We start from the raw sequence: 57671 nt of genomic DNA on the forward strand, positions 1-57671 counted from the left end.
ACACTTTCAGCGTCGCCGGCGGCGGGGGCGGCGCGATTGTGGCTTCGCCGCAACAGCGCAACCCTAAGGGAATATGCCCCAACTTCCGCGGGGGCGTTATTCTTTGTTAGATTGTCCTCTCAGGCTCCATAACCGCCCCCGCGGCCCAAGGATTAAGGACTAAGCAATAAAAGCTAAGGTGTGGTGCAAACAGCGAAAATATTAACGGAAACGTTGACGCTGTCAACGTGGCCGCTGCCCGAGGAGACATAGAAGCCATTGCTACCTGAAGCGTCACTCGTCCAGTGGTTGTGGTTGACGAAGCCCGCATCAGCGTAGTTGTAAATGCGGCCCCACTCCCCGAAAAATCCGTAATCTATAATACGCATGTAATGATTACTAGTATCAGAACAAGGCAGACCATCCAGACCAGTGCAGCCAAACTTAACCAAGTCCTTTATCTGTGGCAAACGATAACCCAAACCACGACACCAAGATGAGTGGTTAGGCTGAGTGCCCCTTTTATTACCCCGATTGACGAACCACTGCTTTAACACGAATCCATACCTCACCTCATTACCACTACTATCCCTACCGACCAACTCAAACCTCTGTGGCAAATCTGGTACATCTAGAGGATTAGGACTATCTGAATTTATCTGAGCACTACTCGCCCTAGGACCATGCAATGTTACCTTACCACGACCATCGACTGTAGCTGTTATATCACCATCCGTGACAACAGACCATGTAAACTGACTTGCATTAGCTCCATCTATGAGCAAATAAAAATACAAACCATCTGCACCCGTTGTAGGAAAATTTGCATAGTAATAAGATGGATTATTTGACTGAGTAAAAAAACCCTTATTAGGATTCCATATCCTAGATGGGCCGGCGTAATCGCCGTTGCCATATTCAAGATCCGGCCTTGCGAACTTCACAAAATAACAAACACCAGTATCCTCATACGGATTAATATAATAATCCACCGTAGCGCCACTAAAACTACTACTCCTTGGCACTCCATACTGAGTAGTTAAACTTCCTCCTGTACTTCTTAATGTTACCTTATAAGGGGCACGACATTTACTTAATCTATCAATACGACTGACGGTATTGCCATCTTTGTCCCTAAACGATACCGATATATCCCCTGTAGCAGTAACACCATTAGCACCCTGTCCATCCCCATCATCATCACGCCAATAATTATACCTAGTGACCAAATCACTTAAACTCACTGTATAGGCACCATTGGATTGACTGACTGATGATGGCACCAACATACCTATATCATGCAAAATACTTCCTGCATAAGGTAATCTTATTGGATTTCTTGAACTTGATGGGTTGGTTGACGGTGTGTACCTTGTTCCATCCTGTAACCTAATATACAATAAACTATCTGTATCCGTTACCTTTGTCCGACCGCCGTCGAATGTTAAATACGGCGCACTACCTTCAATTGCTCTTGATGTCTGGGCCGTTAATGCCACTGAACCCTGTGAATACGACAACAAGAACAACAACGCGAAGAACAATGCCGATTTAAATAACAATGAAGGTCTAAACCATAATGGAGGTTTGGATAGCAATGGCGGCCCTAATAACCACTTGGATATCGACGATAATTTTACCGAACATGTGGCCGATGACCTGACCAAAGCGGTTTCCGACGATGTTTCCAAAGATGTTGCCGAAGTACCCGCCGAAAACATCGCCAATAAAGACCTCGATGACGGCGTCCATTTCGCTACGCGAAATGACCTCGCTGATGAAAATAAGAACTGTGTCTGTTTTAGACTACGGTGAAATTGAAAAAGATTTTGAGCATAGGTTTGGCAGGCCAGATGCCAGATGCCATAAATGGTAACGCATTTCGATCATCCTGTCAAGTAATTTTTTGTTTTATTTACATTTTTTATAACTGACTGCTCTAATAATGAGCACTCCCTTGCTTTGAAAGCGCTTAAATTATAATCGCTTGAGTAAGAATTCGCTACCTTTTTTGTTAAAAATTTGTAAAGTTTTGTTAAAGGATGAGTCAGCCTATGTTTGTGTGCTTTGGGAAATAGTTTTGGGTGGTGGTTTTTAGCTAAAAACCAACAAATAAAAAATTGAATAAAATCAATATATTTCCTAACCTGTTTTTGTGGGTTAAATGACTATTATAGGAGCATGCTATTTTCGGTTTTATTGGTTTGTTAGTTTTCGGCACTTTGTCAAAGTGGTATCAACCTTTGATTTTATTGAAAACCTCATATTAAATTATTCTAAAGAAATAACACTCCAATAGCCAGCCTTAGTCGCACTACCTAAACGTTTTAATAATCCTTGCTCCTGAAGCTGTTTGAGGTTACGTTCAATCGTTCTAGTGCTCACACCTAATTGTACTGATAGATCGGTGATAGTTGCTGTTGAATCATTTTTTAGTATTTTTAATATGCTTTTAGCTGTTTGAGTAATCTTAATAGTATTATTTTTTTCCGACAATTCTCCGTCATTTTCTCCGACATTATTTTGATTAGATGTGTCGGTAATACTTGCTTTTAAACTACTCGCAATAGTTTGCAACATGAAGTCTATAAAACAAGTACAATCACCTGCTCGATCTGCTTCGCCAAGTACTTGATAGTATTTTTCTTGATTTTCACAAACTAATGTTTCAACAGGTAACCAAGCTAACTCCTTACGCCATTCACTTAGAATCAATGTTTGCCATAAACGCCCCATTCGTCCATTACCATCTGAAAACGGATGAATAAACTCTAACTCATAATGAAAAATACAACTTTTAATTAAAGGATGAATATCTGTCTGATTTAACCAATCAAAAAGCGACTGCATTAATATTGGTACACGCTCAGCCTGAGGAGCCATATGAATAAGCTGATTTTCTCGATAGATCCCAACACCACTATTACGCCAATTCCCTGAATATTCAACTAAACCTTTAGTAAGTAGCTTATGTGCTTGTTGAAAATGTTTTATATTGCCACTATTCCATTGTAGAAGTCTTTCATAAGCAAGTATTGCATTACGAACTTCCTGAACATCGCGCACAGGGCCTAAAACATGCTTACCATCCATAATAGCGGTAACTTGCTCTATGGATAAACTATTATGCTCAATTGCTAAAGATGCTTGAATAGTTCTGATACGGTTTTCTTTACGTAGTTGTGGTGATGCAAGCCTACCTGTTGCAGACCAATGCCCTAATAATTCACTTATTTCAGAAATAGAATTTATAATTGCAGGCGTAATATTATAAGGTGGTGAATATTTGCTCATTATAAATATCCTTTTTTACTTTGAATTTTGCTGTAATTCATCTAAATAATCGCCCCACTTTTGTAACCATTCTTTACACTCATTATCATAACTATATAGAATAAGTACCTTCAATACCTTTACGTGAATGCCCTAATACAGCCGTAGCGACCTCACTCGGACATTGTAATCGAGATAATCCTGTGCGTACAGTGCGTCGTAAATCATGAGGTGACCAATGTGGTAATATGAATAAATAGATATAATGAGATCGATCACATCTTGCCCAGAAATATCGGTCGCAACTATATTTCCCCATGTTTTACTGGTTCTGAATACAAAGTGCGTCTTACCTCATCTTGACCTTTAGGCTTACAAGCACCTTTTATTAGTTTTCCTTCACTAGTAAAACGATCTTCAATATATTAAGTAAGATAAAATTGCCTCTGCTACAAAACAATAATCGGTTATAATGGCTCAATCACATGTTAGTATGACCAACTTGTTAATTATACAAAAAAATCATTAACTCATACTTTTAGTCATACTAATAATTGCGTTTAAGTGCAATTTTATGATACTTAATAAGGTAAGCATTAAAACATAAAAATTTGAAATAAAACAATATATAGAAATATCGCCATGATTAAAAACGAAAACTTAACCAACCACACCCCAATGATGCAGCAGTATTTAAAACTTAAAGCTGAAAACCCGGATATTTTGCTTTTTTATCGCATGGGTGATTTTTATGAGATGTTTTATGATGATGCCAAGCGTGCCTCGCAGCTTTTAGATATTTCGCTCACAAAGCGTGGTTCGTCAAATGGTGAACCGATTCCTATGGCAGGTGTACCGTACCATGCGGTTGAAAGTTATTTAGCCAAGTTAATATCGCTAGGTGAGTCGGTGGCTATTTGTGAACAAATTGGCGATCCGGCAACGAGCAAAGGACCTGTTGAGCGCAAAGTTGTGCGTATTGTCACGCCGGGCACGGTCAGTGATGAATCATTGTTAGAAGATCGCAAAGATAATTTACTTGCTTCAATCTGGCAACATAAAAATCATTATGGTTACGCCACGCTTGATATTAGTTCTGGTCGCTTTTATGTTTTTGAATGTGATAGTTTCGAAGCAATGCAAGCTGAATTACAACGCACCAATCCTGTTGAATTGCTATATCCAGAAGAATTTCAATCCATGCCTTTAATTGAACATCGCCATGGTCTACGTCGCCGTCCACAATGGGACTTTGATCTTGAAACGGCAAAACAACAGCTTAATTTGCAATTTGGCACTAACGATTTAGTTGGATTTGGTGTAGAAGCGTGCAATTATGCTCTTTGTGCGGCCGGTTGCTTATTGCAATATGTTAAAGATACCCAGCGCACCGCACTACCCCATATACGTTCAATAATCAAACAATCAGCATATGACTTTGTGGTATTAGATGCCGCAACACGCCATAACTTAGAAATAACCGAAAACTTATCGGGCGGCACATCTAATACTGTTGCTGACGTGCTAGATAAAACGCAAACCCCTATGGGCAGTCGAATGCTTAAGCGTTGGTTGCATTCGCCAATTCGTGATATTAAGATTTTGCAAAACCGCCAAGATGCCATTGCCGAATTACAACATCATATTGATGACGCATTACCGTTATTAAAACAAATGGGCGATCTTGAACGTGTTTTAGCAAGATTGGCACTACACACTGCTCGTCCACGGGATTTTGCGCGTTTGCGTGATGCTTATAACTTATTGCCGCAGTTACATCTTTTATTAGGACAATTTACTTCACCTTATTTACAGGCGTTACGTGCCAACATTAATCAATTTGATCATATTGCAATATTATTAAATAACGCAATTGTTGAAGTGCCACCGGCGATTATTCGTGATGGTGGCGTGATTGCAACAGGTTATCATAGCGAATTAGACGAACTGCGTAATCTGGCCGATGGCGCAACCAATTACCTTGAACAACTTGAAATAAGAGAGCGAGAAACACTCGGCATTGATACATTAAAAGTCGGATTTAATGCCGTTCACGGCTATTACATCCAAATTAGTCGTGGACAAAGCCACCTTGCACCGATTCATTATACAAGACGTCAAACACTGAAAAATGTAGAACGTTATATTATTCCAGAACTGAAAGAGTACGAAGATAAAGTACTTACCTCAAAAGGTCGAGCATTAACGCTTGAAAAACAACTTTACGAACAACTGTTTGATCTATTAATGCCCGACTTAGCTGATATGCAAACCAGCGCAGAAGCGATTGCGGAACTTGATGTTTTAACTAATCTTGCCGAGCGAGCATTAACGCTCAATTATCAACGTCCAACATTGTCAACACAAGCAGGTATTGAGATCCAAGACGGACGTCATGTTGTCATTGAACAAGTGCTACAAACGCCGTTTATTCGCAATTCGCTGCACCTTTCACCAACAAGACGAATGCTGATTATTACAGGTCCGAATATGGGCGGAAAGAGTACCTACATGCGCCAAGCCGCATTGATTGTATTGCTTGCTTATATTGGTAGCTTTGTCCCTGCATCAAAAGCAGTAATTGGACCAATAGATCGCATTTTTACCCGAATTGGTGCTTCTGATGATTTGGCGTCTGGTCGTTCCACTTTTATGGTCGAAATGACCGAAACGGCCAATATTATGCACAATGCAACAAAACAAAGCCTAGTATTAATGGATGAAATTGGTCGAGGAACCTCAACTTACGACGGGCTTTCGCTTGCTTGGGCCTGTGCCGAAAATCTTGCCAATGAAATCCAATCAATGACACTATTTGCCACGCACTACTTTGAGCTAACGCAACTCCCCGAGCATATGCAAGGCGTTTATAACGTCCATTTTGATGCCATTGAACATGACAACACGGTCGCTTTTATCCACGAAGTTTCTGAAGGTGCCGCTAGCAAAAGTTTCGGAATTGCCGTGGCAGGGCTTGCCGGCGTGCCTAAAACGATTTTGAAACGAGCCAAACAAAAATTAAAAGAGTTAGAAGTTATCTCAAAACAATCGGCTAACAGCAGCATCGATAAATCACAACTCTCTTTTATCAACGAACCTGAACCTTCAGAAGTTGAAGAAGCTTTAAAACAGATCGACCCTGACGCGTTAACACCAAAACAAGCATTAGAAATTTTATATCAATTAAAAAAGTTGGTGTGATTTAAATAGTCACTAATTGTTCTATTGCGATATTATTCTGAAAAAAACCGCTAGATGTGATTTCTAGCGGTTGGTTTTAATTATGAATAGCATCTAAAATTTAAAAAATTAAGCCCAATTTTTCTTCTTAGATGTTTTACCTATGCCCGGATTAAGACTGTTTGTAGGATCAAGCTCTTGATAGAATTTTTTCAAATCCTCATTGGCATGATATAAATGCCCCACATTGTGCTCGGCTGGATATTGCGCACCACGCTGATCAAGCAATGCTAAAATCTCCTCCTTAACTTTATCGCAATCTACCCCTTTTTTAGCAATATAATCTTGATGGAACACATAACAGAAAAAATGCCCATAATACATTTTGTAAATAAAGTTTTGATCGATGTTTCCTGGTAGTGTTTCGAACCAATCGGTATCATTACGCCTTAGTGCAATATCTAATGCAACAATGTTTTCCACAGTTTTACCATGTACATTTCGATAAGACGTTGCAGCCCCCGCTGCCGCAAAACGGTGTAACATTGCCGCTTCGGCCTCTTTTTCATTGCACAAAAAATAATTACCATTTTTATTTTGAAAATAGTCTTTCAAAAAAGCTTCAGCTTCAGCAATCCCATCATCTGCCATCTTTAAAATAAGATGATGTTCATAACGATCACGATAATCACGCAATGACTTTGGTAAATGGTTAGGTAAAAATTTGCAAGCAAAGATAGAAAACCGATCCGAAAAGTTTTTAGGGAAGAATGGAATTTTCGCTGTAACACGATCAACCCAATTTTTAAAAACAAACATGCGCGGCATCATATCAGTACCTAACTTCTTAATAGCTAAAAAGGTCGGTTTTCCATAAACCGCAGCAATATCAAACGCCACACGATGTATATATTCACCCGACACAGGCAACGTTTTAAACTGCCCTAGAATATGGCGACGAATACCATTTAGTTCATTAATATCATTGGTACCGATATAAAATACTGCCGATTTTTGCTCAAGTGGAAAAGTATCAAGACGCACCGCAAAAACCATCAAGCGCCCTGCACTACCTGATGCTTCATAATGACGAGCGGGATCTGCATTAAATCGTGCAGGCGTATCAGCATCAATTTCACGAACATGATCACAATAATGATGATCATGCCCTAAGCCTGCATCACGTTTAATATCCTTATCGGTATAGGTATGATTTTGTAGGTTCTGTAAAATCGTTTCTGGATCATCCCCCAGTTCAATCCCTAAATGATTCACTAAGCGCAACTGTCCTTGCTGGTCTAATTGCGCAAACACTGCCATTTGTGTATACGCTGGCCCACGCTGAATAAGTGCGCCACCAGAATTATTACAGACCCCACCCATCACAGAAGCGCCAATGCAAGATGAACCAATGACCGAATGAGGTCCACGATGATATTTTTTTAACTCTTTTTCTAACCTAAATAATGTACTACCCGGCAAACAAACAACTTGCTCACCATTTTCAATCACCTTAATACCATCTAAACGACGGGTACTAACAATCACAATGGGACGATCATAATCATTACCATCGGGTGTCGATCCCCCTGTTAAGCCCGTATTGGCTGATTGTGTGATAACAATCACATCCGCTTCTACACACGCTTTTAATACCTGCCACTGCTCGACTAACGTTCCGGGTAAAACAACGGCCAATGCATCACCTTCGCCAAAACGAATACCTTGACGATAAGGTAACGTACGGTTAGGGTTTGTTAAAGTATATTTATGTCCAACAATACCTTGTAGCTGCTCAATAAGTTGAGCTGTTTGATTACTTTTCATATCGGTATTTCCTATGCATATTGAAGATTGGGTTGTGTTAATAATGGTTATTAAATAACCACCCATCTTAACCAAAAGCAATACAATAAGCTATCGGTATTTTATTAGAATAAAATAAACGTATTTAAGCTACTTTTTACAACAAAATCTGCCCAACTTGAATAACAAAAAAGTGGACTAATTTATTGTGGTTGCTCTCCCTTTTGGGCATTTTTTAACAAAATTTGTTGGCGCTCATGTTGATCAAAAAAAGTCCATGCGACAAATCGGCTAATTTTTTGCCCTTGTGCCATGGGAATAATATGGCTTTGAACGACATTGGCTTGTTTCAACTTTTTGTTGATTAACGATAAAGTCTCTTTTTTCGACACTAATGACGTAAACCACAGGCATTGGGTTTTATATTCAGTACTTTCGCGAATCATATTAGCAATAAAAGCGGCCTCGCCCCCTTTGCACAATAACTCAGCATGTTGCCCACCAAAATTAAGTACGGTTTTTGGGTTTGAATGCGTTAATTTACCTAACTTCTTCAATTTGGTTTGTGCACTTGCCAACGCATCTTGTGCCGAAGCATGGAAAGGTGGATTACATAGCGTTAACGCATAAAATTCGTTAGGCTTAATAATATGCTTAAAAATGGCTTGACTATCTTTTTGTAATCGACACTGCACGGTGTTTTTTAGTAACGCATTGGCTTGTATTATTAACGAGGTAACCTTGATAGCCGCTGGATTGATATCGCTTCCCACAAACGACCAACCATATTCAGCACAACCAATAATGGGGTAAATCACATTGGCACCAACGCCAATATCTAAAACGCGAATTTGCTTACCTGTCGGAATGCTATTTTGATTGTCTTGTGCCAATAAATCGGCTAAATAGTGAATATAATCCGCTCGACCGGGAATGGGCGGACATAAATAACTATCTGGAATATCCCAATAATGTATTTGATAATCATTAAACAACAACGCTTTATTTAACATTTTAACCGCCAGCGGATCGGCAAAATCGATCGATACATTGCCATATGGATTCGGCTTTACATATTGAGACAATTCTGGAAGTCTATTGATGAGTTTTGCAAAATCATAACCGTTTCGATGTTTGTTTCGGCAATGTAATTGGGGCTTTTTTAATGAGGTTTGCACGGTTGTCCTATTTTATCCAAAATCAAATAATCCCTATTATAACGACTTAACTACAATATACGAAAGCTGAAGCTATAAGTTGATCAGAATTGTCATGGTGGGGATAAAATAAAGTTTTTTTGTTTTGATTGATGTGATGATGGATTAGGTGCAGGAGGGGGGCGGACGTTTTGACTTTTGGTGAATAAAATAGCTACAGTAACCACGTCCGAGTCAGGAAAATAAAGCGAATGCCCTTTGCAATCCTGCGCTTTGGCTGGAGAATGTAGCCTTCTGCTACCCGACGTCTGAATAAGACAAACAACATAACCATCGTTTTTGAGAAGGGTTATTGTGTTTTTATAAGGCGGTTTTTGTTAAAAACAACAGAAAAAACTTTAATAAAATCAGTAACTTTCCTGACCGTTTTTTTTTGGTGATTAAATGGCTGTTATTAAAGTGCTCTATTCGTGGTTTTGTTGATTTGTTGTATGCTGACGCTTTGCTTAGGTTGTGTAAGTGATTGATTTAGCTTAAAAACAGCAAAATAAAAACTTCAATAAAATCAATACCTTTCCTGACCGATTTTTACTATGTTATTTTTATAGATTACCGTGTGTTTTTTTTAACTTTGTTTTGAGGGCCAAGTCAGTTGGTGTTTTTTGATATAACTAAAATCAAAAACCATTCGCACTCCAGTCGGGAAGTTGCAACCTAAGATGCGTATGTCGCTGATTTAGCCGTATCCCCTTACTTTATTACTTTTATCAGCAAGCTTGCGTGACAATTTCAGGTAAAAAGCTTGGATGATGAATAAGTGCTGTGCCAGTAGTGCTCATTTTACTGGTAGGCATATTATGCCTAGCATTTAATAGATGCCATCAGTTGAATTAACACCACTGTATTAAAGTACACAACAAACACTTATCCTGACCACCAACTGCTTGGTTATTCTTATTTATTTCCCCCTGCCCCCACGCCAACCACGCTTTTAGTGTGGATGGTTGGGGTGCCGATTGTGGCTTCGCCGCAACAGTGCAACTCTAAGGGAAAATGCCCCAACTTACGCGGGGGCTTTATTCTTTGTTAGATTATCCTCTATCTGCACCATAACCGCCCCGCGGCCTAAGGGTTAAGGACTAAGATATAAAAGCTAAGGTGCGGTGCAAACAGCGTAACCGCTGCTGCTGGCACTGTAGCGGTCGACATTGCCGTAGAACGAGTTGACAGTGAAGCCATTGCTACCTGCGGCGTCACTCGTCCAGTAGCGGCCGCCGACGAAGCCCGTATCAGCGTAGCTGGACATGCGGCCCCACTCCGCGAAAAAACTAGCACCTATGTAACGCATGTAACGATTAACAGATGAACTAGGCGTGCCGCTATCTATACCATTTACACAAGGGAATGAAGAAGATATACCACACTTCGCGTTAGTTAAATCACTTACCCGTGCCAAACGATAACCCAAACTTCTACACCAAGATGCTTGGTTAGACTGTGTATCCTGTTTATCACCCCGATTGACGAACCACTGCTTTAACACAAATCCATACTTCATCTCATTACCACTACTATCCCTACCCACCAACTCAAAAGTCTGTGGCAAAGTTAGCGACGGAGTAAGCGGACTAGGATTACTTGAATTTATCTGAGTACTATTAGCCTTAGGACCGCTTAATGTTACCTTCGTCCCACTTGACGTCCAGTTGACTGTAGCTGTTATTCCACCACGAGTAACAGGAGACCACGTAAACCGACTTCCATCTACTCCTTCTGGCATCTCTAACCCAAAATACAACCCATCAGCACCCGTTGTAGGAAAATTTCGGTCGTAAGATGTAGAATCATTAGACTGAGTTAAAAAACCATTATGAAAATCCCATATGTCAGCTGGGCCGGCGGAATCGCCTGAGCCATAAGAGGTAATCGGCCTTGCGTGGCTCACAAAGTAACAAACACCAGAACTACTGTCATACGGATTGATATAATATGTCACCGTCTGACCGCTAAAATCAGTCCTATTAGGAACCCCGTACCGTGTTTGTAAATATCCCCCTGTACTTCTTAAGGTTACCCTATAAGGAGCCTTACATTTATCTAATGCATCACTACGACTTACTGTATTACCATTATTATCCGTAAATGATACCGATATACTCCCTGATACACCATTTGCATCCAGTTCATCTCCATCATCATCACGCCAATAATTATACCTAGTGACCAAATCACTTAAACTCACTGAATTCACTGATGATGGGACTATCATATCTATATGACCCAGAGTATTCCCTACATAAGGTAATCTTATTGGATTTGATACACTTGATGTATTAGTAGACGGCGTGATGACTTGGCCATCCTGCAACTTAATAGATAACAAGCTATCCGTTGATGTAGCCCTTGTTTGGCCGCCATCAAACGTTAAATACGGGGCACTACCCTCTATTGTCCTTGAAGTACACGCTAATAATGCCTGTGAACAAGGCGTTAATGCCACAGAACACTCTGCATATGACAACAATAACAACGCGAAGAACAACGACAATCTAGGTAATCTAAATAATCTTAGTAAGCTTGGTAATTTAGATAACCTAAATAAACTAGGTAACTTAAGTAAGATAGAGAAATTAGAAAAGTTAAGTAAGCTAAGTAAAAAACTTAACCTCGATGACCTCGCCAAGCGCGATGAGCTCGATAACCTCGGTGATGAAAATAAGAACTGTGTCTGATTTAGACTACGGTGAAATTGAAAAAGATTTAGGGCGTAGGTTTGGCAGGCCATATGCCATATGCCATATGCCAAGTATGATAGCGCATTTCGATCATCCTGTCAAGTAATTTTTTGTTTTATTTAAACTTTTTATAACTAACTGCTCAACTAACGAGCTTTCCCTTGCTTTGAAAGCTTCTAAATTATAGTTGCTTGATTAATAATGCGCTAGTTTTTCCGTTAAAAATTTGTAAAGTTTTGTTAAATATTGAGTCAACCTGCGTTGGCAGGCTTTGGGGGGAATAATTTTTGGGGGTGGTTTTATATTATTAAATTCCGTTACAATATTATTCCCAATCCTTACTAAGAATCTTAGAATTCGATAAACTTCAAACACTTTGTTATAATTTGCGTAACTTTAAAATCAAAATACCAACCTTAATGAAAACCCTCTATTCCTTTATCATTTTAACACTAGTACCTTTTGACCTTTTTGCTGTCGATTTTAGCGGTGATGATTTATCAATTTGTTGGGGGATCCCTTTTGTGGGGATTTTGTTTTCTATTGCGTTATTGCCATTATTTTTGCCGCGATTATGGCATCATCATTATGGCAAAATAACAATGTGTTGGACGATGCTTTTTTTGCTGTTTGCCTTATGCTTGTTTGGTTTGCAAACAACAATTCATCTTACCGTTCATGCAATAATAGCGGAATACATCCCTTTTATTTTATTACTGCTAGCACTGTTTACTGTTTCGGGGGGGATTTTAATTAAGAGCGATGTGCTTAGTACGCCTAAGCTAAACGTTGGTTTGTTGGCAATAGGAACTTTGTTAGCGTCAATCATGGGTACAACTGGCGCTGCTATGTTAATGATTCGACCGATAATTAGAGCTAATCGTGATCGAAATTACGCCGTACATACAATTGTCTTTTTTATCTTTTTAGTGGCGAATATTGGTGGTGGACTAACTCCACTGGGTGATCCACCTTTATTTATTGGTTTTTTAAAAGGCGTTAATTTTGGATGGACGGTTAAGCATATGCTGTTGCCAGTTTTGTTTAGTTCAATTTTGTTATTAGCAATTTATTATAAGATTGATTGCCACTACTTTCGCATCCAATATGGCAATTCACTTGCGCTAGCTTCGACGCCAAAATCTAGCACTATTAAGGTTTATGGTGTAAGCAACTTTCTTTTATTACTGGTAATTATCACTTGTGTATTGATGTCAGGCATTTGGCGTTCATCGGTTGCCGTTGAGATTTTTGGTTCGCATATTACTTTACTCAATTTAATTCGTGATATTATATTTATTATGATCACCCTCATTTCAATATTAATCACGCCAAGACAAGTACGCTCAGGTAACGAATTTAATTGGGAACCTATTATCGAAGTAGCCAAGCTGTTTATGGGAATTTTTATCACCATTGTGCCCGTGCTAGCCATTTTGCGTTCTGGTAACAATGGCGATTTAGCACCTTTGCTATCACTAGTCACCACAGTTCAAGGCGATCCCATTAATAGCATGTATTTTTGGTTATCTGGATTGTTGTCAGGTTTTTTAGATAATGCGCCAACTTATTTGGTGTTTTTCAATCTAGCTTCAGGCGATGCCAATACTTTGATGACCGCGTTAGAAAAGACCTTGCTTGCTATCTCAATGGGTTCGGTTTTTATGGGTGCACTTAGCTACATCGGCAATGCTCCTAATTTTATGGTCAAAAGTATTGCTACTCAAAACAAAATCAATATGCCAAGTTTTTTTGGCTATATGAAATGGTCAATATGCATTTTAATTCCGGTGTTTATTATTGATAATTTGATATTTTTTGTGTTTTTTTAATTTATTTGGTTATAAATATTATATATTATTGATTTTATGAGTTTTACACTTTGTGTATAAATCTTGGTATAATGCAACGTTTCTACCGTAATTTTGAGAGTTATATATGTTAAATCAGTTAAAAGCAATTATTCAGTATCTTCTTCCTAAACAGCTATTAACCGTTATTTTTGGTTGGCTAGCAAAAAAACAGTTGGGAAAAGTGACTACATGGATGATTATGGGCTTTTGTAAACTGTATAAAGTGGATTTGAGTGAAGCAAAAATTAACGATGTTAAAGCGTTTAAAACCTTTAATGATTTTTTTGCTCGTGAATTAAACGAGGATGCACGGCCTGTAGATGCTGGCTATAGTGTAGTTGTGATGCCAGCTGATGGGGTGATTAGTCAGTTTGGTACGATTCAAGATACTCAGCTATTACAGGCTAAAGGGCATTTTTATTCTTTAGAATCACTGCTTGCTTGTCATCCTGATATGATCAAGTTTTTTAAAAATGGTTTATATGCCACAACTTACTTATCACCTAAAAATTATCACCGCTTTCATATGCCTTGCGATGGTATTTTGCGTGAGATGATTTATGTTCCGGGTTCGCTATTTTCAGTCAATAAAGCAACAACTGAAAGCATTCCGAATATTTTTGCGCGTAATGAGCGGGTGATTTGCTTATTTGAAACAGAATTGGGGCCAATGGCGCAAATTTTAGTTGGTGCAACCATTGTTGGTAGCATTGAAGTACCATGGGAAGGCATTATCACCCCTCCACGTGAAGGTATCATGAAGCGCTGGACTTATGACAATGAGATAAAATTAACTAAAGGGCAAGATATGGGGTGCTTTAAATTAGGTTCGACCGTAATTACTTTATTTGCGTCAAATGCAATTGAGTTTGATAGTCACCTTAAAGTGGGTAATATTGCTCGCATGGGTCAAAAATTAGCCGATAGGATATAGCTTTATGTGGATGCGTGGTGTTTTTTGCTTTGTTGCTGTGTTATTTTCTTCACTGACTTTCGCCGAAGAATCTACACCAATCATTAATAATGAAGATGATCTGTCGCAAATTGTTCAGCAGCTGAGCGATAAGAATGATGAACTCCGGCAAAATATGGAGTTACAAAAAAATCATTTAACCAGTATTGTTAATGAGCAAAACAATATCACCACACAGATTTCACACGTGCAAAATACGCTGGCAACACTTGATGAGCAAGGTGAATGGTTAAGTTTTTCAACCGCTCTGGGCGAAACTCTGCGCCAACAGTTATTGCGCTTACCCGAAAAGCCTAAATCACAAGCCCTTGATGCCGAAATTGCTGAAGAAAAAGCCCAACAACTTAATTATAATAATATTTTAATTTCTTTAGATGATTACCCTATTTTAACCAGTCCACTTAATACTCTTAAAGAAGCTACACAATATCGTCGTTTGCTTCGTGAGCAGACTGAGTTACTTAAGACACTTATATCCGGTAGTGATACCACTATTTTAGAACTTACTAAATTAAAAATTGCCAATAAGCAGTTAACAAATGCCATTGATGAAGTGAATGACGCCGCACATAGGTATTTCTTTTGGGTAGCAGATGTGAATCCTGTCTCATTGAGTTATCCACTCGATTTAGCTAAAGATGTTATTTATGTAATTTTTTCAATCGATACCCTTTCGCAACTTTATAATGCGAGTATTGAAGTACTTAGCGCGCCAAAACCGCTATTTTTAATCATTTTATCGTTACTGTTTGTGTTTACGCATTTTAAAATGCGCACCAAATATAATACCTTTTTAACTAAATCCGCTAACCGCGTGGGTAAAGTTACGCAAGATAGTTATTCTTTAACCCTAAAAGTAGTGATCTGTTCATTAATTATGGCGTTACCGGTGCCAATTTTGTGGGCAGTGTTTGGTTATGCGTTGCAAATTAATTGGGATTATCCTGTTGCCTATGCATTAGGTTATGGTGTAAATGCGGCGGCGCCTATTTTGTGGGTGTTTATTATTTCAGCGCATTTTGCATCATCTAATGGGCTGTTTATTAGTCATTTTGGTTGGTCTGAACGTAGTGTGCGCTCAGCAATGAAATATTATCAGCTTTCGATTTGGCTTGTGATTCCATTAGTGATGATAGTGATGAGCTTTGACGAGTATAATAATCGCCAATTTGCCGCCACAATTGGTCGTACAGCGTTTATTTTGCTCTGCTTTGCTTTAGTATTTATGACTAACGCCATTCATCGCGCTGGAGTGCCTCTTTATATTGATAAAAAAGGTTCGGGCGATAATTTATTAAGTCATATTTTGTGGTTTATCTTATTAAGTGCCCCTTGGCTTGCCATTATTGCTGCTTGTTTGGGCTATTTATCAACTGCACAAGTGTTATTAGGTCGCCTTGAAGCTTCGGTTATTATCTGGTTTGCGCTGTTAGTTATTTATTTTATGATTCGCCGTTGGATGTGGATCCAAAAGCGCCGTATTGAATTTGAACGCACCAAGCAACGTCGTTTAGAACGTATGCAGCGGGCAAAATCACAGGAAGAAGATATTAATTCGCTTAACGACAGTGTCGATGAGCCAGTTATCGATTTAGATGCCATTAGTGCCCAATCCTTACATCTTGTCAGATCGATTATTATGATGATTGCACTCATTAGTATGATTTTATTATGGTCTGAGCTACATTCAGCTTTTGCTTTCATGAATAACATTAAGTTGTGGGGAACCAGTGCTATTGTTAATGGCACCGAAATAGAACAATACATTACTCTTGGTGCAGTATGTATTGCCATTTTAGTGATGACAATAACCGTGCAACTTGTCAAAAATTTACCTGCTTTGTTGGAGTTAGGCATTTTACAGCATTTAGATTTGACCCCAGGAACAGGTTATGCAATTTCGACGGTTTCAAAATATATTATTTTGATGATAGGTTGTATGATTGCGTTTTCGTTTATTGGTATCGACTGGTCAAAAATTCAATGGTTAATTGCCGCACTGGGTGTAGGGTTAGGTTTCGGTTTGCAAGAAATTTTTGCTAATTTTATCTCTGGTTTAATTATTTTATTTGAAAAACCGGTGCGAATTGGCGATACCGTGACAATTCGTGATTTGACAGGCAATATCACCAAAATTAATACTCGAGCAATTACTATTGTTGATTGGGATCGTAAAGAAATTGTGATGCCAAATAAGGCTTTTATTACTGAACAATTAGTAAACTGGTCTTTGTCGGATTCAATAACACGTATTGTGTTAACTATACCCGCAACAATTGATGCCGATAGCGAATTGGTAATTAAGCTTTTACTACAGGCTTCGGATGAATGTGAATATGTACTTAAAGATCCTGAGCCTCAAGTGTATTTAGTTGATATTCAAGAAGGGATTCAGTTGTTTGAATTACGTGTTTTTGCCGCTGAGATGGGACATAGAATGCAACTGCGCAGTACAATTCATCAATTGATACTTGATGCTTATCGTTGTCATAATTTAACACTACCATTCCCGCCATTACAAACTAATTTAGAGGCTTTAGGCCGCAAAAGTGGGCGTCGTAGTTATACCGTTGGAACCCTTTAACCAAATAGTGTTTCTAACCATGGCACGCCAAAAGCACCGGGAGCAAGCAATGCAAACGCCCAAATAGGTGCTGAAGCAATATTGGCTACATTAAATTTGATGGCAGGCATGTGCATTGTACCTGCTATCAATGGCACTATTGCGCGTAATGGTCCAAAAAATCGCCCAATAAACACCCCTAATGTTCCATAATTCTCAAAGAATCGCTCGGCTCGATAAACCAACTTAGGATGTTTATTTAGCGGCCATGAGGCAATCACTTGTTGATGATAATGTTTACCTAACCAATAAGATAGCAAATCCCCCAAAACAGCCCCAATAGACGCAGAAATAAATACTGGCACAAATGATACTGTACCACTACCAACTAAAGCTCCTACCCCTAACAAAATAGCCGTTGCAGGAACAAAAAGCGAGATGACAGCCAAAGATTCACCAAACGATAATAGAAATATAATCGGCAGAGTCCAAACTTGATGATGCTCTATAAATTGCATAGTTGTCAGTGTGATTTCATGTAACGACATAAGCTTAGTTTGTAAATTATTAATTGATTATAGTTAGCTATTTTACCATAATGCTAGATACTTAGGGCTAAGCACACACCACTTATTGATAGAATCTTACAAAGCGTTAATGTTTTTTAGATTTATCAATGTTTGAGTTTATGCTTATAGTAATCATAATCCAATTAATAAGAGACAAATCATGGCAATCGGTATTGAATCCATTCTTGTACGCAAATTTAAAGGCAGTGAATTGCAAAATGCTCAAGTGGATGTACTAGCTATTGAAAAACCCGTTGCGTTAATTTATAACGGAATTTCGCATGTTGTGATGATGGCTACCCCAAAAGATTTGCACTATTTTGCAATTGGATTTTCGTTAACTGAAAATATTATTCAATCGGTGAATGATATTTATGGCATTGATGTTATTGATACCCCCAAAGGCATCGAAGTCCAGATTGAGCTTTCGTCGCGACGTTTTAGTGAACTGAAAGAAAAACGCCGTAATTTAACAGGACGCACGGGTTGCGGCATCTGTGGCACTGAGCAGATAGATCAAGTTTGCCAAGCCATTCCCACTTTGCCACGAATAAATCAAATTAAGTTAGCGGATTTTATTGACAGCTTAAATGCCTTATCACAAATTCAACAAGTGGGTCAACAAACGGGTTGCACTCATGCGGCTGTGTGGCTAGATTTGAAAGGACAGTTTATGGCGGGATTTGAAGATATCGGCCGGCATGTCGCATTAGATAAACTGCTTGGTTTTAGAGCTATGCAATTGCCAAATAATCCTAAATATCAACATGGTGTGGTGTTGGTATCAAGCCGCGCCAGCTACGAAATGGTGCAAAAAACGGCCAAGTGTGGTGTGGAATTTTTGTTAGCAGTTTCGGCTGCAACTTCAATGGCCGTTGATTTGGCCAAACAGTGCCATTTAACTTTATTGGGATTTTTTAGAGGCGATAAAGGAGTAATCTATTCTGGCGATGATCGCTTAGCTTAATGACAATTTTAGTATTACCCCATATTAATGGGTCAAATTAATTTTCAACTTAATAAATTGAATAATAAAAATAAAAAAACTGATTATTTAATTCATTTTAAGATATCGCAATTCGTATCTTTCTTTATTAAGCGAAAATCTTCATAATATACATCACATAGCATAAATTACTTTTTTTAATTATTTTATAAGTTTATTGTCTAACTGAACTAATTAATCGGTTAAAACTATTTATTTATTCACCCTGTTTTACTTTGTAACATTTAATTTTTTGAAAGGATACTATCATGCATCAAACTTCTGATATTCAACAAGCCGCTAACTATATTCAAAAATACACGGACCAAAAACCAACTATTGGGATTATTCTAGGTTCAGGCTTAGGGCCTTTTGCTGATACACTTGAAGATGCGGTTCATATCCCTTATGACACAATTCCACATTTTGCAAAATCAGCAGCTGTAGGCCATGCCAATGAATTAGTTATTGGCAAATGCGGTGACAAAACCGTCGTGGCAATGAAAGGACGCTTTCACTATTATGAAGGATTTTCATTAGATCAAGTAACTTTTCCTGTTCGTGTGATGAAAATGCTTGGCGTTGAAAAATTAATCATTACCAATGCATGTGGTGCAGTCAATACCAGTTTTAAACCAGGTGATTTAATGCTCATTACTGATCACATCAATCTTACTGCTAATAACCCGCTTATTGGACCAAATAATCCTGATTTAGGCGTGCGTTTTTTAGATGTGAGTGAACTTTATAACAAGCAATTGCGTTCTACCGTAATTGATGTAGCTAAAGAACTTAATATTAACTTACAACAAGGTGTTTATGCTTGGTGGACAGGTCCAACTTATGAAACACCTGCTGAAATTAGAATGATTCGCGTGTTAGGTGCCGATGCAGTGGGTATGTCAACCGTACCGGAAGCAATTATAGCGCACCATTCAGGCATTAAAACTATTGGTATTTCGTGCTTAACTAATATGGCTTGTGGCATTTTAGATCAACCATTAGGGCACGAAGAAGTCATTGAAACGGCTGAACGCGTTAAAGCAACCTTTTTACAACTTATAACAAAAACGATTGAACGCTTTTAAGTGATACTTTTATATTTGATTTTCTATAAAAAGTTCACTTTATTTTAGGAATAAACAATGAACATAAAAAATAGATTAAAAATAATGATGTTTTTCCAATATTTTATTTGGGGAAGTTGGCTAACTACTTTTGGTGCTTATCTATTTAATGCCTTACACTTTTCAGGCGTTGAAGTATCGATGATTTTTAGTACTAAAGGGTTAGCTGCATTAATTACACCATTTATTATTGGCATCATTGCCGATAAGTTTTTGCAAGCTAAATATCTTTATCTATTTTGCCATTCTGTTTGTGCTATTGCGCTTTTTTATGCCGCATCGGTAACTGATCCAGCCATTTTATTTTGGGTGATGTTAGGTAATGCGTTAGCATTTATGCCAACTATTTCCCTATCTAACTCAATTAGTTATCACTGTTTAGATAAAGCAAACTTAGATACTGTCGCTATTTTCCCTAAAATACGAGTATTTGGTACAGTAGGCTTTATCATCGCAATGTGGACTGTTAGCTTATGCAAATTCGAGTTGAGCAATGCTCAGCTTTATGTTGCTTGCGCTGCTTCGGTTTTACTTGTGATTTATAGTGCAACATTACCCAATATTGCTGTATCTAAAAATCAAAAACAGCCTTGGATTTCTTATTTAGGATTAGATGCTTTTGTGTTATTCAAAAAACCAGTCATGGCGGTATTTTTTCTTTTTGCTATGTTACTTGGCGCAATATTACAAATTACCAATACTTTTGGTAGCACTTTCTTACATGATTTTGCTAAAATTCCAGAATTTAAAGATAGTTTGATTGTGCAATACCCGGCTATCTTATTATCTGTTTCACAAATGGCTGAAGTCGCTTTTATCTTGACTATCCCATTTTTTCTCAAAAAATTTGGCATCAAAAAAGTCATAATGATAAGCTTAATTGCTTGGACACTTAGATTTGGTTTGTTTGCATTTGGCGATCCAACACCTTTTGGATTTGTGCTATTAATGCTTTCAATGATTGTCTATGGCTGCGCATTTGACTTCTTTAATATTTCAGGCTCTATTTTTATTGAAAAAGAAGTCAGCGCTGATATTCGTGCTAGTGCTCAAGGGCTATTTATGACAATGTCCAATGGTATTGGCGCTTATTTTGGTTCGATTTTAAGTGGTGTTGTGGTTAATATGTGTACACACGAGGGGACTAAAGATTGGCAAACAATTTGGTTAATTTTTGCATCTTATGCACTCGTAATTGGTGTTGTTTTTTATTATTCATTTAATTATGAACATACTAAAAACCAATCGGATATCTAACCATTTATCTATTCAGATTAATGAATTTTAAAATATTATTTATCATGTTATTTTAATTCATTTTTTAATTTAATTTATTAAAAATCCGCTGGGGGAGATTGAAAAACAATCTCCCCTAAGGGTTTTTTATTGTTTTTATTTTTGATTTTTTTTATAAATTTTTTTTAGTTTGATGAGATTTAAATATGCAATATAAATTTTTAGGTGGTTTTCTGGTTTTTTTAGGAGCATGCAGTTTTGGCGTGCTCTCCTCTATTGTGAAAACTGCGTATAAAGCCGGCTATTCCTTAGGTGAAGTGACGGGTATCCAATGTTTTTTTGGAATGTTAATGTTGTGGAGTATTCACTTTATCGTTAAAACAATACACAAAACCAAACATTCAACACCAACTAACACATCATCAGCAACAACGAGCGCAAAAAAAATGCAATCAACAAAAAAATGGAAAGTTTGTGCCGTTGGTCTTTTTCCTGGCTTGGTAGGCATCTGTTATTACCAATGTGTACAACTAGTGCCAGCATCAATTGCTATTATTTTATTAATGCAATATTTGTGGATTAGCGTCATTATTGATTTTGTTATTTTTAAAAACAAACCAAGTATAATTCAGCTAGTAGCCGTTATTGTGATTATTTTGGGTAGTAGTTTAGCTGCAGGTATTTTTAATCAAGATATTAACTTAAATTTGACAGGTTGTTTTTTTGGTTTTTTAGCAGCGCTGATGTATTCGCTGTTTATCAGCACTAGCAGCAATATTGGTAATGAGCTACCTAAACTCGAAAAAAGTGCGTTAATGATTACTGGCGCATGTATTATTACGTTTTTAATTTTTCCACCTTTGTTTTTCTTCAAACTTGAGATTAACGATAAGCTATATCAATTAGGATTTTTATTAGCATTACTTGGAACTGTACTGCCTCCTTTTTTATTTTCAGTGGGGATCCCTAGAATCGGAATTTCATTAAGCGCTATATTATCAGCGGCAGAACTGCCTGTCGCAGTGACTTGTTCATATTTTTATTTGCAAGAATCGGTCCATTTTAATCAATGGATTGGGGTCGGTATTATTCTATTGGCAATTGCTTTGCCGAACTTAATGCATATCAAAAAATACGACTGATTTTAGGTTATTGGGCAGGCAAAAATCCTGCCTATTAATTTGCTAATATGATCAAATTACAAAATAATAAAATAAAAATACCTAAAGGTATTGAAAATCGAGTCAATCATCACTATATCTATAACCTGATTATAAAGCTTGCTAATATTGCTCGTTTAACCAAAATAAGGAATTTGATGAGCCATCTTGCATTTAATAGCTTTAATACTCAAATAGGTTAAAATTTATTATGGTAGATTTTTCACCGTTATAGCGTATTTGTTGGTAACATTTTAAGAAGATCTCTTGAACCAAAAGGTTAAATCTAGCAAAATTATTGAACTCTCCAAAATAAAATTTGTCTTATAAGGGAGTGGCTTTTGTTAAATGGTATTCATTGACTGTTTTAAATATTCAGCCATTCGTTTATTGAGATGTTTTATTCTAGTATAAAGTGTTTTGTCGTATTGATCACACTTCGTAATTAGCCTTTAAATAAGGCTTACAAGTAAATAAGACTATTTGTTACAGTCTAATCGTTTTCCCGATAGTAGCAGTTTCTAGTGGTGTTTTATTTGTTAAGCTTTTGTGCTTTTAAATTTAAATTGATTAATTTAAATATCTAATAGTAAGGATCATTAAATATTTGAAATTTTGTTTATTTTTATATTTAAGCATTATGTTAACCTGAAATATTTTACATAAAAAGTAACAATCGATTTTCGTTATTGAATGATCTTGTTACCTTTTTATCCTAATTAAAAAGGAAGTTACAGAATGAAGACATATAAAAAACCTTTATTTACCTTAGTACATAATAACGATTCAATACCTGAGCACAGAACACTAGCTTATTTAGATCCAACATTAAATTATTATACTGATCATATTGATGAGATTATTGCTTTGCGTGTTAAGGAACTTAAATTACATCATTCTGAATATAGAGAGTATCACGATGGCAATAAGGTCAATAAAGGGGAGTTTTCTTTTGTTTTTCACGAAATATTTGAGTCAGAACATCATAAAAAACAAATTGGCATGCTAAAAGATGACCTCGCCATTGCCAAAGAGTCAAATAAAATAAAGGAATTACTAAATACTAGGATAAAAGAAATCGCTAATGTTTATCCTGAATTACAATTTAATTTTAATGATATGCAAGTTTTACCGACTAAAGTAAAAGAGTACCTTTTTGCTCCACCTTTAATCTTAACTGAAGATAATTCCATTATGCTTTGGGATGATTAAATTTAACAATAACAAAAGTAATGACAAAAATCACGGTATTGATTGAATTTGGAATCCATACTTGGACGCTAGATATCGACAGAGCTTGAGGAGATATCATAGTTATCAACAATAATTAGCCTTTCATAGGGGGCGATGGTAGTATTTTTGCATGAAAAACGCATTAGTTGCCAACTCGGTTGCCCTCTCATGCTGGGGCAACCTCTTTGACTACTTAATTTAAATAAACATGTCCTCGGATTAAACGCTAAAATTTAAGGGTAGACACACATTCCGTACGCAGTTTGGTTAGGCTTTCTTGTTTTAACCTGACCTCCAACCGCGGTGACAACAAGCTGGTTACCTGCTACTACATCGCTTGTCCAGTATGCATTATCTGATGGTAAACCTACTAAATCTGTGTATTCCATCGCGTACCCCCACTCGCTAAGCAAGCCGCCACCAATTCGTCGATGGTAATGATTGCCAACTGAGGATGGTTTGGCACTTTGACAACTGCTGTGCAGACCAGTACAGTTTGCGTTGGTGACATCTTTAACCTGTATAACTCTATAACCTAATGCCTTACACCAGTTTTCATGTGAAGAGAATAAAGCAAATCTGTCTCCACGATTGACAAACCACTTTTGCAATACAAATCCATATTTGATCACTGCTTTGCCACTGCGATCGTAACCGACTAATTCGAATGTCTGAGGTAAGTTTGGTTTGCTAATTGAGTTTCGATTTCCATTCACCGTTGGACCAGTTAATGTAATTCGCACACTGCTACCTGTCGCATTGGGTTTCATGTTAACAGTTATACCTGCATTATTGATAGTTGGCCAATTTAGTCGACTACTACCTTCTATGTATAAATCAAAGAATAAACCATTAATCCCCGTAGTCGGAAAGTTACCAGATGAGATAAACCCCTTATCTGGATTCCACATACCTGCTGGGCCAGCGAACTGATTTATGTCTAACTCTAAATCTCCTGCCTTAATATAGCAGACTTTAGGAGTTAAAATCGGGGTGATGAAGTAACTTACAGAACCAGCGCTGAAAGTACTTCTATTAGGAACACCGTACTGTGTCATTAACATACCATTGGTGTTGCTTAACACCATTTTATAAGGCGCTCCGCAAATATCTAAGGCATGATTGCGACTAACTTTTTGATTATGTCTATCTGTGAGATTAATACTTAAACTACCTGTTGCAGTTAAACCACTTTCTCCCTGTCCATCACCATCATCATCACGCCAGAAGTTATAGGAGCCATTAATTAGTTCCTGTAATTCTATTGAGTCTGTTGATGTTGGAACAAACATGCCAACATTAGCCAAGGTCTCGCCAGCATTAGGTAAGACTATGGGATTAGCCGCGGTTGAAGTATTTGTTGCTGGCGTGATAGTGGTGCCATCTGATAAGGTGATACTTAACAGCTCTTCCGTCGTGGTAGCTTTAGTTTTACCACCATCAAACGTTAAATACGGTGCTGAACCTTGAATTATATTTGTTGTAGTAGCCGATAACGCTTGTGTATTTAATGAATACGACAATAACAATAACATGGTCAAGGTAAATAAGTAACATTGTGAGCATTTATATAATTGTAATCGCGGCTTTAGTTCGAAACATAGCCACTTGTTAACATTTATTAAAAAGTATTTGCGACAATTTTGTGTATGTTTATTAAATAAGTGGGTGGTACAAATAATGCCTGATAGGTATTTAGAAACATTTAAAACATAATGTTGCCAAATTTGATAAAAAAAGTTGTACTGCATAACATCCTATATTTCAATTTTTTTCCTGATAAATCGTTTTTATATTCGCTTTTTAACCAATTACAGTTTAATTATACGAATCAACGGCAGTATAACGTTAAAAAAAAATTTATCTACCTTTTTATATAAAAATTTTTTAAATAAAATTTAAAATAAAATAACAAACATTTGTAAACAGTTTATATATAGGAATTACTCGTGTTGTTTGCAGTAATTTGAGAAACTACTAAAAAACAAACTAAAGAGTATTTATTCGGATAACGGACGTGAATATTAAGACACTGGCAAATATCTATTTGTTAAAACAGATAACAACCAATCGAATAAATTAGAAATTTACTAGACCAACCCACAGACGAATGGGAAAACTGGAAAAGTATAATACGCACTTTAGTGGAGATACAGCATAATCAGCCAATATTAGAAGATTCAAAAAATAGAAAGCCAAAGCTTAAGCGATTTTCGGTAAAACGCCTTATGAGTTTTTGGAGGGTTTTGATCATGAAGCATTTTTCCGCATATAAACGTTTAAAATAAAAAATAATCAGTCAGCCTCACCAAAATATTAAATAACGCACACATTTATCGTTTTGTAATTTCGTTAATATTGTTCTGGCGACACCGTTGGCTGAAATAATAACATTATACTTTGGGACAACTAAAAAAGGATGCTTTTAACAATAATGAATCAAAGCGATAATTTACAGGATTAAAATCCTGTAAATTATTTTAGTTTAAGTGACTTATTATTTGTAACTGATTAATTAATTATGTTCTTACTTGATAATTAATTATTAAAAGCGCTTTCGCCATGGCTATTGATGTCAAGACCTTCCCGTTCGTGTTCTTCTGACACCCTTAAGCCAACACAAACATCTGCAATTTTATAAGCAATATAAGCCACCGCCGTTGTCCAAATTACGCAGGTAATAACACTCATCAATTGGATCCCTACTTGACTTACCATTGTGATACCTTCTGCATAACCAACTCCCCCAAGAGATTCTGATGCAAAAATACCCGTCAATATACAACCAACAATACCACATACGCCATGCACACCAAATACGTCACATGTATCATCAACTTTTAGCATTCTTTTGAGTGTTGATACTCCCCATACTCCTGCAAATCCACAAATAAAACCAATTAACATTGCACCACCAACACCAACAAGGCCGGCAGCAGGTGTTACGCCAACTAATCCAGCTATCACACCTGATGCAGAACCAAGGCATGATGGCTTGCCCCGTAAAAACCATTCAGCTAATGTCCATGCTAAAACTGCAGCTGCAGTTGCAGCAACCGTGTTAATAAAGGCTAAACCTGCGATTTCATCAGCATGTGTTGATGAGCCGGCATTAAAACCAAACCAACCAATATAAAGAATTGCAGCACCAAGATAAACATAAGGCAAGTTAAATGGTTTTAGTGGTTCACGATTATAACCAAGACGATTTTTAATTAAATAAGCACCAACAATTCCAGCAATCGCTGCGTTAATATGTACTACAGTACCACCGGCAAAGTCGAGCGCACCTTCATCACCTAAAATTCCGCCCCCCCATACCATATGAGCCATAGGAATATATGAAAATGTAAACCATAACACCATAAAAATTAATACGGCTGAAAAGCGAATTCTTTCTGCGAAAGCGCCTGGAATTAAACAGCAGGTAATACAAGCAAATGATCCTTGAAATGCGACCCATATGAGTTCATAAATTGATCCTGACACATCCGTAATGCCAATGCCTGTTAATAAAAAATGGTTAAAGTTACCATAAAACCAATTTCCTTCACCAAAGGAGAGTGAATAACCATAAGTAATCCATAACACGGCAATAAGTGAAAAAGTTACAAGAATTTGAGATAACATTGATAGTACATTTTTGGAACGTAATAAACCGCCATAAAACAAAGCAATACCGGGAACAGACATAAAAAGTACTAAAGCAGTACAGATCATCATAAATCCATTATCAGCTTTATCGACTATGGCAACTTCATTTGCAAAAGCGGAACTTGAAAATAAAATCGCTAAAGAAAAAATAATTTTTTTTGACATAATGATATCCTTAACAATAAATCAAAGTGCTGAGTCGTCGGTTTCGCCTGTACGTATACGTACCACATGATCAAGTGAGGTAACAAAAATTTTGCCATCACCAATTTTGCCCGTATGTGCTGCTTTAGCCACGGTACTAATGACTTCGTCAAGCTGATCGTCGCTAATAGCTAAGTCAATTTTAACTTTAGGTAGAAAATTGACATTATATTCGGCGCCACGATATAGCTCAGCATGACCTTTTTGTCGTCCAAAACCTTTGACTTCGGTAACGGTTAATCCTGTAATGCCTATATTGGATAAGGCTTCTCGAACTTCTTCTAATTTGAAAGGTTTTATTACTACAGTAACTAATTTCATCAATTGCTCCTAATAAATATGAAATACAACACAATTACTGCAAAGATCATGCCAAAAATAGATAACTTCGCATAATTTAAGTAGAATTGATAAGAGAAATGGAAGTGAGCCGTTATAAAAGTTCAAGCTTATTGATTGAATTTAATTGATTAAAGATATAAACAATAAAAGTCTGCTTTGATATATTGTCACTTAGCTATGCACTAATATGGTGCCAATGTGTATCATTGGTGCCAAGCAATTATACTCAATTAGGATATCGTGCAAATTAGAATGTCACCATTAGTTTACGATATTCGTCATAAGCAAAGTGGTCAGTCATACCGCTAATATAATCTTGTAGTAAGCGACATCGGTAATAAAATTCCATGCAAGCAAAGTTTGCTTCATCTGGCTTAAGTTTGCTAATTGCTTGCTCATAAGCAGCGCAATGTTTTGAAGATAATTTATGATATAAGCGCGTTTCAATAAGATAATCCTTGTGATGTTTGTTCTCAACCAATTTTAAAAAATCATCGGTAGGCATATCAAGCAGTGGGCTATAAATATCGAGTAATCCGCTAATAATTCGGTATCCTTGAAGTTCGATATTTTCGACCGATTCATGATTAAACACATGTTTAAAGCCGACTGTTTTAAAAATATTAAGTAATTTATATTCTGCACCATTATCTTCAAGTAAAGCATGATTAAACGAGCCACAATAAATGGCTTCAATATTTTCAATAACGCGCTCGGCTGCATGTGGTACCAGTCTACCTATGGTGTTGACTCGCAGATACATAAAAAACTGATCGATGCCAATTGCATCAAATTCATTCTGTGCTAGGTTTTCATAAGGGCGTTTAACTACTGTATCAAACAAATCACCTTTTTTAATTGGACCCCATGCTTCTGCTAGATAGGTGTAAAGCTGTTTTACTGTTAGGATTTTTTTTTCAACAGCATCTTCAAGATCGGCAATACAATATGAGATATCGTCGGCCGCTTCCATAATGTAAGTTAATGGATAACGATGAAATGGTTTGATATCAAGCTGTTTGTAAAGTTCTTCAATAAATGGTTCTTCTGATAAATAATAGCCCGGTTTTTTCATTAAGTAAGAAAATTCAGCAGGCACCTGATTTGACCAATAAGCTGGTTTAGAATATTTAAGAATCGAGGCAATTTGTGAATAAGTTAAATTGAGACGTAATATGGAATGAACTAAACGAATTGCTTGTGCGTTACCTTCAAAATTTGATAAATCTTGGCGAATTTTGGTTTTAATTTCTTTTATTTTGTCATCATCGTTATCATTGATTTCAAGAACTGGATAAAGTGTAGATTTGCCAAGACCTAAGCGTTGTGTAAACCATTTATTAATGGCGGCCTCACCAAAGTGACCAAATGGAGGATTACCAATATCGTGCATTAGACAAGCCATTTCAACTAGGCTTTCGATCGCCATTATGCAATTATCAAGTCCATATTTTTTTAATTTTCCTACTTTGCCAAGGCGATTGATAATTTCTTTGACAATGTAACGACCGACTTGTTGCACTTCCATAGAGTGAGTAAGCCTCGTTCTAACCACTGAATTCCGTTCTAATGGAAAAACTTGCGTTTTTTGTTGTAGGCGACGAATAGCTGCTGAATTAATGATGCGGCCACGATCACTTTCAAAACAACGTACTATTGAGTATTCATCAGATAGTGATTCACGCTGTTTGCTAGCATAACGTTGATAATTGATTTTTTGATTAAAGTTGATCATGGTCTATCTCTAATTTCATCGTCTTAACCAGTTTAGTTTGCTAAATTGTTATAATTTTTGCTCTGCCCATTCAATACTTTTTTGATAATCATTAGGCAATAGAGGTATTAGATTTTCTAACGCTTTTAATAATTGACTAGACTGGCTATGAGTTAAGTTTAAATGCCCTACTTTACGCCCTGCTCTGACCTCTTTTTCGTACCAATGCATATGTACCAAGTCGATAGATAGCCAATTAAGATTTAATTCTGTACCAATTAAGTTAACCATAACTGATGGCGCAAAAACATCTGGCTTAGGAAGTGGTAAATCTAATATGGCACGAAGATGCAATTCAAATTGGCTTATCGAAGCACCATTTTGTGTCCAATGACCACTATTATGTACCCGTGGAGCCAGTTCATTAATTAGTAATTTATCACCAACAATGAAGCATTCCATTGCCATTACGCCAATATAATTCAATTTATGCATAATGGCAGATAGCATTTTTTCGGCTTGTGTTTGCAATAAAGGGAATTGGTTTGGTAGCACAACACTCATTTTTAAAATGCCATCTTGGTGTAAATTATTGGTAAGCGGGTAAAATACCGTTTGACCTTTTGCATTACGCGCGCCCACTAATGACATCTCTTTTTCAAATGGAATAGCCTGCTCAACAATTGCGTTTTGATAAATGTCGTCTGGGACGGTGATTGGATGATTAACAGCTATACGCCATTGTCCTCGTCCGTCATAACCACCCGTTCGACGTTTAACAATTAGTAGATCACCCAGTTCAGTAAATAAAGTTGGCCAATCTTGAGAATGATTAAGCGTAAACCATTTAGCTGTGGGTAAACCAAGTTCATCAAGCAGCTGTTTTTGAGTTAAACGGTCAGCAATAAGCGGAAAAACATCTCGATTAATAAAATGAGGATGCTTAGCTAAAATTTGCGTAAAAGGGGTATCTGACCATCGTTCAATTTCGGCTGTGATCACTGACTGTTGATATGGAATAGTAGCAGGATCTGCATCTAATCCAACAGGATAAACTTTAATACCTAACGGTTCTCCCGCTTGTTTAAGCATTCGCCCTAGTTGACCATTACCTAATACACAAACAGATTGAGTTTTCATATTATGCATCCACTCTTGGATCTGGGTGATTTAACACTTCATCAGTTTGAGTTAATCGCCATGTTGATAAGCGTTGATAAATATCTTGATCGTGTAAAGCAAGAATTTGCGCAGCAAGTAATGCTGCATTAGCCGCACCAGATTTACCTATAGCTAAAGTGCCAACAGGAATGCCCTTAGGCATTTGAACAATAGAATAAAGACTATCAACACCATTTAATGCAGCACTTTGTACCGGGACACCTAATACAGGAACAAGCGTTTTAGCGGCTAACATACCGGGCAAATGAGCTGCACCGCCAGCGCCAGCGATGATCACATCATAGCCTTTTTGTTTAGCATCTTCAGCAAAGCGAAATAACTTATCGGGTGTACGGTGTGCTGAAACGATTTCAACATGATAAGGAATAGTCAACGCATCAAGGATATCAGCGGCATGCTGCATAGTGCTCCAATCACTTTTGGAACCCATGACAATGGCAATTCTAGGTTGAGTGTGCATAACAAATGTTTGAATAATGAAAAATAAGATGTACGCAAAGTATACACTAAATTTCAGTTGATGGGGATAGTTATGGGAGATATCAATTAACAATAAAGATGCCCGATATTCGTTAGGAGGAAAGCATAATCAAAATAATACCGCCGATATAGTAAAGAGTATCGGCGGTAATTGAAGCGTCAGCTTTTTACTGCTGCCACGATTTTAATTTCGATCAGATATTCTTTTTTCATTAATCCAGCTTGCACAGTACAACGAACAGGTGCACTACCCTTGGCTACCCATTCGTCCCATGCTTTATTTATTGCGACAAAGTCACTTTTATTCACTAAAAATAATGTCGCATCCAATATATGTAATTTATCGCTGTTAGCTCGAGCTAATAGTTTATCAATTTCTGCTAATGCACTTTGGGTTTGAATATAAGCGTCATTTTCAAGCTCGGTAGGAACACTTGTGTAATAAATCACGTTATTATGAATCACAGCTTCAGACCAGCGATCATCGGGATCAATTCGAGTTATTGCCATCATATTTTCCTTGTTAAATGCATCATTAAGACACTTTAATAAAATCCGCACGCAATTTTTTTATTTCATCACGCAGTACGCCCGCTTTTTCAAATTCAAGATTTTGAGCAGCTTCATACATCATTGTTTCAAGTTCTTTCACTTTTGCCTGTACATCTTTAACAGAAACATACTGATACGGTTTACCGGGTTCAAACGCGTGTACTTTGGCTGTTGATTTCTTGGTACTTAAACCCGCCTCTAATACATCTTTAATTTCTTTGCGTACTGATTTCGGCGTGATGCCATGTGCTACATTAAAATCTTCTTGTTTTTGACGACGGCGAGCAGTTTCATCAATCGTTTTTTGCATAGCCGGCGTAATTTTATCTGCATATAATATCGCTTTACCATGCTCGTTTCGAGCGGCACGCCCTACGGTTTGAATTAGCGAGCTTTCTGAACGTAAAAAACCTTCACGGTCAGCGTCTAATATTGCGATTAGCGAGACCTCGGGTATATCTAACCCTTCTCGAAGTAAGTTAATCCCAACTAACACATCGACTTTACCTAAACGTAAATCTCGGATAATTTCCATTCTTTCAACCGTATTAATATCTGAATGCAAATATTTGACATTGATATTATGTTCCGACAAATAATCGGTTAAATTTTCTGCCATACGTTTAGTTAGTGTGGTTACCAAAACACGCTCTTCGTTGTTAATTCGAATTTTGATTTCAGATAATAAATCATCCACCTGAGTAGTAACAGGGCGAACTTCGATAATAGGATCTAATAGTCCGGTAGGTCTAACCACTTGTTCAATAATTTCGTTACCTGATTTCTCAATTTCGTATTTGGCTGGCGTTGCTGATACATAAATGGTTTGTGGCATAATATTTTCGAATTCTGCAAACTTTAAAGGCCTGTTATCTAGTGCTGATGGTAAACGAAAGCCGTATTCAACCAAATTAAGTTTTCGCGAACGATCGCCATTATACATTGCGCCTATTTGTGGAATCGCAACATGTGATTCATCAATAAATAATAATCCGTCGGGTGGCAAGTAATCAAATAACGTTGCTGGCGGATCACCTGGATTGCGCTGGGCCAAAAAGCGGGAGTAGTTTTCTATCCCTGAACAATAACCTAGCTCAGTCATCATTTCAATATCAAAGAGTGTTCGCTGAGTTAAACGTTGTTCTTCCAGTAGACGATTGTTATCTAACAATACTTTTTGGCGTTCTTTCAGTTCTTGTTTAATTTGCGCAATAGCATTTTCCATAATGTTTCTTGGCGTTACATAGTGTGTTTTTGGATAGATAGTGATCCGTGATACTTCATTGATGCTATTACCTGTCAGAGGATCAAACATAACAATACGATCGACTTCGTCATCAAATAGCTCTACGCGTACAGCAAGTTCGTCTGAGTCCGCAGGGAAAATATCAATGACATCCCCTCGAACACGAAACGTACCACGGCTAAAACCTATTTCGTTACGAGTGTATTGTAATTCGGCCAAACGAGTTAAAATTGAGCGCTGATCGGTTATGGTGCCCTTTGTTAAGTGTAATATCATTGACATATAAGTTTCTGGCGCACCTAAGCCATAAATTGCCGATACCGATGCTACGATCACAACATCGCGTCGTTCAAGGAGCGATTTCGTCGCTGAAAGACGCATTTGCTCTATATGTTCATTGATTGATGCATCTTTTTCAATAAATGTATCAGTTGAAGGCACGTAGGATTCAGGTTGATAGTAATCGTAATAAGATACAAAATACTCAACCGCATTTTCAGGAAAAAAGGCCTTCATTTCGCCATACAATTGGGCTGCCAATGTTTTATTGGGCGCTAAAATGATTGTTGGTCGGTTATGCGTAGCAATGACATTGGCCATAGTAAACGTTTTACCTGAACCCGTTACGCCCAACAATGTTTGATGTGCTATCCCATCTACAATATTTTGATTAATTTTTCTTATTGCTTCAGGTTGATCACCAGCAGGCTTAAATTCGGAACATAATTTAAATTTTTTCATTACATCACAACCAATATTTTACCTATTAATAAAAATTATCCCCAAAAGGACTTGACCTTTTAAAATCTTCTATTTTTCGTTCAATTGTCTTTTTTATAAATAAAAAAGACAACAAATTTATGACTTGATTTACGATAACATATTGATAAAAAACAAAAAACAATTTAATGATTAACTTACAATCAAATCAAGAAAAATCCTGTTCTTGACTGAGGTTAGCGCTTTTTTCAATAAACTACTCACAGAGTTATCCACAGGTAACGGGGATAACTTCATAAGTATAGCCTTTATAGGCTTTTTTCAATTATCAAGACAATTTTTGTCCCAAAAAAACTTTTATTTTGGATGGTTTTTCCTATTTTTAAACTTCTTTTAATAGGTTTAATTAATCTATTTGTTTAGCTGTTCAAATTGATATTGATAGCTATCATCAAAGTCACGAATGAAAGTTAATCGATGAGTGATGCATTTAGGAGCATCTTCTGCGTGATGAGACACAAAGAGTAACTGAGTATGTCCTTCACTAATTAAACGATCTATCCAGCGTTTGACTAATTCTCGATTAAGATGATCGAGTCCTTGCAAGGGCTCATCTAAAATAAGCAACGTTGGATGTTTGACCAAAGCTCTGGCAATCAACACTAATCGTTGTTGTCCCCAAGAGAGTGATTGAAAAGGTTTATCTGCTTGCGCTTGTAAACCTAACAACTGTAACCATTCATCAGCTAATTTAGCTTGTCTATCACTGGTAGTTTGATAGATACCAATCGAATCAAAATAGCCAGACAATAACACTGTTTTAACGCTAGAACTAACGCGGTAATCCAAATGTAAGCTACTACTGACATAGCCAATATGGCGTTTAATATCCCAAATCGTTTCACCCGAACCACGTTTACGACCAAATAAAGTAAGGTCATTGCTATACCCTTGCGGGTGATCACCTGTAATTAAACTTAATAATGTTGATTTCCCTGCACCATTAGGCCCAACAATGTGCCAATTTTGTTTGGCCTTTACTTGCCATGTTAACCCATTAATTATTGCTTTATCATCATAATAAACATAGCCATTATTTAATGTGACTCGATCTAATTGATCCGCTAATTCCATGGGTGATTCGTCTGCTTCTGGTAATGGCTTATTAAGAATATTTTCTAAATTCGCTAATTGCTTAATTGTTGCATCGTTTAATATTGTGCTCTTTGTATCAATTTTCAATAGCTGGCAATCAGCTAATATACCAATATTTTCGATAAAATCAGGAATTTCATTAAATCGATTTAAAACAAGGACAATAGTGATACCCTGCTTAGCAAGGTCCGCAAGTATTTGTGCTAAATTTGCACGAGATGCCACATCTAAACCATCAAAAGGCTCATCTAATATCAGAAAATCAGGCTGCTGCATCAAAACTCGGCAGATTAAGGCTTTGCGAGTTTCACCGGTTGATAAATATTTGAAGCGTTTAGTTAATAGGTGTTTAATTCCAAGTTGTGTTGCTAATTGTTGACAAAGTACTTGATTAAAATTATTTTCTTGAATGATTTGCTCAGTGGTTAGTCCAGTATCATTTTCACCTTCGCTTAGCATATCTGTATTATTACGCTTCCATTCATCATCAATCAGTTTTTGTAATTGTTCAAACGATATATGAGCTATAGATTTAAATTGATTGATAACGTTACCAGATAATAATGTTTGCTCACCTGCCAACGCTTTAACTAGTATAGATTTACCACTACCATTACGTCCCACAAAAGCAACATGCCCTCCTTGCTTGATTGCCAACGATTCAATGATAAAAACTTGGTAATCACTAATTTTAAACTGTGCGTTTTCTATTTGTAGCATGATAACCTCATATTGCTAAACTAATGTTGCAACAATAATATGTTGTGGATTAATAAATAACTTAGTTTGTTTACCTACATTTAGAGCAGCTTGTTCAACTTCTTTAACTAATTTACTAGCATAAAGTACAATGCCAGAAGATAATGAAAAAGCAATTTCACTCCATTTGCCATCTGTTGTGATCTTTTCAACAGTAACCGACAAGAGATTCTTATTCGCGTTCTCTTTTGTATTTACCCATTCAATCAGCGGGGCTTTAATTAGCAACAAGACTGTTTTATCAGTACTCAACTTTAACCGTTCAATACTTGGCTGAGTAATGTACGCTGTTAACTCAGTTTGGTTATCACTGAGCAGTACAGTAATAAAACCAGCAACATCACTTGCGTGAATTTGCTTAACAGTGCCATATAACTGATTTCGAGCACTGGTCTGCAATGACAATCTTGCAGTAGTTTTTAAAATATCATCTAATGGGACTTTGTCATCACTCAGTATGTTAAATGCATTTTGTTGCAACTGAGTTAATAGATCATAAAGTTGAATGAACCTAACAGCATAAGCACTGAGCTTTGTGCCTCCACCATTTTTGCCACCAATTGCGGTAATTAAAAAAGGATTAGGTGCTAATTTGTTAATTTCATTGATAGCATCCCACGCTGTTTTATAACTAACGCCAATTTGCTTGGCAGCCTGACTTAATGAGCCAGTCTGTTCAATTGCTTTTAACAGTGCAATACGTCGTGGATCAGTAAATAACTGTTGCTGAATATTCAATGTCAATAAAATTTCAGGAGAAAACATAATTTAACACCATGAAGAACCAACTAATCAATTTGGAGGAGATAAGAGTGTTTATTGTAGACGCTTTTTCATATTCATTCAAAACAAGTTAAAAACATCATTGATTGTTTTGTGACGTCTATTTAATTGTACTTTATGAATAAATTTTGCTAATATCGGTATGTTTTTTTTTATATAACGAATGGGTGGTTAATGGAAATGTTCTATTACAACCGAGGATTTTAACAATATTAATAACCCAAATTAACCTACTTTTATTGTGAGGAAAAAATGAAAAAATTGATTGGAGTTGTTGGGGCTATAGTACTGATGGCGATAACCTTTTTTACATCAGCTGCTGAGAAAATAACTGTATTTGCCGCTGCCTCATTGACAAATGCAATACAAGATGTCGCTACCGCTTATAAAGCTGAACATAAAGACGTGGATATTGTGTTTTCTTTTGCTTCATCATCAGTATTAGCAAAACAAATTGAACAAGGTGCACCTGCCGATATCTTTATGTCAGCCGATCAAAAGTGGATGACTTACCTTATTGAGCATAATATAGCGAAAAATAAACAAGACTTATTAAAAAATGGATTAGTGCTTATTGCCCCAAAAAGTTCACCATTAGATAACGTCTTAATCAATAACAATACCAATTGGCAAGCAATTTTACCTAAAGACGAAAGAATTGCCATTGGTGATCCAGATCATGTTCCTGCGGGGCTTTATGCAAAAGAATCTCTCTCTAATTTAGGCGTATTTGACAAATTATTACCACAATTTGCCCCTGCTAGCAATGTGAGGGACGCTCTGATGTTAGTTGAGCATAACGAAGCCGCCCTTGGCATTGTCTACAGCACCGATGCCAAAGTAAGCGATAAAGTGAAAATTATAGGGGCTTTCCCTGCAGATACATTTAGGTCTATTGAATACCCAATCACGTTATTAAACTTAAAAGCAAGTGACTTTTATCAATATTTAAACTCACCACAAGCTAAAGCCATTTTTGAAAAATATGGATTTATAACTAAGTAACTTAACAACAAGTGAGTGATCTGATACAAATATGTTATTAACCGAATTTGAATGGCAAACATTACTACTTAGTTTAAAAATAGCCACTGCAGCAATTGGCTTTAGTTTACCAATAGGTATTTTGACCGCTTGGATATTGGCACGCTGTCAATTTTTTGGTAAATCGCTATTTGATAGCATTGTTCATCTTCCTCTTGTTTTGCCACCGGTAGTATTAGGTTATGTATTGTTAATAACCATGGGGCGACGAGGTGCGATTGGTGAGTGGTTAACTCAAAATTTAAATATCAGTTTTAGCTTTAATTGGCAAGGTGCAGCTTTAGCTTCAGCAGTGGTTGCATTTCCACTCATGGTACGTTCTATTCGCTTAGCCATTGAATCGATTGATATACGACTTGAACATGTGGCTCGCACCCTTGGTGCCCATAAATGGCGAGTATTTCTAACTATCACTTTACCTTTAGCCTTTCCGGGTATTTTAATGGGAATCGTGCTAGGCTTTGCTCGTTGTTTAGGAGAATTCGGTGCAACAATTACATTTGTATCAAATATTCAAGGTGAAACTCGGACCTTACCACTCGCAATGTACACGATGCTACAAATCCCTGATGGTGAACATAGCGCCTTACGGCTGTGTATCATTTCAATTGTACTGTCAATCATTGCACTTTTTTTATCAGAATTGTTAAATCGATGGCATAAGAAGAAGCTAACAGGATAATCATTATGTTAAAAATACAGGTTAGCAAACAACTTGCTTCGTTTTCGTTCCAATTCAATCATGCGATAGATTGCCAAGGTATTACCGCTATTTTAGGCGTTTCAGGATCGGGAAAATCAACGCTAATCAACCTTATTAATGGATTAATTAACCCCGACCAAGGTTATATTAAACTCAATAGCACACCACTGGTTGATTGCGATAAACGCCTATTTGTTGCCCCAGAAAATAGGCAGATCAGTACTGTATTTCAAGATCCATTACTCTTTCCTCATTATAAAGTGATTAAAAACCTAACTTATGGAACTAAACACTTCAATCCTTCAAAATTTGACGAAATAGTGAATGTGCTTAATATTCGTCCATTATTAAATCGCTATCCCGCAATGTTATCGGGCGGCGAAAAACAGCGGGTGGCAATCGGTCGAGCACTATTGACTAATCCTTTATTACTATTGATGGATGAACCACTTTCCGCCCTTGATATGCCCAGAAAAAAAGAGCTATTAACATATATCGATAAGTTAGCCAATGAGTTAAATATACCGATTATTTATGTAACACATAATATTAATGAAGTTAAAAAGATAGCCCATAATGTGGCCATTTTAGATCAAGGCAAGCTGATTGAGTTTGGTAAAGTCGAGCATGTTTTACAAAGTGATTATTTAAAAGAATGGTTATAAAGAGCTAAAGTATTACTATTTTGTTCTTGTTTGATATATGTCACACCATCATGCCATGCCCCCAGCACTATACGAGTTGCACGGTTGCCTTCAATTTGAAAATAGTGTGTTGCAGGTTTGTGGGTATGACCATGCACCATAATATCTGCATTATGTTCTATCATCACTTCCACTACCGCTTGTTGATTTACATCCATAATAAATTCAGATTTAGTCTGATTATGCAGACTACTTTTTTGCCGCAACTTAGCTGCAATTTTAAGCCGAACAAAGCGCGGAAGTAATAAAAACAGTTTTTGTAACCATCTATTATGCATAGCTTTTCGAAATTTTTGATATTGAAGATCGTCAATACATAATAAATCGCCATGTAAAAAAACAATATTTTTTTCTTGATTGGGCAAACAGTTAATTTCTGGCAATAAAATCATATCGCACTGCTGAGCATATCTTTTACCTAACAGAAAATCACGATTACCATGCACAAAATATTTTTTGATATGACGTTTTGATAAGGCTTGTAATGCCAGTGCAGTTTGTTGTTGTATATTGGTTTTAACATCATCACCAACCCAATAGTCAAACAAATCACCTAAAATATACAGTTCGCAATTATCGGGTAGTGTATTTAAAAAAGACAGAAAGCCTGCGGTTATACCCATATAACCATCAGGCTCATTATCGGCTAGATGAATATCAGCGATAAAATAACGAACAGGATTACTCAACCGTAACACTCGTAATAATGACATCTTCTACAGGGACATCTGAATGCATACCGCTACGCCCTGTTTTAACGACTTTGATTTTATCAACAACGTCAAGCCCATCAACAACTTGCGCAAAAACACAATAGCCATAGCCATTAACATCAGCAGAGCGGAAGTTAAGATAATCATTATCAACCACATTGATAAAAAATTGTGCTGTTGCAGAGTGTGGATCTGATGTGCGAGCCATCGCTAAAGTGCCACGATCATTTTTTAGTCCGTTATCCGCTTCATTTTTTATTGGTGATTTTGTTTTTTTCTGTTTCATACCAGGTTCAAATCCGCCACCTTGAATCATGAAATTATTAATAACACGATGGAAGATTGTGTTGTTGTAAAAACCGTCTTTGCAATATTCAACAAAATTTTTAACGGTTTCTGGCGCCTTATCGTCAAAAGTTTTGATTTTAATATCACCTAAATTAGTGTGAAATATAATCATAACAGATTCCTTTTTTTATTTAATATACATATTTAGAGTAAAAGTAAGCCTTAATCAATTTGACTTACTTACTAAATTTTTCACAGGCTTCAAGGGTGTTACTCATCAACATAGCAACAGTCATTGGACCAACACCGCCAGGCACTGGCGTTATCCAACCGGCCCGTTTAACGGCATTCTCAAAATCCACATCGCCAGCTAATTTACCATCTGGCAGACGATTGATACCAACATCAATAACAATTGCGCCTGGTTTTATCCACTCACCCTTAACATAATTAGGAATGCCAACTCCTGCAACAACAATATCCGCATTACTCACATGTTTAGCTAAATCAACAGTACGGCTATGAGTAATGGTTGTTGTACAACCTAATAACAATAATTCTAATGCCATTGGACGACCTACAATGCTTGAAGCCCCTACCACTGTTGCATTTAAGCCTGATAGATTTATACCTGTGGATTGCAGCATTTTGACCACTCCATAAGGAGTACATGGTCGTAAAATCGGATCACGTTGTAATAAGTGACCAATATTGTAAGGGTGAAAACCATCAACATCTTTACTTGGATTGATACGTTCAAGAACCTTGGTTTTATCAATATTATCAGGTAAAGGAAGTTGCACTAAAATACCATGCACATCTGATCGTTGATTAAGTTCATCAATTAATGCCAACAATTCATCAGTGGTCGACGTTGGGAAGTCATACGCAAATGAAATAAAACCCACATCATCACAAGCTTTTTGCTTATTTTTGACATAGATTTTTGATGCAGGATCTGAACCCACTTGAATTACGGCAAGCCCAGGAACAGATAGGCCTTTTTCAATACGTGTGTTAACTTTATTAGCAATGTCAGTTCGTATTTTTTGTGCTAATGCTTTTCCATCAATGATATGTGCAGTCATAAGCTTCCGTTTAGCTACCATAGTAAGGGCATCATTTTCGCAAAAGTTTTTATTAATGTCTATTTACTTATGAATAGATTGATTAAGTTGAGTTAATATTTCTTTGTATTGCGCATCAATATCGATAATCACAGAACAAATATGAGTATCAAAAGCTTTTAGTTTAGGTTTTTGAGCTTTCCATTCATTTTTGGAGATTTGTTTGATCGCCCCTAAATTTTTAAAAAAATCGAAATGCAAAATACTTCCACCAACAACATTATAAAAAATACGCTGACCGATATCTTCACCATCTTTTTTTAGATTATTGAAATTTTGGTAAGAAAATCGTGTATTGCCGTTTTCTGTAATAATTGAAGCATGTAACAACTTAACTAAACGTTTATATAATTTGTTTAATTCACTTTTTAGTTCGGTATCGTCGCTCAATTGATTTTTTATTGCCTGTTCAAAGGTCATTTTCACATCTAATAAAAGATTTAACGATTGTTGTTCTAATTGCGGTAACTGTTGGCGTAAATCTTGTTGAAATTTTGCCAGTTTTTTTTGTAATGGCGGATTAAGTGTTACTGATTGCTTATTTAAAATCACATTACCATTTGGTGTAATAGTTAAATCATTTTTTTTATTAAAAATATGCACACTTTCTTTGCTAATCGTAATATCATAACTAGGTTTAACTCCACACTCTTTTTTCGCAGCAAATACGGTGATAGGTAGTAATAAAGCAATCAATAACAATTTTTTCAGCATATTCATATCCAGCAAGTTAATTCATGCAGATTATAACGTCTATCAGGAAATAAATATAATAAACTTGAATATATGCTGTAGTTGAGAAACACACAAATCAAAGTCAACATATGTTATCTAGTTGATATTTTACAAAAAAACAGCAATTGAAAGGTATAAATCCCTCAAAAAAACGGAACAAAAAAACTTTAATAAAATCAATACCTTTTCTGAACGATTTTTATAGGGACAAAACCGTCTTTTCCGCAATTTTAATCATAAAACCTGATTGACTTTTCAAGCCTATTATCAATAGATATAATCTATTTAATTAACTATATTTAACCACTTTTTTTAAATTAAAAGTAACGTATAGTAATGATATATGTAAAACAACTTATTCGAGGTGACAAATGTATACTGTAATTTTTGGACGTCAAGGTTGTCCTTATTGTGTTCGAGCTAAAGAATTAGCTGAAAAACTTTCTCAAGAGCGTGATGATTTTTCTTATCGCTATGTCGATATTAATGTTGAAGGCATTACCAAAGAAGATCTTTCTAAAAGTGTAGGTAAACCTGTTGAAACTGTGCCGCAAATTTTTATTGATGAAAAACCAATCGGTGGCTGCACTGATTTTGAGGCCTATGCGAAAGAGCATTTAGGGCTTTATAAATAAAGCACCCCCTCATTTTAAGCAAAAAAAAGCCACATATAAGTGGCTTTTTGTTTTATATTATTGCCATTATCGTCCTGGCAACTTTTTCCAAGTCACTTCGTTACGTAAATAAGTTGGCTCTACATCTTCAACATTCACTAGCTTATTCTTTTGCCATTGATTCTTAGCAAGAACAACAAGATCTTGTGCATGAGGTAACAAGATATCGCTTTGTTTTATATCGTTAATCATATCAGGATAAGTTTGCCACCCCGTACCAGCACAATAATCATTTTGACTAATATGCTTCACTTTTTCGATTACTTTTTCAGGCTTAATAACACACTCAGCAATAACCGCTTGCCATTGCTCGTTAACGTAATGGTATTGACCTAAATAAACTTCGTTCATTCTAGCATCAATTGCGGCAATTACGTTTGTTGCTTGCGTTGTTCGATAAACACCTTGAGCCAAAGTCATCAGTGTTGATACACCTATCATAGGTTTATCAATACCTAACGCTAAACCTTGAGCCACGCCAATACCAATTCTAACGCCGGTAAAACTACCTGGACCTTGACCAAAAGCGATTGCATCAACTTGCGTAAGTGAACAGTCTGATTGTTTAAGAAGTCTATCAACCATCGGTAATATTTGTTTTGTATGATCACGAGCAGATAAAATAAAATCGTGAGTGATTTCGTTACGGTAAAGTAAAGCAACCGAACAAGCTTCTGTTGAGGTATCAATGGCTAAAATAGTACTCATGTTTTTTCCAAAATATTTTATCTATTATCATTTAGCTTTTAGTTATTAAAAAGTTTATAACTTTATTTATGTCCCGTGTTCTTGGTGAAGGTGGTAAGCTATTAATAAATGTTGCACCATAAGGTCGCATTACTAAACGATTATCACAGATGATAACCGCTCCACGGTCATTGTGATGGCGAATTAGTCGCCCTACACCTTGTTTTAAGGTGATTACCGCCTCTGGCAATTGTACATCATTAAATGCGTCCCCGCCCTGCATTTGACAATCTTCCATACGGGCTTTAATTAACGGATCATCAGGCGACGTAAACGGTAATTTATCTATAATAACACATGATAAAGTATCGCCTCTAACATCGATCCCTTCCCAAAAACTGCTCGTAGCAATAAGTAGCGCATTGCCCGTATGAATAAACTGTTCAAGCAATTTAACTTTACTGGTTTCACCTTGTACTAATACTGGTAATTTGGTTAATTCTCGAAACTGTTTAGCGAGTGCATTCATCATTGCATATGAGGTACACAAAAAGAAACAACGACCATTATTAGCTTCAATAACAGGCAACAAAATATTGGCTAATTTTTCAGCATTGCCTTGCTCATTTGGCGATGGAATATAACGTGGAACACACAAAATCGTCTGGTTAATATAATCAAATGGGCTTTCTAATATTAGTGAATCGGCATTTGTCAGCCCTAAGCGTTTAGTAAAATAATCTAATTGATTATCAACCGATAACGTTGCTGATGTAAAAATCCAACTGCCTTTTCGCTGTGTTAATAGTTCAGTAAATTTATCGGCAACAGACAAAGGTGTTAGCGCAAAAACAAAATAGTTATGGCTACTTTCATACCAATAACTAAAGCCAGTTACATTTGTCTCCTTCAAGCGTTTTAGTAGCATACTATATTGATTAATTCGTTCAAAACAGTTATCTAACGTTGTCGAACGTCCAACCGTCAATAACAAAACTTCGTGACAAAAATCTAATGCATCAACAAGATAAGAAATCTCTTTTTTAACTGTTTCTTGGTTAAATAAAAAACGTAAATTACCTTTTGGTGGCTGTTGGTTAATAACAATTCGTAAGTCTTGCGTACATTTTTGTAGTTTATCTGCACATTGCTGTAACTGAGACATATCTTTAACTTCGGTACGATAAGCTAGGTTAATTTCTTTAGCAAGATCAAAAAGTTGCCGACTAGTTAGCTGTTCTCCAAAATAGTGACAAGCAAGATCTGGTAGTTGATGAGCCTCGTCAAAAATCATGACATCTGCTTTAGGAATAAGTTCACCAAAGCCCGTATCTTTTACTACAACATCAGCTAAAAATAAGTGATGGTTAACTACAACAACATCTGCATTTAGGGCTCGTTTACGCGCTTTGACAACATAACAATCACTATAGTGTTCACAGTCACAGCCTAAACAATTATCATTTGTGCTTGTTAATATTGGCCAAATTAGGTTTTCTTCCGTGACAGTAGTGCATTTGCTAATATCTCCATCTTTGGTTTTAATTGACCAATTTTTTACACGAACTAAATCAACACGCAAATCTTTATCAAGATCTCCTGCTGCTGCATATTGATGATACAGCCGTTCTAAACAAAGATAATTAGCTCGGCCTTTAAGCAAGGCTATTTTTCCTGTGTAATTTAATGCTTTTTTGATTATTGGTAAGTCTTTGCTGAATAGCTGTTCTTGTAAATTTTTAGAGCCAGTAGAAAGTATTACTTTTTTATCACTACGTAATGCAGGAACTAAATAAGCAAAGGTCTTGCCAGTCCCTGTTCCCGCCTCAACCACAAGAGAACGCTGTTTTTTTATTGATTCAGAGACTTTACTTGCCATGTTTCGTTGTGGTTCTCTTGCTACAAAACCGTCAATAGCCTTAGCAAGCAAACCATTCTCAGCAAAATCATCAATCACTTAAAATACACCTAATAAAAAAGATAAGTTCAATACAACAATAAAATGAAGAAAATATATTCTAGGGAAAATACAACATTATGAAAACATCACAGCTTATTTCCAATAATGAGATGAATTTATTGTCACAGAATGAAACAATTAATAATATAAAAACTGCTGTACTATACCAGTAACCGCGCGAAAAAGATATATAGGCATCCTTGAGTCACCAAAGCCATCTTTAATTGTGAACGTTACTCATTAAAGTAAATAACGCCCTAGATTTCAAAGAATAAAGAACCAATAAACAAATTTTATTTTGTCAATTTGGTTTTCAAATAAATAAAATAATGCTTAAGTCCTGATAAATATTTTTTTTGCTCAAACATTAATCGAGAATAAGCTCGTATTGAGGAGGTTTTTTTACAACTATATAAAGGCAGCTCGTCATTTTTCCATGGTGATTGTTGTAAATAAAAATCAAATAATGTTGAACGATAAGGCTGGTGCCAAGGTTTGTTTTTAGTAATATAATGAATCAATACAGTATCATCTGGAACATTTGAATCTTCATTGCCATTTATTGATAACGCCAATAAATTATTATATTTCTTTGCTAATAGAATCCTTTTTTCACCTATTGCGATATTTAATACATCTTGATCTGGATATTGGTATTTTTCACCACTATTCAATAATGTTAGTGTTTTAGAAGTGATATCCTCCTGACACCAAAGTGGAATATTAATTAACATAACACCAGAATTAAAATAAGTGCCAAACTTTACGTTATATTTAGTACATTGAGACTCTTGCATATAGGAAACATCAGCAACAGCTGCTATAACCGCTGAGTCTAAATTAATATCAGAAATAAATGCTAAGTTTTGGAGACAAAGTGTATCACTATCAATGTAAAGCAACCTTTCAGTAACATCTCTTAAAATTATCGGAGCAATTAATCGAACACAAGCAGAAATAGGAAACTGTTCAGTATTTTTTTGGTCTATTTTGAACTGCTCATTAATGACATATTCGGTTATAGCAACATTATCAAATTTAATAGCGACAAATTTTTTTCTATTTACTTCTGAAATATTATGCGTAAAAAGATGAAAATGAATTTGCCGATTTTTGTTATTTTCAATAACAGAAATAATGTCCACTCCTGCCGATAGTGCATAATTATTGTCAAAACATAATAAAATATGTAATACAGGAGTATTATTTAAAAAATCAAATAATAATAATTCATTTCGTTTATTAATAAACTTATCTACATTAATCACACAGCTAATCCTCAATGCTTTTTGAAAGTTTTATGCTTTAAATAAAGTAAATAATATCTAAATGCAGAAAAATATTTATGTTGACTTGCAAGAAGCTTAGCGTATCGTCTTGTCGTTGATGGTGCATTCTCATTAGCGAGTAATAATTTATCCTTAGCCCAAGGAGAGGAAGCAATATAACGTTGATAAAGTGGTGTCAAATATAGTTTATACCAAGGTTTATTTCCGGTGACATAATGAATAATCACATTATCTTTATCAATAAAACTGTCCTCTTCACCACCTACTGTAAGTGATGTTAACTTATTGAAATATTGAGGTAAAAACACAGTTTTACCCTGCATTAAAATATTTAACACATCTTGATCGGCAAATTTGTATACTTTGCCACTATTAATCATTGAAAATGCTTTTTCAGTAAGATTATTTTGCACCCACATATCCGTATTAATATAAATCATTCCTGCATTAAAATATTCGCCATATGGAATATCACAAGCTGCACATTGTTTTTCTTGCGTTTTATCCACATCAGGGACGACAGCAGAATATTTATCCGTTAAATCAGTGTTGATTAATTCATTAAGATTACGGGTGCATAAGACATCACAATCCAGATATAAAACCCTCGAAGTAATTTTATTTAAAATTTGTGGAACAACAAACCGCAAACACGTTGACGCTGAAACATGTAAAACTAAAGTATCAGGGTTAATGGAAAAATCATCACTAATTTCATAACAAATTATAGTCACATTTTCTTTACTTAATTGATTAAATCTTATGATTTTTTCATTCGATACGTTATTAGCAAATAAGTGAAACACCAAATTTTTATCTGGATTATTCAAAACAACAGAAGACATAGCAATACCAGCAGGCATTGCATAATTATCATCGAAGCAAAATGCGATATGTGTGGTCTGTGAAGATTCTATGGTATTATTAAATAATGTTGTAATTTTACTAATAAAAAGGTTTTCTTTCATCTTATGCTGTCTTAAAACCAAGATTAAAAATTTACAATATTGTAACATACGTTAAATTAAACAATGAAGTAATAATAAATTTTATATTGACATATAATGTTAGTAATGACTAAATAACAACGTTAAGTTTTTAAAGAGTATTGGAAATGGATAAGAGTATTAATATTGCATATTGTACAGACTCAAATTATCTTGAACATGTAGGTGTTTCAATTACCTCTATCATGCTTAATAATATACATAATAATATTCATTTTCATGTTTTTTTATATGATGTAACTACAGAAGAAAAAGAAAAATTACAACATATTAGTTCATCAATCACGCTCTATTCAATTCCTGCCGATGAATTAAACAAGTATTCAGATACACAAAATAACAAAATAAAACATATTAATCGCTCAATGTACCTTCGATTGTCAGTTCCTAGACTATTACATGGCATTGTTGATAAATTTATTTATTTAGATGCAGATGTGCTGTGCTTTACTGATATATCGCCGATTTTAAATACAAATATAGATTCAGTTATTTGTGCTGTAACACCTGACTCGTTAGATAAACAAAATATGTTAAAAAATAAAGAAAGACTCAAGTTAACGTCTGAAAATTATTTTAACTCTGGTTTTTTATATATTAATGTTAATAACTGGATGCAATTTGATACGGAAACCAAAACAAATAACATCTTATTATCGTTAGAACAAAAAGATTTAATCTACCCAGACCAAGATGCACTAAATATAGTTTTACAGCATCAAGTCTTATTTATCGATCCTAATTGGAATTATTTGTTTACTTGGATGGACGATAAACAAAAAGAAACATTTTTTTATAATAAAGAATCTTTACCCTATATCATTCATTTTACTGGCGCCAGAAAAATGTGGTATCAAGAACATACAGGACTTGCACAAAATATCTATCGTTTTTATAAACACTTCACACCATGGTCCAATAGTCCACTTAAAAGTTATAAACCTAAAATGCGCGTTAATGATTATCGTATTTATTCCAAAAACAGCATCAAAGAAAAAAAATTCATCACTGGCTTAAAATATTATTTACTTTATTTAGCCTATAAATTAAAAAATTAGATCTATCTCACTTAGATATATTTACCAATTTCCCCTATTAGATTATCTTGAACCGTGCTTGATAATAAGGGTATGTTAAATAATATTTAAGTTGTTTTGCTTTAAATCCATCAAAATTATTCCTATTCTTTTGATCAACTTTTATAATTTTTCTATTTCTAATTTTAATTGTTCGAGCACAATACCAATATCAAAATTCGCTATCGGATCACCAAGTCCGGTACCTAAATGATCATTAGTAAATATTTGTATTGCATTGGAATAATTCGGTCCCCACACACAATTATTAATAAACTTATTATCAATAATCCGATTATTATAAACACAAAGCATTTTTTTATTATAAATAGCAGCAATATGAACAATTGAAGTGTCCACAGAAATCACCAAATTTGAAAACTTCACTAAAGCAACACTTTCAAAAAAAGTAGGTAATGGATTGATAATAATATTTTTTTTAGCTTTAATATGAGATATTTTATTAGGTTCACCCACGACAATTGTTATACAATCATCATATTGTGATAAAAAGGATAAAGTTGTATCAATTTGAGAATTAGAAAAGCTTCTAGCCTCATTTGAACCATAAGGATTAAAAATAATGACATTTTTATTCAAAGAAAGCAACGAATTTATAAAATCCTTAGCCGAAAGCTCAGCTTCGGTTGGAACATTAACAAAATACCTTATAGGCGTGGGCTGAATACCCATAAATTCAAGTATTTTCTGACTTCGCGTTGAAATATGAGATTTGTATTCGTGATAATAAATTGATGTATCATACAATTTATATTTATCTTGATTAAAACCAATTGTATGTAACGGATTGATAGCTTGAATTATTTGAGCACGCCTTACACTATTTTGACCTTTATCAACAAGATCAATTGCGACATCAATCCTTATACTCTGTAATTGTTCTTTTATCTGTTTTATGTTTTTATTCCTATCGTAGAATAAAACCCCATCTACAGAAATAAATTTATCAAAAAGAAAGGCTATCCTTTTTTCTACTACGACATAAACCTGAAAGCCATTTTCTCGAAGAGTATTAATTAAATAGGAAGTAACTATTGCATCGCCAATTCCTTGATCATTCATAAGAATTGCTACAGAACGATACTTTTCTGGAAAAAATGCAGACCTTGTCTTTTTCTTTCGATTTAATAAAGCTAATTTAATAGCCAATTTAAACGGTTTTACCTTTAAATTTCTCTGCCTATTCAAGTATTTAATACATTCTAGTACTTTATTAATCATATGTCTTTTAATATCCTATCATGCAAAATGTATTTATATCTAAATTTTAAAAACTTTTCATCATATTAATTTGTAAAATTTCCTTGATATAACTTTGCATATAATCCATCAATTGATAACAATTCTTGATGATTACCTTGTTCAATAATCTTGCCACTATCAATGACAAGTATTTTATCCGCATTTTCAATTGTTGATAACCGATGAGCAATAACTATTGATGTCCGTCCTGTTTGTAAAACATCTAAAGCTTTTTGGATTGCTTGTTCTGATTCAGTATCTAAGGCTGAAGTCGCCTCATCAAGTATTAGTATCGGCGTATCTCGTAATAAAGCTCTTGCTATTGCAATACGTTGTCGTTGACCGCCAGATAATAACACACCACTTTCACCCACTATTGTATCAAATCCATTTTCAAGCTCTATAATAAAATCATATGCATACGCTTTTTTAGCGGCTTCTTCTATTTCATCTAGAGAATATTCACCTACTTTCCCGTAAGCGATATTATTTGCAACAGTATCATTAAACAAATGTACATTTTGTGAAACTAATCCAATTTGATTGCGCAAACTATATAAAGTTAAATCTTGAATATTATTATTATCAATTAAAATTTCACCTTCGCTTATATCATAAAAACGCGTAAGCAAACTCGCGATAGTTGTTTTTCCTGATCCCGAGCGCCCAACTAACGCTACTGTTTTACATGGCTCTACCAAAAAGCTAATATCTTTCAATGCCGGCTCTTGTCTATTTTCATAAGTAAAACTGACATGTTTAAATTCAATATTGCCTTTAACTCTCTCAATATTGATTTTTCCATTATCTTTTTCGATTGGCTGCTCAAAAATAGCAAACAAAGTTTGACAAGCTGCCATCCCTTTTTGAAATTCGGCATTAACACTAGTTAAACTTTTTATTGGTTGCATTAATGCAACTAAAGAAGAAAAAACGACCGTAAACTGCCCGGGACTAATACTCAAATCAGGGTTACTCGCCATTAACAATACAAAAGCAATAGCAAACGAAATGATAAGTTGAACAATAGGCGTTGATAATGCAGAAATAGATACTAATCTCATACCATCACGACGAAATTTGTTATTCACTTTATCAAAGTTTTTTGACTCTTCATCTTGGGCACCAAAAAGAATAATTTCTCGATGGCCTTTTAGCATTTGTTCAACAGACATGGTGACATTACCCATTGAATTTTGCATATTTTTGGCTAATCTTCTAAATTTTATAGAAATAAAAGAGATTAATCCAATAACAATTGGCGTAATAATAATCAATGATAAAGACAACTGCCAGCTATTGCTGAACATTGTATAAAATAACCCGCAAATAAAAGCTGATTCACGTACTATCGTTATCAAAGCATCAGATGATGATGAAGCGACTTGATCGGTATCATAGGTAATGCGAGACAATAATCTTCCTGTAGAATGTTGGTCATAGTAACTTACCGGAGCATCAACAAAATGACTAAAAAGGCGCTGACGAATATTAAGTACGATTTTTGTAGAAATCAAAGATAAAAAGAAAGAATATCCATAATTTGCGATACCACGGAGTAATACTAGTCCGAAAATATAAAAAGGCGCCATCATTAAAAAATGCTGATCATTTTCAACAAAACCTTTATCAAGTAAAGGCTGTAACAACGCAATAAGAGAAGTATCAGCAAATGCACTAAAAACAAGCAATATGACTGAAAAAAACAGAATCAATTTGTGTTTAGCAATATAAGGCCATAACTTAGAAAAGGTCTTCCATGTAGATGAGTCTTGATCAATATCGTGATTGATTGATTGATTATTATTTTTTTTCATAATATTTATTTGGTTAAGAATTAAATTGCATTTGATACATCTTGGCATAAATACCATTTTGAAGTAATAATGAGCTATGAGAGCCATCTTCAATTATCAAGCCATCATCAATAACTAATATACGATCAGCTTTTTCAATTGTTGACAACCTATGAGCGATAACAATAGAAGTTCGATTTTTTTGTAAATGCTCTATAGCTTGTTGGACAAACCGTTCGGATTCATTATCCAACGCAGAGGTAGCTTCATCAAGAATTAAAATGGGGTTATCACGTAAAAGTACTCTTGCAATAGCAATTCTTTGTCGTTGTCCACCTGATAATAAAACACCATTATCACCAATTTCTGTATCCAAGCCATTTTCTAATTTTTCGATAAACTCCATTGCATTAGCTTGTTTAGCTGCATTAATAATATCTTCTCGAGTGTACTGATTTTTAGCACCATAAATTATGTTATCCGCTATAGTTCCATTAAATAAATGGACTTTTTGTGAAACATAACCAATTTGCTTCCGCAATGAGGCAAGCGTATAATCTTTGATATCAATACCATCTAACAGTATTTTTCCTTTTTGTACATCATAAAACCTAGGTATCAGGCTTGCTATTGTTGATTTTCCTGCACCAGAACGCCCCACTAAAGCTACTGTTTCTCCTTTTTTAATTTTAAAGCTAATATTATTTAAAGATGGTGTTGTTCTTGTTGGATAAGTATAAGTGACCTGAAAAAACTCAATTTCACCTTTTGCTCTATTCAACTCAATTATTCCGTTGTCTTCTTCAAGTGGTAAATTTAAAAGCCCAAATAATGATTCACAAGCTACAGAACCTTTTTGTAATTCAAGATGAACACTAGTTAACTCTCTTAAAGGACGCATTACTGCAACCATAGCAGAAAAAACCACAGTAAAAGAACCCGGTGTGATCTCCAATGCTTGGCTTGCAACAAGAAATAAAATTAATCCTAAAGCCAATGTAGCAACCAATTGAATTATAGGTGTTGATAACCCCGAAACAAGTACGATTTTTAAGATACTTTTCCTAAAAAGTTTATTGATTGAATAAAAATTATTTTTTTCATATTTTTGAGCATTAAAAATTAAAATTTCTTTATGCCCCTTCAACATTTCATCTGCTGCAGTTGTAATATTACCTATTCCTTTTTGCATAGAAACAAGTGTATTCCGAAACTTCTTTGCAATAAATTGAGCTATAAAAATAACTAACGGTACAACAATAATTAACACTAAAGCCAACTTCCAATTACCATAAAACATAACAACACATAAACCGATAGCATAAGCGATTTCTCTTACCAAAATAATCAGTGCATCTGATGATGCTTTTGATAATAGTTGTGTATTGTATGTTATTACCGTAACAAGTTCTCCAATGGGATTTTTATCGAGAAAACTAATAGGACTTTTGACTAAGTGATTGAAAATCATCTGTCTAAATTTAGTGACCACTTTACCTGATAACCAAGAAAGACAATAAGTAGAACAATAGTTTGATAACCCACGTAACGCAATTAACCCAATAATGCCAATTGAAAAAAGAATTAATAACTCATAATTTTTATCCATTAACCCATTATCTAGTAGGGGTTTCGTTAGTGAAATGAGAGTTGCATCAGTTGCAGCATTTAACAAAAGTGCGATAATTGCGACAATTAACGCTTTTTTATGTGGATAAATAAAAGGCCACAATTGTTTAATGGTATTCAATGAGCTATATTTATTAGACATAATAAAGTAACAAAATTAATCTGAAAGGAGATTATACTATACATAATCTATTAACTTAAAATTTTATTACAATTCTTTTTCAACTAGAAAAAATTTGTTTTATCTATATAATACGAATAAGAGCAAAGCAAAGTTTTATTCTTTACTGTATAAAACACAAATCAATAATGAATAATTAATTTTATTAAAGGATGATGCAATAGGAAGTAAGCAATGTATTTCAATGCAAATAATATTATAAAAAAAAGAATAAGATTTGGACTCAGTCATGACGCGAATCAATTAAATATTGCATATGGCATTGATAAAAATTTTTTTTTAGGTTGCGCTGTTTCTATTACTTCTATTTTACTAGCTAATCCTAATTTAGATTTTAGTTTCCATATATTTACAAATTACATTAACGATGATCTTGAACTAAAATTAGAACAACTCGCCGATAAATATAATACAAATATAACAATTTATTTAGTGGATGATAATAGTTTATCCCACTTACCAACTACTAAAAATTGGACAATTGCAACCTACTTTAGATTTATAGTAGCTGATTATTTCTATGAAAAAATGGATAAAATTCTTTATCTGGATGCCGATATTATCTGTAAAGGCTCATTGCAAGAATTAGTTACATTAAAGTTTGATGATAATATTGCCTATGTAGTAACAGAAAAAGATCTAATATGGTGGAGTAAATGTGCAACCCGACTCAATGAACATAAATTATCATCAGGCTACTTCAATGCAGGTTTTTTACTAATTGATCTAAATAAATGGAAAGAATTTAGTGTAAATAGCAAAGCATTAGCGTTACTTTCCGATTCAAATCTATCAGAAAACTTTACACATTTAGATCAAGATGTATTGAATATTATATTACTCGAAAAGGTTAAGTACCTTGATAGAAAATATAACCAACAAGTCAGTATTAATTACGAATTAAAATATAAATCAAGCGTTAATGGCTACTCGCCTATTTTAGATGAAACAATACTAATTCATTACATTGGACCAACCAAACCGTGGCACAAATGGGCTAGAGATTATAAATGCTCACAATATTTTCTTGAGGCAAAATCAGCATCGCCATGGGAATCAACACCTCTGTTATCGGCCATTACAGCGACACAAATGAGATATTGTGCAAAACATAAACTACATCAAAAGAAATTTTTTTGTAGTATTTTTTATTATTTTAAATATTTCTTATATAAAATTAAGATTCAAAAAAATTTTACATTCAATCGAAAAATTCGATAATATAGGGTATACAAAAACCAAATCATCTTATTATTTCTATTTATAATTTTAAATTTTTCCCAATCTTTTTTATTGAGTTTATCCTTTTCAAAAAGCCGTGCCTTTTCATTAAAATCGCTATATTCTAAATAATACTTAATATTTTTATATTTCATTTTTTTGACACAGTCAATCAAGTAGGATATTTCACGTTGAAAAATACAAGCGGAAGCTAATTTGAGGATTTCTTGTTTGTCATTTTTATCATAATTATTAACCAAATAAAATAAAATGTGTTTACGCCCCTCAATATCGGAAAGCCATTTATTTTCAGACCATGCAGAAGACATCACAGAGCCAGAATGCTGAATATAATTAAATAAATTTTCTTTTACACAATAGCAATTACAGTTATTAAGAAGTTGAACAGTAAATAACAGATCTTCAGAGATATTACGGTCAATCTCAAAATATATTTGTTTTTCTAATAAAATCTTTTTACGGATTAACATACCTGAAAAATGAAAATATCCATTTCGTTGCAAATAAAAATTTAAGATATATCCTTCCTTAAATAAACAGGGAACAGCCTTAAGTTTACCTGAAGCACTAATTATATTATACCCACAATAAACTAAATCAGCATTTTCTTCTTTTTGCCTGCATAAAATTTTTTCTAAAAATTTCGGTGAATAAGTATCATCACTATCCAAAAACGTTATAAACTCACCATTTGAGAGCTCAATACCTTTATTCCTAGCAACTGACACTCCACTATTTTTTTGATTATATAAAATCACGTTATTATGCTTTTTTTTATAATTTTCTAAAATATCAAGCGAATTATCAGTAGAACCATCATTTATTAAAATGATTTCATAATTATTATAAGATTGAGCTTCTAAAGAAGCCAACGTAGATAATATAAATTGACTGGAATTGTAAACAGGTATAATGATTGATATCAACGGCATTTTTTTTTTCATTTAATTACTCTGTAAAATACCAACTAAAGATCCTTGTATATAACATCCTGATTCCAAAAATACAAATAAATAATTCATATTAAATCTATTTATTATTTGCTTTTTCATATCAACAATATACTATATTATACAATAATTATAGCTTTTTATTCATATATTTAATTAAATCAACAAGAGAAAACTATGAAATATGACTATTTGATTGTTGGCAGTGGCCTATTTGGATCTATATGTGCTCATGAGTTAAAGAAAAAAGGGTATAAAATACTTATAATTGAAAAACGAGACCATCTTGCAGGAAACATATTTACTGAAAATAACCAAGGAATTCAAGTTCATAAGTACGGTGCTCATATTTTTCATACTAATAATAAAACTGTATGGGATTACATTAATAGCTTTGCAGAGTTTAATCGTTTTACCAATTCACCTATAGCAAATTACAAAAATAAACTGTACAACCTTCCATTCAATATGAATACTTTTTATCAATTATGGGGAGTGAAGACCCCTAAAGAAGCTAAGGCAAAAATTGAAGAGCAAAAAAAGTTATATCATATTGAAAATCCAAAAAATCTTGAAGAACAAGCAATATCGCTAATTGGAAAAGATATTTATGAGATATTAATCAAAGGATATACAGAAAAACAATGGGGAAGAAAAGCCACTGAACTTCCTCCATTTATAATTAATAGATTACCAGTTCGATTTACTTTTGATAATAATTACTTTAATGATAAATATCAAGGAATTCCAATTGGAGGATACACTCAAATCATTGAAAAAATGCTTGAAGGTGTTGATGTAGAATTAAATACTGACTTTTTTGATAATAAGGAAAAGCATCTTGAGTTAGCGAATAAGATTATTTACACGGGTCCGATCGATAAATTCTATGATTATCAATACGGCGCTCTAGAATATCGTTCTTTACGTTTTGAAAATGAAACAATTAACGAATCAAATTATCAAGGAAATGCTGTAATTAATTATACTGAGTACGAAATTCCTTATACTCGCATCATTGAACATAAGCATTTTGACTATGTTGAAACTGATCACACAATTATAACTAAAGAATATCCTCGCGATTGGAAGATTGGCGATGAAGCATACTATCCAATCAATGACGATAAAAATGCGACATTATTTAAAAAATATAAAGACCTTGCCGATCAAGAAAAACAAATTTATTTTGGTGGTAGATTAGCTGAATACAAATATTATGACATGCATCATGTAATCGAAAAAGCTTTAGATTTTGTTAAAACATTGTACTAACAAAACGCTCCTACCTTTAAACGGTAGGAGCGTTTGAATAATAAATTGAATTTCAAAAAAATATTTATATTTTTAAAATTTTAACCCAGAAATCTCTAGATGTAAGTTTCCCAAAGTTGTTTTTATACTTTGTTAAAGTAGCTTTATAATTCCATTTCATTTTAAATATATCAATATAAAGACAAAATAGTAATTTAAAAAACTTAATACGTGAAACTTGCACAATAAATCCAGTCTTACTATTTGGCTTATAATAAAGAATATTTTTAAACCTAAAAATATGATCATAATTAGCACAAAAACCAAACTCTTGATATGCAATTTTACTTCTCATTGGAAATAACAAACCATTAAATGATAATTTTTTGATGATTTTTTTTCTAGATTTATAAACACAAACAGGTTTTAATGAATCAATATCAATATTCGTAAATTTTTCTACTTTTATGAATTCACTAAAAAATTTTCTTATATCACTTAAATCATAATTTTTAAACCAAAAATCAATATCTCCCCAAACTTGGCTAAAAGCTAATCTGATAGCTGCCACAGTTTCATATTTATGTGAATAAAGTGCAGCTAAATATAATCGTTTATAAGTTTTTACTATTTTCTTCACAGGACACTGCAAATAAAGAGAATTAACAATATTATTTCTAGTATCTAAATAAATAGTCAATGGTGAGGTTTTAGTTGAAAAATTTTCTC

At 35.0% G+C, this 57671-nt stretch carries 45 protein-coding genes and 1 pseudogene (1 of these 46 running past the window's edge); 16 read left to right on the top strand and 30 right to left on the bottom strand.

All coding sequences use genetic code 11. The features are described 5' to 3' along the window. Positions 1 to 173 precede the first annotated feature (173 nt). The 3 genes and pseudogenes from GQ598_RS05250 to GQ598_RS11340 all read right to left on the bottom strand — a co-directional run. Positions 174 to 1700: a hypothetical protein gene (locus GQ598_RS05250; protein ID WP_237410316.1), complete on the bottom strand. Its 1527-nt coding sequence runs from the start codon at positions 1698 to 1700 to the stop codon at positions 174 to 176. 550 nt (positions 1701 to 2250) lie between these two features. Then, positions 2251 to 3273, bottom strand: coding sequence for a Fic family protein (locus tag GQ598_RS05255; RefSeq protein WP_160402666.1), 1023 nt, complete (start codon positions 3271 to 3273; stop codon positions 2251 to 2253). Positions 3274 to 3288: 15 nt separating this feature from the next. Continuing rightward, a pseudogene (locus GQ598_RS11340) lies at positions 3289 to 3499 on the bottom strand (integrase); the annotation flags it as partial. A 395-nt stretch (positions 3500 to 3894) separates the two neighbouring features. On the opposite strand from GQ598_RS11340, the gene mutS reads away from it, so the two are divergent. Beyond that, positions 3895 to 6453, top strand: coding sequence for a DNA mismatch repair protein MutS (mutS, locus tag GQ598_RS05265; protein WP_160402667.1), 2559 nt, complete (start codon positions 3895 to 3897; stop codon positions 6451 to 6453). 108 nt (positions 6454 to 6561) lie between these two features. Here the strand turns inward: mutS and dld are convergent, their stop codons facing one another. The 3 genes from dld to GQ598_RS05280 form a co-directional block, all read right to left on the bottom strand. Next, positions 6562 to 8259 (bottom strand): D-lactate dehydrogenase, encoded by a 1698-nt coding sequence (dld, locus tag GQ598_RS05270; protein WP_160402668.1) that lies wholly within the window; start codon positions 8257 to 8259, stop codon positions 6562 to 6564. Positions 8260 to 8441: 182 nt separating this feature from the next. Next, the gene (rlmF, locus tag GQ598_RS05275; protein ID WP_160402670.1) at positions 8442 to 9416 is read right to left on the bottom strand and encodes a 23S rRNA (adenine(1618)-N(6))-methyltransferase RlmF; all 975 of its coding nucleotides are present in this window, start codon (positions 9414 to 9416) and stop codon (positions 8442 to 8444) included. A gap of 1132 nt (positions 9417 to 10548) precedes the next feature. Beyond that, on the bottom strand, positions 10549 to 12201 hold the full coding sequence (locus GQ598_RS05280; protein ID WP_160402672.1) for a hypothetical protein: 1653 nt from the start codon (positions 12199 to 12201) through the stop codon (positions 10549 to 10551). Between the two features lie 348 nt (positions 12202 to 12549). On the opposite strand from GQ598_RS05280, the gene GQ598_RS05285 reads away from it, so the two are divergent. From GQ598_RS05285 to mscM, 3 genes are all read left to right on the top strand, one after another. Beyond that, entirely contained in the window at positions 12550 to 13962 is a 1413-nt protein-coding gene (locus GQ598_RS05285) for a sodium:proton antiporter (protein WP_160402674.1), read from the top strand. A 106-nt stretch (positions 13963 to 14068) separates the two neighbouring features. Further along, positions 14069 to 14917: an archaetidylserine decarboxylase gene (asd, locus tag GQ598_RS05290; RefSeq protein WP_160402675.1), complete on the top strand. Its 849-nt coding sequence runs from the start codon at positions 14069 to 14071 to the stop codon at positions 14915 to 14917. 4 nt (positions 14918 to 14921) lie between these two features. Next, on the top strand, positions 14922 to 17540 hold the full coding sequence (mscM, locus tag GQ598_RS05295; RefSeq protein WP_160402676.1) for a miniconductance mechanosensitive channel MscM: 2619 nt from the start codon (positions 14922 to 14924) through the stop codon (positions 17538 to 17540). Here the strand turns inward: mscM and GQ598_RS05300 are convergent. Then, entirely contained in the window at positions 17537 to 18067 is a 531-nt protein-coding gene (locus GQ598_RS05300; RefSeq protein WP_160402678.1) for a DedA family protein, read from the bottom strand. The two genes, mscM and GQ598_RS05300, sit on opposite strands and share 4 nt — an antisense overlap. A 181-nt stretch (positions 18068 to 18248) precedes the next feature. Between GQ598_RS05300 and fdhD the strand changes: the two genes are divergently transcribed. The 5 genes from fdhD (at position 18249) to GQ598_RS05325 (ending at position 23808) form a co-directional block, all read left to right on the top strand. Next, complete coding sequence (gene fdhD / locus GQ598_RS05305; protein WP_160402681.1) at positions 18249 to 19055, top strand: formate dehydrogenase accessory sulfurtransferase FdhD; 807 nt, start codon at positions 18249 to 18251, stop codon at positions 19053 to 19055. A gap of 287 nt (positions 19056 to 19342) precedes the next feature. Next, complete coding sequence (locus GQ598_RS05310) at positions 19343 to 20161, top strand: purine-nucleoside phosphorylase (protein WP_160402683.1); 819 nt, start codon at positions 19343 to 19345, stop codon at positions 20159 to 20161. Between the two features lie 57 nt (positions 20162 to 20218). Then, entirely contained in the window at positions 20219 to 21457 is a 1239-nt protein-coding gene (locus GQ598_RS05315) for a nucleoside permease (RefSeq protein ID WP_160402685.1), read from the top strand. A gap of 185 nt (positions 21458 to 21642) precedes the next feature. Next, positions 21643 to 22578, top strand: coding sequence for a DMT family transporter (locus GQ598_RS05320; RefSeq protein ID WP_160402687.1), 936 nt, complete (start codon positions 21643 to 21645; stop codon positions 22576 to 22578). Between the two features lie 756 nt (positions 22579 to 23334). After that, entirely contained in the window at positions 23335 to 23808 is a 474-nt protein-coding gene (locus tag GQ598_RS05325) for a hypothetical protein (RefSeq protein WP_160402688.1), read from the top strand. 254 nt (positions 23809 to 24062) lie between these two features. Here the strand turns inward: GQ598_RS05325 and GQ598_RS05330 are convergent, their stop codons facing one another. The 10 genes from GQ598_RS05330 to GQ598_RS05375 form a co-directional block, all read right to left on the bottom strand. Next, positions 24063 to 25352 carry a hypothetical protein gene (locus GQ598_RS05330; protein WP_160402690.1) on the bottom strand — a complete coding sequence of 430 codons (1290 nt, stop codon included), beginning with the start codon at positions 25350 to 25352 and terminating at the stop codon, positions 24063 to 24065. Positions 25353 to 26367: 1015 nt separating this feature from the next. Continuing rightward, on the bottom strand, positions 26368 to 27648 hold the full coding sequence (gene amtB / locus GQ598_RS05335; protein ID WP_160402692.1) for an ammonium transporter AmtB: 1281 nt from the start codon (positions 27646 to 27648) through the stop codon (positions 26368 to 26370). Positions 27649 to 27669: 21 nt separating this feature from the next. Continuing rightward, positions 27670 to 28008, bottom strand: a complete 339-nt coding sequence (glnK, locus tag GQ598_RS05340) for a P-II family nitrogen regulator (RefSeq protein WP_160402694.1) — start codon at positions 28006 to 28008, stop codon at positions 27670 to 27672. Between the two features lie 268 nt (positions 28009 to 28276). After that, the gene (gene dgt, locus GQ598_RS05345; RefSeq protein ID WP_160402696.1) at positions 28277 to 29764 is read right to left on the bottom strand and encodes a dGTPase; all 1488 of its coding nucleotides are present in this window, start codon (positions 29762 to 29764) and stop codon (positions 28277 to 28279) included. A 48-nt stretch (positions 29765 to 29812) separates the two neighbouring features. Then, positions 29813 to 30883 (bottom strand): 5-(carboxyamino)imidazole ribonucleotide synthase, encoded by a 1071-nt coding sequence (purK, locus tag GQ598_RS05350; RefSeq protein WP_160402698.1) that lies wholly within the window; start codon positions 30881 to 30883, stop codon positions 29813 to 29815. 1 nt (position 30884) lies between these two features. Further along, positions 30885 to 31385, bottom strand: coding sequence for a 5-(carboxyamino)imidazole ribonucleotide mutase (gene purE, locus GQ598_RS05355; RefSeq protein WP_160402700.1), 501 nt, complete (start codon positions 31383 to 31385; stop codon positions 30885 to 30887). A gap of 179 nt (positions 31386 to 31564) precedes the next feature. Then, positions 31565 to 31915: a RidA family protein gene (locus GQ598_RS05360; protein ID WP_160402702.1), complete on the bottom strand. Its 351-nt coding sequence runs from the start codon at positions 31913 to 31915 to the stop codon at positions 31565 to 31567. 25 nt (positions 31916 to 31940) lie between these two features. Continuing rightward, a complete protein-coding gene (gene uvrB / locus GQ598_RS05365) occupies positions 31941 to 33944 on the bottom strand; it encodes an excinuclease ABC subunit UvrB (RefSeq protein WP_160402704.1) in 2004 nt (667 codons plus the stop codon). Positions 33945 to 34334: 390 nt separating this feature from the next. After that, positions 34335 to 35798 carry a molybdate ABC transporter ATP-binding protein ModF gene (modF, locus tag GQ598_RS05370; RefSeq protein WP_160402706.1) on the bottom strand — a complete coding sequence of 488 codons (1464 nt, stop codon included), beginning with the start codon at positions 35796 to 35798 and terminating at the stop codon, positions 34335 to 34337. Positions 35799 to 35813: 15 nt separating this feature from the next. Next, positions 35814 to 36602 (bottom strand): TOBE domain-containing protein, encoded by a 789-nt coding sequence (locus GQ598_RS05375; RefSeq protein WP_160402709.1) that lies wholly within the window; start codon positions 36600 to 36602, stop codon positions 35814 to 35816. Positions 36603 to 36872: 270 nt separating this feature from the next. Here GQ598_RS05375 and modA point away from each other — a divergent pair, with 270 nt between their 5' ends. The 3 genes from modA to modC are packed head-to-tail and all read left to right on the top strand — an operon-like array spanning position 36873 to position 39032. Then, positions 36873 to 37625 carry a molybdate ABC transporter substrate-binding protein gene (gene modA, locus GQ598_RS05380; RefSeq protein ID WP_160402711.1) on the top strand — a complete coding sequence of 251 codons (753 nt, stop codon included), beginning with the start codon at positions 36873 to 36875 and terminating at the stop codon, positions 37623 to 37625. 31 nt (positions 37626 to 37656) lie between these two features. After that, the gene (modB, locus tag GQ598_RS05385; RefSeq protein WP_160402712.1) at positions 37657 to 38346 is read left to right on the top strand and encodes a molybdate ABC transporter permease subunit; all 690 of its coding nucleotides are present in this window, start codon (positions 37657 to 37659) and stop codon (positions 38344 to 38346) included. Positions 38347 to 38351: 5 nt separating this feature from the next. Next, positions 38352 to 39032, top strand: a complete 681-nt coding sequence (gene modC / locus GQ598_RS05390) for a molybdenum ABC transporter ATP-binding protein (protein WP_160402713.1) — start codon at positions 38352 to 38354, stop codon at positions 39030 to 39032. Here the strand turns inward: modC and GQ598_RS05395 are convergent. The 4 genes from GQ598_RS05395 to GQ598_RS05410 all read right to left on the bottom strand — a co-directional run bounded on the left by GQ598_RS05395 (position 39011) and on the right by GQ598_RS05410 (position 41913). Then, positions 39011 to 39760 (bottom strand): UDP-2,3-diacylglucosamine diphosphatase, encoded by a 750-nt coding sequence (locus tag GQ598_RS05395; RefSeq protein ID WP_202112689.1) that lies wholly within the window; start codon positions 39758 to 39760, stop codon positions 39011 to 39013. The genes modC and GQ598_RS05395 overlap by 22 nt on opposite strands. Continuing rightward, positions 39753 to 40244: a peptidylprolyl isomerase B gene (gene ppiB / locus GQ598_RS05400; protein WP_160402715.1), complete on the bottom strand. Its 492-nt coding sequence runs from the start codon at positions 40242 to 40244 to the stop codon at positions 39753 to 39755. Before ppiB ends, GQ598_RS05395 begins: the two co-directional genes overlap by 8 nt. A 64-nt stretch (positions 40245 to 40308) precedes the next feature. Next, a complete protein-coding gene (gene folD, locus GQ598_RS05405; RefSeq protein ID WP_160402716.1) occupies positions 40309 to 41160 on the bottom strand; it encodes a bifunctional methylenetetrahydrofolate dehydrogenase/methenyltetrahydrofolate cyclohydrolase FolD in 852 nt (283 codons plus the stop codon). Positions 41161 to 41223: 63 nt separating this feature from the next. Further along, complete coding sequence (locus tag GQ598_RS05410) at positions 41224 to 41913, bottom strand: DUF2884 family protein (RefSeq protein WP_160402717.1); 690 nt, start codon at positions 41911 to 41913, stop codon at positions 41224 to 41226. A gap of 392 nt (positions 41914 to 42305) precedes the next feature. Between GQ598_RS05410 and GQ598_RS05415 the strand changes: the two genes are divergently transcribed. Continuing rightward, entirely contained in the window at positions 42306 to 42569 is a 264-nt protein-coding gene (locus GQ598_RS05415) for a GrxA family glutaredoxin (protein ID WP_091347437.1), read from the top strand. 66 nt (positions 42570 to 42635) lie between these two features. On the opposite strand, the gene tsaB is transcribed toward GQ598_RS05415, so the two are convergent. The 4 genes from tsaB to GQ598_RS05435 form a co-directional block, all read right to left on the bottom strand. Then, on the bottom strand, positions 42636 to 43316 hold the full coding sequence (gene tsaB / locus GQ598_RS05420; protein WP_160402718.1) for a tRNA (adenosine(37)-N6)-threonylcarbamoyltransferase complex dimerization subunit type 1 TsaB: 681 nt from the start codon (positions 43314 to 43316) through the stop codon (positions 42636 to 42638). Between the two features lie 31 nt (positions 43317 to 43347). After that, complete coding sequence (locus tag GQ598_RS05425; RefSeq protein ID WP_160402720.1) at positions 43348 to 45252, bottom strand: ATP-dependent DNA helicase; 1905 nt, start codon at positions 45250 to 45252, stop codon at positions 43348 to 43350. Between the two features lie 296 nt (positions 45253 to 45548). Next, positions 45549 to 46523 (bottom strand): glycosyltransferase, encoded by a 975-nt coding sequence (locus GQ598_RS05430; protein ID WP_160402722.1) that lies wholly within the window; start codon positions 46521 to 46523, stop codon positions 45549 to 45551. Positions 46524 to 46534: 11 nt separating this feature from the next. Further along, positions 46535 to 47512: a glycosyltransferase family 8 protein gene (locus tag GQ598_RS05435; RefSeq protein ID WP_160402724.1), complete on the bottom strand. Its 978-nt coding sequence runs from the start codon at positions 47510 to 47512 to the stop codon at positions 46535 to 46537. A 146-nt stretch (positions 47513 to 47658) separates the two neighbouring features. On the opposite strand from GQ598_RS05435, the gene GQ598_RS05440 reads away from it, so the two are divergent. Beyond that, a complete protein-coding gene (locus tag GQ598_RS05440) occupies positions 47659 to 48609 on the top strand; it encodes a glycosyltransferase family 8 protein (RefSeq protein ID WP_160402726.1) in 951 nt (316 codons plus the stop codon). Between the two features lie 141 nt (positions 48610 to 48750). Here the strand turns inward: GQ598_RS05440 and GQ598_RS05445 are convergent, their stop codons facing one another. The 3 genes from GQ598_RS05445 to msbA (GQ598_RS05455) form a co-directional block, all read right to left on the bottom strand. After that, positions 48751 to 49869: a glycosyltransferase family 9 protein gene (locus tag GQ598_RS05445; RefSeq protein ID WP_160402728.1), complete on the bottom strand. Its 1119-nt coding sequence runs from the start codon at positions 49867 to 49869 to the stop codon at positions 48751 to 48753. 65 nt (positions 49870 to 49934) lie between these two features. Then, entirely contained in the window at positions 49935 to 51707 is a 1773-nt protein-coding gene (gene msbA, locus GQ598_RS05450; protein ID WP_160402731.1) for a lipid A ABC transporter ATP-binding protein/permease MsbA, read from the bottom strand. 13 nt (positions 51708 to 51720) lie between these two features. Further along, positions 51721 to 53457: a lipid A export permease/ATP-binding protein MsbA gene (msbA, locus tag GQ598_RS05455; protein ID WP_160402733.1), complete on the bottom strand. Its 1737-nt coding sequence runs from the start codon at positions 53455 to 53457 to the stop codon at positions 51721 to 51723. Between the two features lie 213 nt (positions 53458 to 53670). Between msbA (GQ598_RS05455) and GQ598_RS05460 the strand changes: the two genes are divergently transcribed. Next, on the top strand, positions 53671 to 54717 hold the full coding sequence (locus tag GQ598_RS05460) for a glycosyltransferase (RefSeq protein WP_160402734.1): 1047 nt from the start codon (positions 53671 to 53673) through the stop codon (positions 54715 to 54717). Here GQ598_RS05460 and GQ598_RS05465 read toward each other — a convergent pair. Continuing rightward, positions 54681 to 55682: a glycosyltransferase family 2 protein gene (locus GQ598_RS05465; RefSeq protein ID WP_160402737.1), complete on the bottom strand. Its 1002-nt coding sequence runs from the start codon at positions 55680 to 55682 to the stop codon at positions 54681 to 54683. The two genes, GQ598_RS05460 and GQ598_RS05465, sit on opposite strands and share 37 nt — an antisense overlap. Positions 55683 to 55865: 183 nt before the next feature. On the opposite strand from GQ598_RS05465, the gene glf reads away from it, so the two are divergent. Next, positions 55866 to 56963, top strand: a complete 1098-nt coding sequence (glf, locus tag GQ598_RS05470) for a UDP-galactopyranose mutase (protein ID WP_160402738.1) — start codon at positions 55866 to 55868, stop codon at positions 56961 to 56963. A 64-nt stretch (positions 56964 to 57027) separates the two neighbouring features. Here the strand turns inward: glf and GQ598_RS05475 are convergent, their stop codons facing one another. Next, positions 57028 to 57671: the end of a glycosyltransferase gene (locus GQ598_RS05475; RefSeq protein ID WP_160402740.1), read on the bottom strand. 1096 nt of this gene lie beyond the right edge of the window; the window shows 644 of its 1740 coding nt (coding positions 1097–1740); its start codon lies off the right edge, out of view — the gene reads right to left on this strand; its stop codon occupies positions 57028 to 57030.

The organism is Gilliamella sp. Pas-s95 (assembly GCF_009795795.1).
GTDB classification, from domain to species: Bacteria; Pseudomonadota; Gammaproteobacteria; order Enterobacterales; family Orbaceae; genus Gilliamella; species Gilliamella bombicola.

Bases quoted from the DNA above. Each gene is read 5' to 3' on its own strand.
- GQ598_RS05300 (WP_160402678.1), bottom strand. From the start codon at position 18,067: ATGTCGTTACATGAAATCACACTGACAACTATGCAATTTATAGAGCAT.
- GQ598_RS05410 (WP_160402717.1), bottom strand. From the start codon at position 41,913: ATGCTGAAAAAATTGTTATTGATTGCTTTATTACTACCTATCACCGTA.
- GQ598_RS05310 (WP_160402683.1), top strand. From the start codon at position 19,343: ATGCATCAAACTTCTGATATTCAACAAGCCGCTAACTATATTCAAAAA.
- modB (WP_160402712.1), top strand. From the start codon at position 37,657: ATGTTATTAACCGAATTTGAATGGCAAACATTACTACTTAGTTTAAAA.
- GQ598_RS05445 (WP_160402728.1), bottom strand. From the start codon at position 49,869: ATGATTAATAAAGTACTAGAATGTATTAAATACTTGAATAGGCAGAGA.
- dld (WP_160402668.1), bottom strand. From the start codon at position 8,259: ATGAAAAGTAATCAAACAGCTCAACTTATTGAGCAGCTACAAGGTATT.
- modA (WP_160402711.1), top strand. From the start codon at position 36,873: ATGAAAAAATTGATTGGAGTTGTTGGGGCTATAGTACTGATGGCGATA.
- GQ598_RS05375 (WP_160402709.1), bottom strand. From the start codon at position 36,602: ATGTTTTCTCCTGAAATTTTATTGACATTGAATATTCAGCAACAGTTA.
- GQ598_RS05360 (WP_160402702.1), bottom strand. From the start codon at position 31,915: ATGGCAATAACTCGAATTGATCCCGATGATCGCTGGTCTGAAGCTGTG.
- GQ598_RS05415 (WP_091347437.1), top strand. From the start codon at position 42,306: ATGTATACTGTAATTTTTGGACGTCAAGGTTGTCCTTATTGTGTTCGA.
- msbA (WP_160402731.1), bottom strand. From the start codon at position 51,707: ATGAAAAAAAATAATAATCAATCAATCAATCACGATATTGATCAAGAC.
- msbA (WP_160402733.1), bottom strand. From the start codon at position 53,457: ATGTCTAATAAATATAGCTCATTGAATACCATTAAACAATTGTGGCCT.
- purK (WP_160402698.1), bottom strand. From the start codon at position 30,883: ATGAAAACTCAATCTGTTTGTGTATTAGGTAATGGTCAACTAGGGCGA.
- GQ598_RS05435 (WP_160402724.1), bottom strand. From the start codon at position 47,512: ATGAAAGAAAACCTTTTTATTAGTAAAATTACAACATTATTTAATAAT.
- GQ598_RS05255 (WP_160402666.1), bottom strand. From the start codon at position 3,273: ATGAGCAAATATTCACCACCTTATAATATTACGCCTGCAATTATAAAT.
- purE (WP_160402700.1), bottom strand. From the start codon at position 31,385: ATGCACACTCAACCTAGAATTGCCATTGTCATGGGTTCCAAAAGTGAT.
- GQ598_RS05440 (WP_160402726.1), top strand. From the start codon at position 47,659: ATGGATAAGAGTATTAATATTGCATATTGTACAGACTCAAATTATCTT.
- GQ598_RS05285 (WP_160402674.1), top strand. From the start codon at position 12,550: ATGAAAACCCTCTATTCCTTTATCATTTTAACACTAGTACCTTTTGAC.
- ppiB (WP_160402715.1), bottom strand. From the start codon at position 40,244: ATGATTATATTTCACACTAATTTAGGTGATATTAAAATCAAAACTTTT.
- asd (WP_160402675.1), top strand. From the start codon at position 14,069: ATGTTAAATCAGTTAAAAGCAATTATTCAGTATCTTCTTCCTAAACAG.
- folD (WP_160402716.1), bottom strand. From the start codon at position 41,160: ATGACTGCACATATCATTGATGGAAAAGCATTAGCACAAAAAATACGA.
- glf (WP_160402738.1), top strand. From the start codon at position 55,866: ATGAAATATGACTATTTGATTGTTGGCAGTGGCCTATTTGGATCTATA.
- modC (WP_160402713.1), top strand. From the start codon at position 38,352: ATGTTAAAAATACAGGTTAGCAAACAACTTGCTTCGTTTTCGTTCCAA.
- fdhD (WP_160402681.1), top strand. From the start codon at position 18,249: ATGGCAATCGGTATTGAATCCATTCTTGTACGCAAATTTAAAGGCAGT.
- uvrB (WP_160402704.1), bottom strand. From the start codon at position 33,944: ATGAAAAAATTTAAATTATGTTCCGAATTTAAGCCTGCTGGTGATCAA.
- dgt (WP_160402696.1), bottom strand. From the start codon at position 29,764: ATGATCAACTTTAATCAAAAAATCAATTATCAACGTTATGCTAGCAAA.
- mscM (WP_160402676.1), top strand. From the start codon at position 14,922: ATGTGGATGCGTGGTGTTTTTTGCTTTGTTGCTGTGTTATTTTCTTCA.
- GQ598_RS05460 (WP_160402734.1), top strand. From the start codon at position 53,671: ATGTATTTCAATGCAAATAATATTATAAAAAAAAGAATAAGATTTGGA.
- GQ598_RS05465 (WP_160402737.1), bottom strand. From the start codon at position 55,682: ATGAAAAAAAAAATGCCGTTGATATCAATCATTATACCTGTTTACAAT.
- GQ598_RS05325 (WP_160402688.1), top strand. From the start codon at position 23,335: ATGAAGACATATAAAAAACCTTTATTTACCTTAGTACATAATAACGAT.
- mutS (WP_160402667.1), top strand. From the start codon at position 3,895: ATGATTAAAAACGAAAACTTAACCAACCACACCCCAATGATGCAGCAG.
- GQ598_RS05320 (WP_160402687.1), top strand. From the start codon at position 21,643: ATGCAATATAAATTTTTAGGTGGTTTTCTGGTTTTTTTAGGAGCATGC.
- GQ598_RS05250 (WP_237410316.1), bottom strand. From the start codon at position 1,700: ATGTTTTCGGCGGGTACTTCGGCAACATCTTTGGAAACATCGTCGGAA.
- tsaB (WP_160402718.1), bottom strand. From the start codon at position 43,316: ATGAGTACTATTTTAGCCATTGATACCTCAACAGAAGCTTGTTCGGTT.
- amtB (WP_160402692.1), bottom strand. From the start codon at position 27,648: ATGTCAAAAAAAATTATTTTTTCTTTAGCGATTTTATTTTCAAGTTCC.
- GQ598_RS05315 (WP_160402685.1), top strand. From the start codon at position 20,219: ATGAACATAAAAAATAGATTAAAAATAATGATGTTTTTCCAATATTTT.
- glnK (WP_160402694.1), bottom strand. From the start codon at position 28,008: ATGAAATTAGTTACTGTAGTAATAAAACCTTTCAAATTAGAAGAAGTT.
- modF (WP_160402706.1), bottom strand. From the start codon at position 35,798: ATGCTACAAATAGAAAACGCACAGTTTAAAATTAGTGATTACCAAGTT.